Here is a 55,722-nt window from a genome sequence, read left to right on the forward strand (position 1 = left end):
ATACGGCCCACGGGTTGGTCCTGCCCAGCTTTGCCGAGGGACTGCCGATGGTCGCTATGGAGGCGATGGCCGCCGGGCGCATCGTGCTGGGAACATGGATCGCGGGCAATCCCGAGTTGATCCTGCCCGGCCAGACCGGGTGGCTGGTGCCCGCGGGCGATGCCGCCGCGCTGGCCCGCGCCATGCAGGACATCGCCGCCACGCCAGCGCCGCGTCTGCGCGAGATGGGCCAGGCAGCGCGCACCCGCGTGTTGCAGCGCCACGACATCAACCAGCAGGCAGCAAGGCTTGCCACCCTGTTCGAAGGCGCGATCAACCGATGAGGGCATTTTTCGCCTTTGGCACAAGCATAGGCGCCACCTGGCGGGCGTGTCAGGTGCGATCATCGGGCAGGCGCTGGTCGGCTGGGTGATGCATCTGGCGGTGACCGGGCTGACCCGGAAACATCGCATGTGGAATCCGCTGCATGATCTGGTCTTTGCCGCCCTTGGGGTGCTGGCCAGCGGGCTTGTGCTTTACATCCATCCGCCCTCGCAGGCGGGCGGCAGGGTTTTGCCGACAAATCTTTCTTTGCAGGCGGTGGTTGTGTCTGTTCCGCGCCCGGTCTAGCGTCGGTCGGAATTCGGGTGGGCCGGTTCGGGACAGGTCCATCTGCCATAGGAATATCAACGACTTGCTATCCGAGGGCATTTCCATGCTGACTCGTCTTTTCTTGATTGCGGGAACGATCTGCGCGCTGGCATCGCCCTCGGCCCTGCTGGCGCAAGAGGCACCGGGCGGCGGGGACGCGCCGCCGACGCCGGTCACCGTGGTGACATTGCGGGCGACTGACGTGACGCTGACCACCAGCCTTCCGGGGCGGGTGCTTGCCTCGGCGCAGGCGGAACTGCGCCCGCAGGTGAATGGCATCATCGTCCAGCGCCTGTTCGAGGAAGGCTCGCAGGTGGCCGAGGATGATCCGCTCTATCGGATTGATCCGCGCAGCTATGAGGCCGCCGTGGCGCAGGCCGAGGCCACGCTGACGCAGGCGCAGGCGCAGGCCGATGCCGCCCGCCGCGATGCCGAGCGGATCGACGCCTTGCGCGACCGTCGTGTGGCGTCGGAACAATCGCAGGATACTGCCATCGCCGCCCGCGACGCCGCCGAGGCCGCCGTCAGGGTCGCCGAGGCGCAGCTGCTGTCGGCGCGGATCGATCTGGACCGCACGACCGTCCGCGCCCCCATCGCCGGGGTCATCGGTCTGGCGCAAAGCTCTCAGGGGGCGCTGGCGACGGCCAGTCAGGCCGATCCGCTGGCAGTGATCCGCAGCATCGATCCTGTCCATGTGGATGTGACCCAGTCCGCCGCCGATATCGTGCGCTGGCGCCGCCTTGGACCCGAGGCCGCGCTGCCGCCCGATATGGACCGCACCGTTTCCCTGCGGCTGGCTGATGGCAGCATCTATGAACATACCGGATCGCTGACCGCTGCCGAGCCGCATGTGGATGAGATGACCGGCGTCGTCACCCTGCGCATGGCCTTCGACAATCCCGACGGTTTCCTGCTGCCGGGGATGTATGTGCAGGCGGATATTCCGCAGGCGCATATCCGCAACGCCGTGCTGGCCCCGCAGGAAGGCGTCACCCGCGACCGTCGTGGCCGCCCCGTCGCGCTGGTCGTCAACGATGACAATATCGTCGAGGAACGGCTGCTGGATATCCAGCAGGATCACGGCAATCAATGGGTGGTCAGCGAGGGGCTGGCCGATGGCGACCGGATCATCGTCGAGGGCGTTCAGCGGATCGGGCCGGGCATGACCGTGGCCCCCGAAGAGCGCGCCGCCCGGCAGGACGCCGCCGGTGCCGGGGCCGCGGATGACACAGCAGAACAGCCCGCCGAGAACCCTGCGGAAGACCCGGCAGAGGACGCCACCGGGCAGCCCGACCCCGCCACAGACCCAGCCGCCGACTGACACCCGGCCAAGTCCCAACGTCACGGATCAGGAACCGATCGATCATGGCCCGTTTCTTCATCGACCGTCCGGTATTCGCCTGGGTGATCTCGATCATCATCATGGGGATCGGGGTGCTGGCGATCCAGTCGCTGCCGGTGGCACAATATCCGCAGATCGCGCCGCCGACGGTGACGGTTCAGGCCGAATATCCCGGCGCCTCGGCGGAAACCGTGACCAATACGGTCACCCAGATCATCGAACAGCAGATGACCGGGCTGGACGGGTTGCGATACATCTCGTCCAGCACCAGCGCCTCGGGTTCGTCCAGCACCTCGCTGACCTTCGCGACCGGCACCGATCCCGACATCGCGCAGGTGCAGGTGCAGAACAAGCTGTCGCAGGCGCTGCCCCTGCTGCCCGAAGCCGTGCAGCGTCAGGGCGTCACCGTCGAGAAATCGGCGGCGGGCTTCCTGATGGTCGTCGGCCTGATCGGGAACGAGGATTACGACCAGACCGACCTGTCGGACTATATGACCACCAACCTGCTGGACGATCTCAGCCGGATCGAGGGCGTCGGCAGCGTCGAGGTGTTCGGCGCCAAATACGCCATGCGGATCTGGCTGGACCCGTCGAAACTGGCCGCATACGAGTTGACGCCGGGCGATGTGGTCTCGGCGGTCTCGGCGCAGAACACCCAGATTTCCGCCGGGGCCTTCGGGGCGCAGCCCGCCGTTGATGGCCAGCAACTGAACGCCACCGTCACCGCGCAATCGCTGCTGTCCTCGCCCGAGGATTTCCGCCAGATCGTGCTGCGCGCCGATGAGGGCGGCGGGCTGGTGCTGTTGCAGGACGTGGCGCGGGTCGAGATCGGCTCGGAAAGCTATTTCGCCGAGGGGACCTATAACGGCCAGCCCGCGTCGGGCATGGCGATCAGCGTCGCGCCGGGCGCCAACGCGCTGGACACCGCCACCCGCGTCAAGGAGCGGATGGAGGAATTCGCGCAGTTCTTCCCCGAAGGCGTGACCTATGTGATCCCCTTTGACACCACCCCCTTTGTCGAGATTTCGATCAAGGAGGTGGTCAAGACGCTGATCGAGGCGATCGTTCTGGTCTTTGCCGTGATGTTCCTGTTCCTGCAGAACTGGCGGGCGACGCTGATCCCGACGCTGGCGGTGCCGATCGTGCTGCTGGGCACCTTCGGGATCATGGCGGCCTTCGGTTTCACCATCAACACGCTGACCATGCTGGCGATGGTGCTGGCCATCGGGTTGCTGGTCGATGACGCCATCGTCGTCGTCGAAAACGTCGAACGGATCATGGAAGAGGACGGACTGTCACCGCGTGAGGCGACGCGCAAATCCATGGGCCAGATCACCGGTGCGCTGATCGGCATCGCGCTGGTGCTGTCGGCGGTCTTTGTGCCGATGGCGTTTTTCGGCGGCTCGACCGGGGTGATCTATCAGCAATTCGCGATCACCATCGTCTCGGCCATGGGGCTGTCGGTGGTGGTGGCGCTGACGCTGACGCCCGCGCTTTGCGCCTCGATGCTGAAGCCCAAGCATCACGCCATCCGGCGCGGTCCGCTTGGCTGGTTCAACGCGGGTTTCGACGGCACCACGCGGGGTTATACCGGCGCGGTCGGCTGGATCGTGCGCCGTCCGCTGCGGATGCTGCTGATCTATGCGCTGCTGGGGGCGGTGATGGTGACGCTGTTTCTGCGCACGCCCGAGGGCTTTTTGCCCGACGAGGATCAGGGCATCATGTTCGTGTTGATCCAGGGTCCGACCGGCGCCACGACCGAACGCACCAATCAGGTGATCGAACAGGTCCGCGACTATTTCCTGGAAGAGGAAAGCGACTCGGTCGATTCGGTCTTTGCCGTGGCCGGATTCAGCTTTGGCGGCTCGGGGCAGAATACCGGCATGGCCTTCGTGCGGCTGAAGGACTGGGCCGAGCGTCCCGACCCGTCGCAATCGGTGCAGGCCATCGCCGGCCGGGCCTTCCCGGCGCTGGGGCAGATCCGTGATGCGATGGTCTTTCCCATCGTGCCGCCCTCGGTGATCGAGCTTGGCAACGTCTCGGGCTTCGACTTCTATCTTCAGGCGCGCGGCGGGCAAAGCCACGAGCAGTTGACCGAGGCACGCGACCAGTTGCTGGGCATGGCGATGGAAAGCCCGCTGATCGAACAGGCCCGGCCTTCGGGGCTGGAGGATGCGGCGCAGTTCAATCTGGACATCGACTGGCGCAAGGCGGGCGCGATGGGGGTCACGGCGACCGATGTCGCGACCATGTTGCAGATCGCCTGGACCGGTTCCTATGTGAACGACTTCGTGGACCGGGGCCGGATCAAGCGCGTCTATGTGCAGGGCGAGGCCGATTCGCGGTCGGGCCCCAGCGATCTGGAGAAATGGCGGGTGCGCAATGCCTCGGGTGGGCTGGTGCCCTTCTCGAATTTCGCGACCGGCGACTGGAGCTATGGCGCGCAGGGGATGAAGCGTTACAACGGCGTGCCCTCGATGCAGATACAAGGCAACCCGGTGCCCGGTGTCAGCAGCGGCGAAGGCATGGCCGAGATGGAGCGTCTGGCGGGCCAGCTGCCGCCCGGCTTTGCCATCGCATGGACCGGGCTGTCGCTGGAGGAACAGGAATCCGGCGCCCAGACCATGCTGCTTTATGCGTTGTCGCTGGCGGCGGTGTTTTTGTGTCTGGCGGCGCTTTATGAAAGCTGGTCGATCCCGCTGGCGGTCATTCTGGTCATGCCCATCGGTATTCTGGGCGCTCTGGTCGGCGCTTGGGCGGGGCAGTTCGACAATGGCGTGTTCTTTCAGGTCGGGCTGCTGACGGTGATCGGGCTGACCGGCAAGAACGCCATCCTGATCGTGGAATTCGCCCGCGAACAATCGCAGGCCGGGGTGCCGCTGTTCACCGCCGTGGTCGAGGCCGCTCGCCAGCGTTTCCGTCCGATCGTGATGACCTCGATCGCCTTTTCGCTGGGGGTGCTGCCGCTGGTGCTGTCCAGCGGGGCGGGGGCCAATGGCCGCAATGCCATTGGTGCGACGGTGATGGGCGGCACCATCGCCTCGACCGCCTTCGGCATCCTGTTCGCGCCGCTGTTCTATGTGCTGATGCGCAGGCTTCTGGGCCGCAAGGACCAGATGGAGGAACAACCGGCCTGACCGGAGGGAAATACTGTGCTGGACAAGCTTGAAATGTTTCTGGCCGTCGCGAAAGAGGGCCATTTCGGGCGCGCGGCCAACAGTCTTGGCATCGCCCAGCCGACGCTTTCGGCGGGCATCAAGCAGCTTGAGGAACAGCTGGGCGTGCTGCTGATCTTTCGTGGCTCGCGCTATGGCGGGCTGACGCCGGAGGGGCAGCGGGCGCTGGAATGGGCGCGACGCATCGTCGGTGACACCCGGCAGTTGCGCGACGAGATGCGGGCCACGCGCGAAGGGCTGTCGGGGCGGCTGCGCATGGCGGTCATTCCCACGGCGCTGACATGGGCGGCCAAGATCAGCGCCCGTTTCGGTGCGCTGCATCCCAATGTGTCCTTCACCATCCTGTCGCGCACCTCGATCGAGATCCTGCAGATGATCGACGATCTGGAGGTCGATGCCGGGATCTCCTATCTGGACAACGAACCGCTGGGGAAGGTCAGCACGGTTCCGCTTTATGATGAAAGGTTCATGCTGGTCTGCCGCGCCGACAACGATCTGGCCGGGCGCGACAGCGTGGCGTGGCATGACCTGTCGGGGCGCAGGCTGTGCCTGCTGACCTCGGACATGCAGAACCGGCGGATCATCAACCGCAATCTCAGCGTGGCGGGGATCGCGCCGCAGGCGACGGTCGAATCCAATTCGACCGTGGTGTTGGCGGCGCATATTCTGGCGGGCGACTGGCTGACCATCCTGCCCGAGGATATCGCCGCCTTTCTGGCCGATGGCAAACCGATCCGCATCATCCCTCTGGACGGCAACGAGCCCAGCCATGTCGTGGGGCTGGTCGCGCCTTACCGTGAACCGCATACCCCGGTGCTGGAGGCGCTGCTGACCGAGGCGCGGCGCATGGTTAACGATTAGGTATTTCTATCGAATGACGGAAATTCGATATTGATTTCCCATCATGGAAGCTGTCTTCTGTCTGCGAGGAAGACGAAAGGCCAGCCATGCTTACCAACATGCCAGCCCCGTCCGAGGAGGAGATTCGCGAGATCGTCGCCGGATTTACCGCGCTCGAGGGGCCGCTTTTGCCCATGCTGCACGCGTTGCAGGACAGTTATGGGCATATTCCAGCCGCCGCCGTTCCGGTTCTTGCAGAATTGCTGAACCTGTCGCGGGCGGAAATTCACGGAGTTGTCAGCTTCTATCACGATTTCCGTGACCATTCCGCAGGGCGCCATGTCCTGAAGATCTGCCGGGCCGAGGCCTGTCAGTCGATGGGGGCGAATGCGCTGGCCGCCGAGACCCTGCGCAAGCTGGGCATCAACTGGCATGGCACCACGCCCGACGGGCGCGTTACGGTGGAACCCGTCTATTGTCTGGGCATGTGCGCCTGCGCACCTGCCGCGATGCTGGATGACAAGGTCGTCGGCCGCGTCGATGACGCGCGCATGGACCGCCTGCTGCAAGAGGTGGGCGCATGAGCGATACACTGAAAATCTGGGTCCCGATGGACAGCGCCGCAAAGGCGCTTGGCGCCGACGAGGTGGCCGATGCCGTCACCCGCGAGGCCGCGGCGCGTGGCATAGCGGTCGATCTGATCCGCAACGGCACCCGCGGCATGGTCTGGCTGGAACCGCTGGTCGAGATCGAGCAGGACGGGCGGCGCATCGGGTATGGCCCGGTCTCGGCGGATGACGTTCCGGCGCTGCTGGATGGCAAGCTGGACAGCCTCGGCCCGGTCGAGGAGATCCCGTATTTCGCCCGCCAGACGCGGCTGACCTTTGCCCGCTGCGGCATCATCGACCCGCTGGATCTGGACGATTATCAGGCGCATGGCGGGCTGGCCGGTCTGCGCCGCGCCATCGGCATGACCCCGCCAGAGATCGTGGCCGAGGTCACCGCCTCGGGGCTGCGCGGACGCGGCGGCGCGGGTTTTCCCACAGGAATCAAGTGGAAGACGGTGATGGAGGCCGAGGCGCCGCAGAAATACATCGTCTGCAACGCCGATGAGGGCGACAGCGGCACATTCGCCGACCGCATGATCATGGAGGGCGATCCCTTCACGCTGATCGAGGGCATGGCGATCGCCGGTCTGGGTGTCGGCGCGACGCGCGGTTATGTCTATCTGCGGTCGGAATATCCCGATGCGATCCGGGTGCTGAAGGCCGCGATCCTCATTGCCCGCGAACGCGGCGTGCTGGGGCCGGATGTGCTGGGATCGGGCCGCGCCTATGACATGGAGGTCCGGACCGGTGCCGGGGCCTATGTCTGCGGCGAGGAAACCAGCCTGCTGAACAGCCTTGAAGGCAAGCGCGGCGTGGTCCGGGCCAAGCCGCCTCTGCCCGCGCTGGAGGGTTTTCTGGGCCGTCCGACCGTGGTCAACAACGTGATTTCGCTGGCCACCGTGCCGGTGATCTTCGAGAAGGGCGCGCAGCATTACGCCGATTTCGGTGTCGGCCGGTCGCGTGGCACGGCAACCTTGCAGATTGCCGGTAATGTGAAACGGGGCGGGCTGTTCGAGACCGCCTTCGGCATGACGCTGGGAGAGGTCGTGAACGATGTCGGCGGCGGCACCGCCTCGGGCCGTCCGGTCAAGGCGGTGCAGGTGGGTGGCCCCCTGGGCGCCTATATGCCGGTCAGCAAGTTCGACACGCCCGTGGGATACGAGGAATTCGACCAGAATGGCGGGCTGATCGGCCATGCCGGGCTTGTCGTCTTTGACGACAGTACCGATATGTTGCAGATGGCCCGTTTTGCGATGGAGTTCTGCGCCGTCGAGAGCTGCGGCAAATGTACGCCCTGCCGGATCGGTGCCGTGCGCGGGGTCGAAACCATCGACCGTATCGCCCAGGGCGACAGCGGCGCGACCGAGTTGCTGACCGACCTGTGCGAGACGATGAAGGATGGCTCGCTTTGCGCGCTTGGCGGCTTCACGCCGTTTCCGGTCATGTCCGCACTGACCCATTTCCCTGACGATTTCGCCACCTATCGGGAGGCAGCCGAATGAAAGACTTCATCATCCCCCAATTCCCGCCCAGTGTTGACTGGCGCGACGAACGCGACATGGGCACCCCCGCCCGCATGGGCGCGCCGGTCACCATGACCGTGGACGGGTTCGAGATCACCGTGCCCGAGGGCACATCCGTCATGCGCGCCGCCGCCGAGGCCGGGATCATGGTCCCGAAACTCTGCGCCAGCGACAATATGGAGGCGTTCGGTTCCTGCCGCCTGTGCGTGGTGGAAATCGAGGGCCGTCGCGGCACGCCGGCCTCGTGCACGACGCCGGTGGCCGAGGGCATGGTCGTCCACACCCAGTCCGACAAGCTGCGCCGGATGCGCAAGGGCGTGATGGAGCTGTATATCAGCGACCACCCGCTGGACTGCCTGACCTGCGCCGCCAATGGCGATTGCGAATTGCAGGACATGGCGGGCGCGGTGGGTCTGCGCGATGTGCGCTACAAGGCGCCCGAAGGCGGGGCGCTGGCAAACCACTTTGCCACCCGCGAGGGCGCCGATATCAATGCGCTCTATGTCCCCAAGGACGAAAGCAACCCCTATTTCACCTATGACCCGGCGAAATGTATCGTCTGTTCGCGCTGCGTGCGCGCTTGCGAAGAGGTTCAGGGCACCTTCGCGCTGACCATCGAGGGCCGCGGTTTCGACAGCCGCGTCAGCGCCGGTGCGGCGGGCGATGACTTCCTGACCTCGGATTGCGTCAGCTGCGGCGCCTGCGTGCAGGCCTGTCCGACCGCGACCTTGCAGGAAAAATCGGTGATCGAACTGGGCACGCCGGAACGCTCGATCATCACGACATGCGCCTATTGCGGCGTGGGTTGCAGCTTCAAGGCCGAGCTGAACGGCGACGAACTGGTGCGCATGGTGCCTTACAAGCACGGCAAGGCGAACCGGGGCCACAGCTGCATCAAGGGCCGTTTTGCCTATGGCTATGCCAGCCACAAGGAACGCATCCTGAAGCCGATGATCCGCGAGAGCATCGACCAGCCGTGGCGCGAGGTCGAGTGGGACGAGGCGCTGGCCTTCACCGCCGACAGGCTACGCGGCATCCAGCAGAAATATGGCCGCAACTCGGTCGGTGTCATCACCTCGTCGCGCTGCACCAATGAGGAATCCTATCTGGTGCAGAAGCTGACGCGGGCGGTGTTCATGAACAACAACACCGATACCTGCGCACGGGTCTGCCATTCGCCCACGGGTTACGGGCTGGGTCAGGCCTTCGGCACCTCGGCCGGGACGCAGGATTTCGACAGCGTCGCGCAGGCCGATGTCATCATGATCATCGGCGCGAACCCGACCGACGCGCATCCGGTCTTTGCCAGCCACATGAAAAAGCGGGTGCGGCAGGGGGCCAAGGTGATCGTGGTCGATCCGCGCCGCATCGACATGGTGCGCTCGGCCCATATCGAGGCCGCCCATCACCTGCCGCTGAAACCCGGCACCAACGTTGCGGTGGTCACCGCCATGGCACATGTGATCGTGACCGAAGGGCTGGTGGACGAGGCGTTCATCCGCGAACGCTGCGACTGGGACGAATATCTGCACTATGCCGAATTCGCCAGCCAGCCGCGCCACAGCCCCGAAGCGACCGAGATGCTGACCGGCATTCCCGCCGCCGATCTGCGCGCTGCCGCGCGGCTCTATGCGACGGGCGGCAATGGCGCGATCTATTACGGGCTGGGCGTGACCGAACACAGTCAGGGTTCGACCACCGTGATGGGGATCGCGAACCTTGCGATGCTGACCGGCAATATCGGGCGCGAGGGCGTGGGCGTGAACCCGCTGCGCGGCCAGAACAACGTGCAGGGTTCCTGCGACATGGGGTCCTTCCCGCATGAACTGCCGGGTTACCGCCATGTGAAACTGCCCGAAGTACGCGAGATCTATGAGAAGGCATGGGGCGTCGAGATCGACCCCGAACCGGGCCTGCGCATCCCCAATATGCTGGATGCGGCGGTCGCGGGCACCTTCAAGGGTCTGTACTGTCAGGGCGAGGATATCCTGCAATCGGATCCCGACACCCATCACGTCGCGGCCGGTCTGGCGGCAATGGAATGCGTCATCGTCCATGACCTGTTCCTGAACGAGACGGCGAACTATGCCCATGTATTCCTGCCGGGCTCCAGCTTCCTTGAAAAGGACGGCACCTTCACCAATGCCGAGCGCCGCATCAACCGCGTGCGCAAGGTGATGGCGCCGAAGAACGGCTATGAGGACTGGGAAGTGACCCAGCTTCTGGCCAATGCGTTGGGGGCGAACTGGACCTATACCCATCCCCAGCAGATCATGGAGGAAATCGCCGCGACCACGCCCAGCTTCGCCGGTGTCAGCTATGAGGTGCTGGAAGAGGTCGGCTCGGTCCAGTGGCCCTGCAACGAGGACGCGCCCGAGGGCACGCCGACGATGCATGTGGATCATTTCGTGTCGGGCAAGGGGCGGCTGATCGTCACCGAATATGTCGCCACCGACGAACGGTCCGGCCCGCGCTTCCCGCTGCTGCTGACCACCGGGCGGATCCTGTCGCAATACAACGTCGGCGCGCAGACCCGGCGCACCGCGAACAGCATGTGGCATGAAGAGGACGTGCTGGAGATCCATCCCCACGACGCCGAGGTTCGCGGCATCAATGATGGCGACTGGGTGCGGCTGGCCTCTCGTGCAGGGGACACCACGCTGCGGGCGAAACTGACCGACCGGGTCTCGACCGGGGTGGTCTATACGACCTTCCACCACCCGACGACTCAGGCTAATGTCGTCACCACCGATTTCTCGGACTGGGCGACGAACTGCCCTGAATTCAAGGTGACGGCGGTGCAGGTCAGCCCCTCGAACGGGCCTTCCGAATGGCAGGAGCGTTACAGCGAACATGCCGAAAGGTCCCGCCGGATCCTGCCAGCAGCGGAGTGATCCTTGACCCTGCCGACGCCGACCCAGACTGCTGACGCGCTGTCCGTCCGAACGGGCAGTCGCGTTCAGGTGACCCGCTCGCTGCCTGAGGAAACGCCGGTGGCGATGGTCTATGACGGCACCACCCATGCGGTGATGATGGCCAGCCCCAGCGATATCGAGGATTTCGCGCTGGGGTTTTCCCTGACCGAGGGCATCGTCACCGATCCGGCCCAGATCGCCGAGATCGAGGTCGTGGCCCATGACAAGGGCGTCGAGGCCCGCATGTGGCTGGCCGAGGACCGGGGCGAGGCTTTGGCCGCGCGTCGCCGGACGCTGGCCGGGCCGGTGGGGTGCGGGTTGTGCGGCATCGACAGTCTGGATCAGGCCATCCGCGTGCTGCCCGACCTGACCGGCATCGGTCCCATCCTGTCCGAAGCGCAGGTCATGTCCGCGACCGAGGATCTGCGCGGCTGGCAGCCGATGCATGATCTGACGCGGGCCGTCCATGCCACGGGTTTCATGCTGCCCGGTCAGGGCATCGTTCTGACGCGCGAGGATGTCGGGCGCCACAATGCACTGGACAAGCTGATCGGGGCGATGAACCGTCAGGGCATCGATGCCGCCCGCGGCGCCTTCGTGCTGACCAGCCGCGTCTCGGTCGAGATGGTGCAGAAATGCGCCATGGCCGGCGCCGGTATCATCATCGCCGTATCGGCCCCCACCGCCCATGCGCTGCGTCTGGCGCAGGGTGCAGGGCTGACTTTGGCCGCTTTTGCGCGGGGGCAGGGCTTTGATCTGTTCTCTCATCCCCAACGCCTGAAACATGAGGTAAGTGATGTCGCCTGAGAAAATGGTGATGATGGCGAACCAGATCGCCACATTCTTCAACACCCAGCCCGGCGATCAGGCCACCGAACGGGTGGCGGGTCATCTGCGCGATTTCTGGGCGCCGGCGATGCGCGACCAGCTCAAGGACTATGTCGCGGCAGGCGGCGAGGGGCTGAACCCCACCGTCACCGCCGCCGCCGCGCAGCTGTAACAATATCCGCAGCAAAGGGCGGGGCGGCGGAAACCTTGTCTGCCCCCTGCGGGTTGTCCTGACCGGACGGTCAAACATGCAAGCCGTCGCACATGATCGGGACAGGACAACATGCAGCAGGACAAGCCCTTCGACCTTTCGCGGACCCGTGCCTGCGTCATCTTCAACCACAGCTCGGGCAGCAAGGACGACGCGGTCTTTCGCCAGACGGTGACCGACGCCCTCAGCCCGCATCTGGCCGGGCTGGAATGGCGGGTGACGGAAAACGGCGGGGATCTGGCCGGGCTGGCGCGCAGCGCGGTCAGCGACGGTTTCGATCTGGTGATCGCGGCGGGCGGGGACGGCACACAATCGGCGGTGGCGGGCGCGCTGGCCGGGACGGATGCAGTCATGGCGGTGCTGCCGGGCGGGACCTTCAACTATTTCGCCCGTGATCTGGGTGTGGGCGAAACGCTGGAGGACGCGCTGGACACGATCCGCGACAGCGTGGCGCGGCCTGTCGATCTGGGCTGGATCAACGATCTGATCTTCCTCAACAATGTCAGTTTCGGCGCCTATCCCCACATTCTGAAGACCCGGGAGGGCATCTATCGCCGCTGGGGCCGGTCGCGGATCGCGGCCTATTGGTCGGTGCTGGTCGCCCTGCGTCGCTTGCGCCGCCCAATGCAGATCACCGCCCGCGTCGATGGAGAAGAACAGCATTTCAGCACCGCGCTGATCTTTGTGGCCAAAAGCGCCTATCAGCTGGATGTGTTCGGGCTGGACGGGGCAGATGCCATTCGCGGCGGCCGGTTCGCGGTGCTGATCGCCAAGGCGAAACGGCCGATGCCGCTGATGCGCTCGGCCTTGCGGCTGGCGGTAGGGCGCAGCGCGAAGGACAGCGATTTCGACCTGATCGTCACCGATGAGCTGACCATAGACACCAGAAAGCGCACGCAACTGGTTGCCCATGATGGCGAAAAGACCCGGATGCAGGCGCCTTTCCGGCTGAAGGTGCTGCATGACGCGCTGCGCGTGCTGCTGCCCGCCGACGGGCAAAGCAAGACCGAAGGTGCCGAATGACCCGCATCCTGCACCTCTCGGACCTGCATTTTGGCTTTCACCGTCGCGCCCTGACCGACGACTTGCTGCATCGCGTCAATGATGTCCGCGCCGATCTGGTGGTGGTCACCGGCGATGTGACCCATCGCGCCAAGCCCGCGCAATATGCCCGCGCGGCGCAGTTCCTGAAGGGGATAGAGACCGACTGGATCGCCATGCCGGGCAACCATGATGTGCCGCTGTTCAATCCGCTGCTGCGGCTGCTGCGGCCCTGGGCGCGGTTCCGGCAGACGATCTCGGACCAGCTTGCGCCTTCGTGGCGGTCGGGAAATGTGCAGGTGCTGGCGCTGAACAGCGCCGATCCCTTCGCCATCCAGCGCGGTGTGTTGCGGCGGGGGCAGGTGGCGGCGGCGATGGCGCGGATCAACCCCGATCTGACGAATATCGTCGCGCTGCATCACCCCTTGCAGCACCGCCCCGGCGTGGACAAGAACCTTGCACGGCGGGCGGCGCTGACGCTGGAGATGCTGGAATCAGTCGGGGCGCAGATCGTTCTCAGCGGCCATCTGCATGTCTGGTCGGCGGGGGCCTTGCTGGACCCGGTGGCGGGCGGGCGCGTCTTGCAAATACAGGCGGGCACCGCGCTGTGCGCCCGGCCCGGCGACATGCGCAACGAATTCTGCGTGCTGGACATTCGCGGCCCGGAACTGACCATCGAGCGTCATGTGGCGCCGATGGACCATCCCGGCTTTCTGCCGCCCGAATATCTGCATTTCTCGCGCGTTTCGGGGCGCTGGCATCCGGGGGGCCACGATCCCGATCAGGAAACCGAACCCTTGCCGACCGAACCGGGCGCGACCGACACCGCCTTGAGCACCGCAAAGACCGGCTGACCCGGCTGCAAGTCAAGTCCCTGAACCGAGCGGCGGGTGATCCGGGCCAGCAGCGCCTCGGCCCCCGCATCCAGCCGCACCAGCATGCCGCTGTCGCCATCGGGGGCCATGTCACGCACCGTCACCGGCAGGATGTTCAGCGCCGAGACCTGTTCGGGCCGGTGCCGCGCCAGCATCACGTCCCGCGCCAGAATCCGCAGCCGCAGGGACGTGCCCGGCACCAGCCCCTCTTGCGCGGACAGCCAGACCGGCCCGGCGGCGCAGGTCAGCCGCATCAGCCCGTCGGGCTCCAGCGCCTCGACACGGGCGGGCAGGATCGCCCCGGCCTCGGCCACGCCAAGCGCCGGGGCGGTGGCAGGATCGGACAGGATCCGGGCTGCGGGTCCGGCCGCGACCACCCGTCCGTCGCCGATCAGAACGATAGTCGTGGCCAGCCGCGCGACCTCGGGCGCGGAATGGCTGACATAGAGGATCGGCAGCCCGGCCTCGTCGCGCAGGCGTTCCAGATAGGGCAGGATCTCGGCCTTGCGGGAATCGTCCAGCGCCGCCAGCGGCTCGTCCATCAGCAGAAAGCGCGGGTTCGACAGGATCGCGCGACCGATGGCGACGCGCTGACGCTCGCCCCCGGACAGGGCGGCGGGGCGGCGTTTCAGCAGATGGCCGATGCCCAGCAGATCGACGATGCGCGACAGATCAGCCCCGTCGCGCCCCGAAAACCAGCGCCCATACAGCAGGTTCTGCCGCACCGTCAGATGCGGAAACAGCCGTGCCTCCTGAAAGACATAGCCGACGCCGCGCCGATGCGGCGGCAGGAACCGCCCGCTGCGGCTGTCGGACAGGATCAGCCCGTCGGCCTCGATCCGGCCCTGCTGCGGGCGCATCAGCCCGGCGACGGCATTGACGATGGTGGTCTTGCCCGAACCCGACTGCCCAAACAGCGCGGTCAGGCCCGCAGGTGCGTCAAAGGCGGCATCCAGCGTAAAGCCGGGGAACTGGTGGCGGATGGCGACCGACAATTTCGCAGGCATCATTCGCCCCTGATCCGTCGGGCGATGACGCGCGACACCCATTCCGACAGGAACAGCGCGCTCATGGCGATGATGATCGCGATCACGACCAGCCGCGCGGCGGGGCCTTCGCCACCCGGCACCTGAAGGAAAGCATAGATGGCCGAGGGCAGGGTCTGCGTCTGGCCGGGAATGTTCGATACGAAGGTGATGGTGGCGCCGAATTCGCCGATGGCCTTGGCGAAGGCCAGGATAGCGCCGGCGATGATGCCGGGCAGGATCAGCGGCAGGGTCACGGTCAGGAACACCCAGATGCGCGATGCGCCAAGGGTCGAGGCCGCCTGTTCAAGCTTCGGGTCCACCGCCTCTATCGCCAGCCGGATGGCGCGGACCATCAGCGGGAAGGCCATGATTGCGGCAGCCAGCGCCGCGCCGGTCCAGCGAAAGGCAAAGACGATGCCGAACCACTGGTCAAGGAACTGCCCCACCGTGCCGCGCCGCCCGAAGGTCAGCAGCAGCAGATAGCCGGTGACGACCGGCGGCAGCACCAGCGGCAGATGCACCAGCCCGTTCAGCAGCCCGTGCCCCGGAAACCGCCAGCGCGCCAGCGCATAGGCGATGAGGATACCCAATGGCAGGCTGGCTGCCACCGCCCAGAGCGAAACCCTGAGCGACAACCGCACCGCCTGCCACGCCTCGGGGGTCAGCCAGTCCGTCAAATCCAGCCCGTCAAGATCAATCCGTCACCGAGAATCCATGCCGGGCAAAGATCTCATCCGCGGCCTCGCCCGACAAGGCGTCATAGAAGGCGCGGTCGGCCTCGTCCTCGGCATTGGTCAGCAGCGCGGCGGGATAGATGATCTCGGGATAGCTGTCGGCGGGAAATTCACCGACGATGGTGACGTTGTCCTCGGCGGCGGCATCGGTGGCATAGACGATGCCGAAGGGCGCCTCTCCGGTTGCGACCAGCGCCAGCGCGGCGCGGACATTGTCGGATTGCGCGACATCGGCCTGAACGCTGTCCCACAGGCCGAGGTTTTCCAGCGCGGCCTTGCCATATTGACCGGCAGGCACGGAATCGATCAGCGCCATTGCCAGCTTTTCCCCGCCCAGCAGATCGGCCAGCGGGGTCTCGGCGGACAGCGCGACCGGCTCGGCCCCCTGACCGTGACCGATCAGCACCAGCTTGTTGCCCAGCAGATCGTTGCGAACGTCAACCAGACCGGCGGTTTCGACCTCGTCCACCCATTCGACATTGGCCGAGATGAAGATGTCGGCGGGCGCGCCCTCGACGATCTGCTTGGCCAGCGCGTTCGATCCGGCATAGGAAATCGTCACCTCATGCCCGGTTTCCCCGGAGAAATCGGCGGCGAATTCATCCAGCGCGTTCTTCAGCGAGGCGGCGGCGAACACGGTCACATTGTCAGCCAGCGCGGGCAGGGCGGTCAGCGACAGCGCAACGGCGCAAAGGGCAGGGCGAAGCATGGGTTCCTCATCACTTGGACGTGCCCGCTTTGGGCGATGTTTCCTGTCGAACCTATCGCGGCGGCGCCTTTCCGCGCAAGCGATATTTCCGGCTGGGGATATCCCTGTGCTGTGCAACAAACGGTTGATTGTCGGGCGGCAAGGGGCTATATGGCGGCCAGTCTTTGGGCGATATGGTCATAACAGACCGCTTGCATACGGGTCGGGCGTCACGCCGCGACCCTTTGTCGTTGCCGAAAGACAGCATAAAGACCGGCGGAGCCAACCGCATGGCCAGACAAATCGTTGAAAAGGAAACCGATACCGTATGTGCGCTAAAGCGACGATGGAGGAATTCGAAGCCCTCCTGAACGAAAGCTTCGAAATCGACACCCCCGATGAGGGCAGCGTTGTCAAAGGCCGGGTCATCGCCATCGAGGCGGGACAGGCCATCATCGACGTCGGCTACAAGATGGAAGGCCGCGTCGATCTGAAGGAATTCGCTAATCCCGGCGAAGAAGCCCAGCTGGCCGTCGGCGATGAGGTCGAGGTCTATCTGGACCGCGTCGAGAACGCCCGTGGCGAAGCCTCGATCTCGCGCGAGAAAGCCCGCCGCGAAGAGGCCTGGGACCGTCTGGAAAAAGCCTATGCCGATGAAGACCGCGTCGAAGGCGCCATCTTCGGTCGCGTCAAGGGTGGCTTCACCGTTGATCTGGGCGGCGCCGTCGCCTTCCTGCCCGGTAGCCAGGTCGATGTCCGTCCCGTGCGTGATGCCGGCCCGCTGATGGGTCTGAAGCAGCCCTTCCAGATCCTGAAAATGGATCGCCGCCGCGGCAATATCGTCGTGTCGCGCCGCGCCATTCTGGAAGAAAGCCGCGCCGAACAGCGCGCCGAGGTCATCGCCAACCTGACCGAAGGCCAGACCGTGGACGGCGTCGTCAAGAACATCACCGAATACGGCGCCTTCGTCGATCTGGGTGGTGTTGACGGGTTGCTGCACGTCACCGACATGGCATGGCGCCGCGTCAACCACCCGTCGGAAATCCTGTCGATCGGCGAGACCGTCAAGGTTCAGGTCATCAAGATCAACAAGGACAGCCACCGCATCAGCCTGGGCATGAAGCAGCTTCAGGCCGATCCGTGGGATACCGTGTCCGACAAGTTCCCGATCAGCTCGGTCCATCAGGGCCGCGTGACCAACATCACCGATTACGGCGCCTTCGTCGAGCTGGAAGCCGGTGTCGAGGGTCTGGTCCACGTTTCGGAAATGAGCTGGACCAAGAAGAACGTCCATCCGGGCAAGATCGTCTCGACCTCGCAAGAGGTTGAGGTGATGGTGCTGGAAATCGACGAAGCCAAGCGCCGCGTGTCGCTGGGTCTGAAACAGACCATGCGCAACCCGTGGGAAGTCTTTGCCGAAACCCATCCGAGCGGCACCGTCATCGAGGGCGAGGTCAAGAACATCACCGAATTCGGTCTGTTCATCGGTCTGGACGGCGATATCGACGGCATGGTTCACCTGTCGGACATCAGCTGGGATGCGCGTGGCGAAGACGCCATTCAGGACTTCCGCAAGGGCGATGTCGTCAAGGCGGTCGTGCAGGATGTCGATATCGAGAAAGAACGCATCAGCCTGTCGATCAAGGCCCTGGAAAACGAGCATATGGCCGAGGCCGTTGACGGCGTGAAGCGCGGCTCGATCGTCACCGTCGAGGTGACCGCGATCGAGGATGGCGGCGTCGAGGTGGAATATAACGGCGTCAAGTCGTTCATCCGCCGCAGCGATCTGGCCCGTGACCGTCAGGACCAGCGCCCCGAGCGTTTCCAGGTCGGCGACAAGGTCGATGCCCGCGTCACCAATATCGACACCAAGACCCGCCGTCTGGGTCTGTCGATCAAGGCACGCGAGATTGCCGAGGAAAAAGAAGCCATTGACCAGTATGGCAGCTCGGATTCGGGTGCCTCGCTGGGTGACATCCTTGGCGCTGCGCTGAACCGCAACAGCTGATCTGCGGGTTCGCTGAACATGCCCCGTCTCTGGCCCATGCCCGAGGCGGGGTTTTTCATGGCCGGACCCCGCCGGTCCCGTCATCATCCCTTGCGTGGTCGTGGCAAAGCTGGCATCGCTATGAAACCAAAACGTTGTTTCGGCGTTTGGCCTTGACGACTCGGGGAAAGACGGTGCCACATGGCGCGCCATTCACCGGGCATTCAACGATCGCAGCATAAGGGGAATGCGATGATCCGTTCAGAACTGATCCAGAAGATCAGCGAGGAAAACCCGCATCTGTTCCGCCGAGACATCGAGCGGATCGTGAACACCGTTTTCGAGGAAATCATTGATGCGATGGCCCGGGGCGACCGGGTCGAACTGCGCGGCTTCGGGGCCTTTTCGGTTAAGAAGCGCGACGCTCGCACCGGACGCAATCCCCGGACCGGCGAATCCGTCGAGGTCGAGGAAAAGCATGTGCCCTTCTTCAAGACCGGCAAATTGCTGCGAGACCGGTTGAACGGCGAGGCCTGACCGCGCTAGATGTGGCCAGCCTGTGTCGGCCACATCGGCCCGCCGCGAATATCCTGAGGGGTCCCCCATGCGCCTGATCCGCCTGTCTTTCGTCGTCCTGCTGGCCATCATCCTGATCGCCGTCGCGCTGGCGAATCGCGATATCGTCACGCTGAACGCCTTTCCGGCGAATCTCGGGCAATATCTTGGCGGGCAATGGGCGATTTCTCTGCCGCTGTTTCTGGTCATCTTTCTGGCCTTCGCGCTGGGGATGCTGGCGGGCCTGATCTGGGAATATCTGCGCGAGGCCCATATCCGCCGCGAGGCGCGCCGCCGCTCGGGCGAGGTGCAGCGGCTGGAGCAGGAGGTCAACCATCTGCGCGACCGCCATGCCAATCCGCGCGATGAGGTTCTGGCGATCCTCGATCAGCCGAAAACCGCCCGCGACAGCGGGGCGCCCTCGCTGCCCGCGCCGCGCTAGGTCATGGCGCAGGTCAAGATCTGCGGCTTGCGATCCGCGCAGCATGTGGCGGCAGCCGTGGGCGCCGGCGCGCGCTATGTCGGCTTTGTCTTCTTTCCGAAATCGCCCCGCGCCGTCAGCCCGGCCGAGGCCGCCGCATTGGGGGCCGAGGTTCCGGTGGGCGTCGCCCGCGTGGGCCTGTTTGTCGATCCCGTTGATGCGCTGCTGGAGGCCACACTGGCCGAGGCGCCGCTGGACGTGATCCAGTTGCACGGTCAGGAAAGCCCCGATCGCGTGGCCGAGGTCAAGGCGCGTTTCGGCCTGCCGGTGATGAAGGCCGTCGGCATCGCCAGTGCCGGGGATCTGCCCGCGCTGACCGATTACGGGCTGGTCGCCGACATGCTGCTGGTCGATGCGAAGGCGCCCAAGGATGCCGTGCTGCCGGGCGGCAACGGGCTGGCCTTCGACTGGCGGCTGCTGGTCGGGCGCAAATGGCTGCGGCCCTGGCTGCTGGCCGGAGGGCTGACCCCGGACAACGTGGCCGAGGCGATCCGCCTGACCGGCGCGCCCGGCGTCGATGTCAGTTCAGGCGTGGAATCCGCGCCGGGCGTCAAGGATGCGGATCTGATCCGCGCTTTCGTCGCCGGGGCCTCGTGACATGGCGGTCAGTTTCCGCGACGCCACCCGGGCCGATGTGCCCTTCGTCGTTGCGATGCTGGCCGATGACATGCTGGGCCGCCAGCGCGAGGCGGCGGCGATGGAAAGCTATCTGGCGGCCTTCGACGCCATGCAGGCCGAGAACGGCAACCTGCTGATCGTCGGGCAGGACCGGGGGCAGGTCGTTGCCTGTTATCAGTTGACCGTCATTTCCGGCCTGTCGCTCTCGGCCACCCGGCGCGCGCTGATCGAGGGCATTCGCGTCGCCGACAGCCATCGCGGGCAGGGTATCGGGCGGGCGCTGATGGCCGATGCCGAAGCCCGCGCAAGGGCTGCGGGTTGCAGGCTGTTGCAGTTCACCACCAACAAGGCGCGCAAGGATGCGCATCGCTTCTATGACCGGGCTGGCTTTACCGCCTCGCATATCGGCTATAAGAAGCCCCTGTAGGCAATTCCGCCCCGACCCAAGGCAAAGCGAAGGCGCATTTCATGGCCGATGATCTGGCAAACAGCTTCAAGACGGGCCCCGATGAGCAGGGCCGTTTCGGCATCTATGGCGGGCGCTTCGTCAGCGAGACACTGATGCCGCTGATCCTTGACCTTGAGGCGGAATACGAGCGCGCCAAGACCGATGCCGGTTTCTGGGCCGAGATGGACGATTTGTGGACCCATTATGTGGGTCGCCCCTCGCCGCTCTATTTCGCCGAGCGGCTGACCGAACATCTGGGCGGCGCGAAGATCTATATGAAGCGCGACGAGTTGAACCATACCGGCGCGCACAAGATCAACAACGTGCTGGGCCAGATCCTGCTGGCGCGGCGCATGGGCAAGACCCGGATCATCGCCGAGACAGGGGCAGGTCAGCACGGCGTGGCGACGGCGACGGTCTGCGCGCGTTTCGGGCTGAAATGCGTGGTCTATATGGGCGCGACCGATGTCGAGCGTCAGGCGCCCAACGTCTTCCGCATGCGCCTGCTGGGTGCCGAGGTGGTGCCGGTGACCAGCGGTCGCGGCACGCTGAAGGATGCGATGAACGATGCGCTGCGCGACTGGGTGACCAATGTGCGCGACACCTTCTATTGCATCGGCACGGTGGCGGGGCCGCATCCCTATCCGGCGATGGTGCGCGATTTCCAGTCGATCATCGGCAAGGAGGCCCGCGAACAGATCCTGTCGCGCGAGGGTCGTCTGCCCGACACCATCATCGCCGCGATCGGCGGCGGCTCGAACGCGATGGGGCTGTTTTTTCCCTTCCTCGACGACACCTCGGTCCGCGTCATCGGGGTCGAGGCCGGGGGCAAGGGCGTGGACGAACGGATGGAGCATTGCTCCAGCCTCTCGGGCGGGCGCGCGGGCGTGCTGCATGGCAATCGCACCTATCTGTTGCAGGACGACGAGGGGCAGATCCTTGAGGGTCATTCGATCAGCGCCGGGCTGGATTATCCCGGTATCGGTCCCGAACATGCCTGGCTGAAGGATGTGGGCCGGGCCGAATATGTCGCGATCACCGATGACGAGGCGCTGGCCGCCTTCCAACTGTGCTGCGCGACCGAAGGCATCATTCCCGCGCTGGAACCCAGCCATGCGCTGGCCCATGTGATGAAGATCGCCCCCGATCTGCCCGCTGATCACCTGATCGTGATGAACATGTGCGGACGCGGCGACAAGGATATTTTCGCCGTCGCCCGCCATCTGGGTTTCGACATTCAGGCGTGATCCCTGACCCGCGCCTCAGCGGGTCAGCACCAGCAGATCGGTTTCCGATTCCAGATGCGGGCGGGGAAATAGGATCCGCCCGGCGCGGGGCGATGTCATCTCGACCAGCCCCACCTCGGGCATGAATTGCGGGGTGGATTGCGGATCGGTCTCGGGCGGCAGATCGGCATAATCGGCCGGCACCTCACCCGCGACAAAGCCGGTGCCAAGATAGATCAACTGCCCGTCATATTCATGGACCTCGCCCTTGGTCCGCTGCGATCCGGTCAGTTTTTCAAAGGCTGACCCGTCGGCGCGGCACCGGAATTCGGGATAGGCGACGATGGGCAGGCTGCGGCCCAGTTTGATGACGCGGCAATTCCAGTCGCCCGCCAGCGCGGCCTGCGCCTCGTCCAGCGGCAGGGCCGTGCCGCGCAGCGCATCCGCCAGCACCGCCAGTTCGCCCTTCTCACCGCCCGCAAAGGCCTGCCGCAGCGCCTGCCCAAGGCTTTCGTTCAATACGTCCAGCCGCGCCGCATCATCGTCGCGGATCGGCGGAGGGGTGCTTTGCGCAATGGCGGGGGTCAGCGTCAGGGCCAGCGCGAGGATCGCAACCAAAATCTCAGGTTTTCTGGTCAATGGCATGATTTATAAGCAGTTCCATCGGTATGACATCAAGCGCCCGGATATGGGTGGAATCCAGCACCACCTGCGGCGCGGCATATTCCTGCGCGGCCTGAAGAAACCGCGCGGCGCAAAGGCACCAGCGGTCGCCCGGTTGCAGCCCCGCGAAGTGATATTCGGGACGCGGCGTTGACAGGTCGTTGCCCAGATATTTCGACATGGCCAGAAACTCGGCCGTGACGATGACGCAGACGGTATGGCTGCCCTGATCCTCGGGGCCGGTATCGCAGCAGCCGTTGCGATAGAACCCGGTCAGCGGCGCATTCGAGCAGGGCTGCAACGGCCCGCCCAGAACGTTCAGAGATGGCTCCATCCATGCCCTCCTTTCCTTCAGGCTAGCCCGACCCCGCCGTTCCGCCAACCCCTCGCGGCCACGGATACCGCAATTGCACGGTTGTCCTAGCGGAAACGCTGGCTGAGCGCGCGCAACCGGTCGGCCAGCGTCTGCGGGGCGTCTGCTGCGTTTTCGGGTGCGGCTTTTGGCGCCGGTGCGGGGCTTTTGGGCTTGGCTGTGGGTGCGGTGCCGCTGTTGCGGGCGGGCGCGGTGCGGGTGGCGACGGCATTGAGGAAACGCGCGCTGTCGCCATCCGCCAGCATCGGCGCGCCTTCGGCGATGCCACGCAGCAGGTCGTCCAGCCCCTCCTGTTCGGCCTTGGCGAAATCGGACAGCACATAAGGCGCGACCCGGTCCTTGTGGCCGGGATGACCGATCCCCAGCCGCACTCGGCCATATTCCGCCCCGATATGTTGGTGGATCGAGCGCAGCCCGTTATGGCCCGCATGCCCGCCGCCCAGTTTGGCGCGCACCTTGCCGGGGGCAAGGTCCAGCTCGTCATGCAGCACGATCACATCGGCAGGGGTCAGCTTGAGGTATCGCATCGCCTCGCCCACGGATTGCCCCGACAGGTTCATGAAGGTCTGCGGTTTCAGCAAGGTGACGCGGGTGCCACCCAGCCTCCCCTCGGCCACCAGCCCCTGAAACCGCGCCTTCCACGGTCCCAGCCCGTGATCCGCGGCGATCCGGTCCAGCGCCATGAAGCCGATATTATGCCGATTCCCTTCGTATTTCGCGCCCGGATTGCCCAGCCCGACGATCAGTTTCACCGCGTTCTCCTGCCTTTTGCCGATGCGATGACCGGCTGAATTGCGTTCCATCCCTTGCGGCGGACCTTGCCGGTTACTAAGACTCTGTCAACCTTTCGCGGCTAAGACAGGGGTCAAACCCGGACGAATCGCGGGCATGACGACGAACAGGCAAGGACAGACGATGAGCGATCCGGCAGAATTCTACATGAATACCCTTGTTCCGATGGTGGTCGAACAGACCTCGCGCGGGGAACGGGCCTATGACATCTTCTCGCGCCTGCTGAAGGAACGGATCATTTTCGTGTCCGGCCCGGTCCATGACGGCATGTCCACGCTGATCTGCGCGCAGCTGCTGTTCCTCGAGGCCGAGAATCCGAACAAGGATATCAGCATGTATATCAACAGCCCCGGTGGTGTGGTGACCTCGGGCCTGTCGATCTATGACACGATGCAGTATATCCGTCCGCGCGTCTCGACGCTGGTGGTCGGGCAGGCGGCGTCGATGGGCTCGTTGCTGTTGGCGGCGGGCGAACCCGGCCTGCGCTATTCGCTGCCCAACAGCCGGGTGATGGTGCACCAGCCCTCGGGCGGGTATCAGGGGCAGGCGACGGATATCCTGATTCATGCGCGCGAGACCGAGAAACTGAAGCGCCGGCTGAATGAAATCTATGTGAAGCATACCGGCCGGACGCTGGAAGAAGTGGAGCAGGCGCTGGAGCGTGACCGCTTCATGGCACCGGACGAGGCGAAGGAATGGGGTCTGATCGACGAGGTTCTGGAACCCCGGGGCAAGGCAGACCCTGAAAAGAAATAGGCCCTTTGGGGATTGTGACGGCAGCACGTCATCCCTAACATATGGCCAGACGCTTTCCGTATTCCGTCCCTTGCCGGGCGGGGCGGATGATCGAAGTTGCGGCACCGGCCCTGATCCGCGTGTCGCCCGTGACGCCCGACGCGTTGCGGCAGTGAAGGAAGTGGACGATGGCAAACCAGTCCGGCGGCGACAGCAAGAACACGCTCTATTGCAGCTTTTGCGGCAAGAGCCAGCATGAGGTCCGCAAGCTGATCGCGGGTCCGACCGTTTTCATCTGCGATGAATGCGTCGAACTCTGCATGGACATCATCCGCGAGGAAACCAAGTCCAGCGGGCTGAAATCCGGCGAAGGCGTGCCGACGCCAAAAGAGATCTGCCAGGTCCTCGACGATTATGTGATCGGGCAGGAGCATGCCAAGCGGGTGCTGTCTGTCGCGGTTCACAACCACTACAAGCGGCTGAACCACGGCGCGAAATCCGATATCGAACTGGCGAAGTCGAATATCCTGCTGATCGGCCCCACCGGCTGCGGCAAAACGCTGCTGGCGCAGACGCTGGCGCGGATTCTGGACGTGCCCTTCACCATGGCCGACGCGACCACGCTGACCGAGGCCGGCTATGTCGGCGAGGATGTCGAGAACATCATCCTGAAGCTGTTGCAGGCGTCGGAATACAATGTCGAGCGCGCGCAGCGCGGCATTGTCTATATCGACGAGGTGGACAAGATCACCCGCAAGTCGGACAATCCCTCGATCACCCGCGACGTGTCGGGCGAGGGGGTGCAGCAGGCGCTGCTGAAGATCATGGAGGGCACTGTGGCCTCGGTGCCGCCTCAGGGTGGGCGCAAGCATCCGCAGCAGGAATTCCTGCAGGTGGACACGACGAATATCTTGTTCATCTGTGGCGGCGCCTTTGCGGGTCTGGACCGGATCATCTCGCAGCGTAACAAGGGCACGGCGATGGGCTTTGGCGCCAGCGTCAAGGAAAACGATGATCGTGGTGTGGGCGAACTGTTCAAGGAGCTGGAACCCGAGGACCTGCTGAAATTCGGGCTGATCCCGGAATTCGTGGGTCGTCTGCCGGTGATCGCCACCCTGACCGATCTGGACGAGGATGCGCTGATCATCATCCTGACCAAGCCGAAAAACGCTCTGGTCAAGCAATATCAGCGCCTGTTCGAGCTGGAAGGGGTCGAACTGACCTTTACCGAGGACGCGCTGAGCGCCATCGCCAAGCGCGCGATCCAGCGCAAGACCGGGGCACGCGGGTTGCGCTCGATCATGGAGGAGATCCTTCTGGACACCATGTTCGAACTGCCCGGCATGGACAGCGTCGAGGAAGTGGTCGTCAATGAGGAAGCGGTCGAGAACCCGGCGGCAAAACCGCTGCTGATCCATACGGATGCGAAGAAAGAGACGGCCTCGGCGGGGTGATGCTGTTGTGCGCGGTTGCAGGGGGCTGTTTGCCCCCCACGCGCTGACGCGCGTTCCCCCCGAGGATATTTTTACACCAAAGATGGGCCGGTTTTGTCCGGCCTTTTCCTTGGGATTGTGGGGGCGGCGGGTTGCGCGCTCTGGACCTTGGGGCGGGATTGCGCCATATCTCGGCTTGGACAAGAAGGATGAGGCCCGGCACATGAATACCCTGCTTCGCGCCCTGACCTGGTGGAACAGTCAGACCATCAACACCCAGTTCTGGACCTGGCGCAACGGCACCAGGGTTGGTGAGGATGGCGAGGGCAACGTCTTTTATCAAAGTAAGGATGGCAAGCGCCGCTGGGTGATCTTCAACGGCGAATCCGAGGCCAGCCGCGTCAGCCCCGAATGGCATGGCTGGCTGCACCATACATGGGCGGAGCCGCCGACCGAGGCGCCGTTGCCGCATAAACCCTGGGAAGAGCCGCATAAGGCCAACCAGACCGGCAGCCTGGGGGCCTATTTCCCGGAAGGGTCGCTTTATCATGCGCAGCCAGCGCAGCGGCGCGATTACGAAGCCTGGCAACCGGAATAGATGACGGCCGCGGCGCATCGCACCGAGACGATCACCGGCGCTGTCGTTCTGGCGGTGGCTGCCGGTTTTCTGGCATGGGCAGGGGGGGGCGAGTTGTTCCCGCGCGGTGGCTATGAGGTGACCGCCTCGTTTCCCGATGTCGATGGGGTCGAGATCGGCACCGAAGTCCGGCTGGCGGGGGTGAGGATTGGCCGTGTCAGCGCATTGAGCCTGAACCCCGAGACCTATATGGCCGATGCGCGGCTGACGATCCCCGAGGGGATCGTGCTGCCTGCCGACAGTGCCGCGCTGATCCAGTCCGACGGGTTGTTGGGCGGTGCCTATATCCAGATCCAGCCGGGTGGAAGTCCCGATAATCTGGCGGCCGGGGATGAGATCGAGGATGTTCAGGGGGCTGTCAGCCTGCTGCATCTGATGATGAAATTCGTCGATAGTCAGGCGAGCGCCGGGGATGCGGCGCAATGATGGTCCGGCTGGCGATCTGCGCGGCGTTTCTGGGGCTGGCGGTTCCGGCGGATGCGCAAGAGGTGGCGCAGGGGCGTGGTGCCTTGCTGCGCGGGCTGGACAAGGTGTCGGGACGCACCACCGATCTGGAACTGGCCGTGGGCGAGGCGCAGCGCTACGGCAGGCTGGAGGTTCGTCTTGGGGAATGCCGCTATCCGGCGGGCGATCCCAGTTCTGACGCTTTTGCGCAGCTGACCGTCTCGGACAGGTCGCGCAATGTCACGCTGTTCAGCGGCTGGATGATCGCGTCCTCGCCCGCGCTTTCGGCGCTGGACGATGCGCGCTACGATATCTGGGTGATTTCCTGCCAGAGCTGATCTGCCGCGAGCGGTTGGACGGCGCCAAAATCTGCCTGACCGCGCAGGGCGGTCTGCAATTGCTGGCGATAGATGCGGCGCGGGATCTCGATCCCGCCCATGCGTTTCAGATGCGGGGTCAGGAATTGCGTGTCGAACAGGGTAAAGCCCGCGCGCGACAACTGGCTGGCGGTCCAGAGCAGCGCCATTTTCGAGCCGTTGCTGCGGGCTGAAACCATCGATTCCCCGAAGAACGCCCGACCTAGCGTTACGCCGAAAATACCGCCCGCGAATGCGCCGTCGCGGCGGATCTCCAGCGCATGGGCCTGACCTGACCGGTGCAGATCGTGGTAAAGCTGGCGCAGCTGGTCATTGATCCATGTGACCTCGCGATCCGCGCAGCGCCGGACGATCATGTCGAAATCACCGTCGATATGCGCCGACCACCCGCCGCGCCTCAGGTCCCGCCGCAAAGAGCGCGAGGCATGCAGCCCGTCGATCGGCAGCACCCCCCGCAGCGGTGGATCGAACCAGTAGAGACGCGGATCATCCGCGCTTTCCGCCATCGGAAAGACGCCTCGCGCATAGCCGGAGAGCAATTGCGCGGGGGTCAGCATCGCGGCCGGTCAGCCGAATTTCTGATCCAGCCAGCGCTCCAGCCAGTGGATCGAGTAATTCCCGGTCTGGATGTCCGGTTCCTGCAGCAGGGCGGTGAACAGCGGCACGGTCGTATCGACACCATCGACGATCAGTTCCCCCAAGGCGCGGTCCAGCCGGGCCAGCGCCTCGTCGCGGTTGCGACCGTGGACGATCAGCTTGCCGATCAGGCTGTCGTAATAGGGCGGGATCGCATAGCCGTCGTAAAGCGCCGAATCGATCCGCACGCCAAGACCGCCCGGCGCGTGATACTGGGTGATGCGGCCGGGGCAGGGGGTAAAGCCCGGCACCTTTTCGGCATTGATCCGCACCTCTATGGCGTGGCCGCGGATCGACAGATCCTCTTGCCGGAACTCCATGTCCTGACCTGCGGCAACAAGGATTTGCTGGCGGACCAGATCGACATCGAAGATCGCTTCGGTCACCGGATGTTCGACCTGCAAGCGGGTGTTCATCTCGATGAAATAGAATTCGCCATCCTCATAGAGGAATTCGATCGTGCCAGCCCCGGCATAGCCGATCCGGGCCACGGCATCGGCGCAGATCCTGCCGATGCGGTCGCGTTCCTCGGGCGTGATCGAGGGGCCGGGGGCCTCTTCCAGCACCTTCTGGTGGCGGCGTTGCAGCGAACAGTCGCGTTCGCCCAGATGGACGGCGCGGCCCTTGCCGTCGCCGAAGATCTGGATCTCGATATGGCGCGGCTTTTGCAGGTATTTCTCGATATAGACATCGGGATTGCCGAACGCCGCCTTGGCCTCGGCGCGGGCGGTGCGGAAGGCGACCTCCAGCCCGGCCTCGTCCGCAGCCACCTTCATGCCGCGACCGCCACCGCCGGCCGTGGCCTTGATGATGACCGGATAGCCGATGTCCAGGGCGACCTGCTTGGCCGTTTCTACATCATCGACGCCGCCATCGCTGCCGGGAACGCACGGCACCCCCAGCGCCTTCATCGTGTCCTTGGCGGTGATCTTGTCGCCCATGATGCGGATATGTTCCGCGCGCGGGCCGATGAAGGTGATGTCGTGATCTTCCAGCATCTGCACGAAGGCGGCGTTTTCCGACAGGAAACCATAGCCGGGATGGATCGCCTGCGCGCCGGTGATCTCGCAGGCCGAGATCAGGCCGGGCATCGACAGATAGGAGCTGGTCGAGGGCGGCGGGCCGATGCAGACCGATTCGTCGGCCATGCGCACATGCATGGCATCGGCATCGGCGGTGGAATGGACCGCGACCGAGGCGATGCCCATTTCGCGGCAGGCGCGGATGACGCGCAGCGCGATCTCGCCACGGTTGGCGATCAGGATTTTTTCGAACATGGCGCCCTCACTCGACGACCATCAGAGGGGCGCCGAATTCGACCGGCGTTCCGTCATCGACCAGAACGCGCTTGACCGTGCCCGCACGGGGCGAGGGGATGTGGTTCATGGTCTTCATCGCCTCGACGATCAGCAGCGTGTCGCCTTCGGCCACGGTCTGGCCGATGGTGACGAAGGGCGTGGCGCCGGGTTCGGGTGCCAGATAGATCGTGCCGACCATCGGCGAGGTGACGGCGCCGGGCAGAGAGGCGGGGTCCTCGTTGGTGACGGCGGCAGGCGCATTGCTGGCGGGGGTGGCGGCAGGCGCGGGCGCCGGGACCGGGGCGGGGGCTGCGGCAACGGTGGTGACCTTGCCCTGTTTGGACAGGCTGACCGTCAGCCGGTCATGTTCGCCATACTCGCGCTTGACCGAGATCTGGGCGAGGTTGCTGGCGTTCAGCAGCTCCGCAAGGGACTGGATGAAGGCGACATCGCCCTCGTGAAACTTGCCATTGTCGGATTCGTTGCTCATGCTGACCTCTGCCGTATTCGCCATGTTCTTGATGCGCCGTCACCTGCTGCGGCGCGGATTCAGGCGCTTATAACCGCTTGCGGGGGGCAAGGAAAAGGGTTCGCGTCGCTTTGCGCTTTTTAAGCGCACGGCTCAGTCGTCACGCGAGGCTTTCTCGGCGATGCCCGAGACCCCTTCACGCCGGGTCAGTTCCCGTTCGACATCGGCCAGCGTCAGATCCCGGGCCGCCAGCATCACCAGAAGATGGAAAAGTGTGTCGGCGGCCTCGGAGATCAGTCGCTCGCGGTCGCCCTTCACCGCCTCGATGATCGCCTCGATGGCTTCCTCGCCGAATTTCTCGGCGCATTTCTCGGGGCCTTTCGCCAGCAGTTTCGCGGTCCAGCTGATATCGGGATCGGCGGTCCTGCGGGCCTCGATCGTGGCGGCAAGGCGTTCGAGCGCGGTCATGTCAACCTCATGGGGATGCCTGCAGCGGCCATATGGGCTTTGGCCTCGGCGATGGTGAAGGTGCCGAAATGGAAGATCGAGGCGGCAAGGACGGCGCTGGCATGGCCTTCGGTCACGCCCTCGACCAGATGATCCAGCGTGCCGACGCCGCCCGAGGCGATGACAGGGATGCCCACTGCGTCGGCGATGGCGCGGGTCAGCGGAATATTGAAGCCCGCGCGGGTGCCATCGCGATCCATCGAGGTCAGCAGGATTTCGCCCGCGCCCTTGCCTTCGATCAGCCGGGCGAATTCGACTGCGTCCATGCCGGTGGGTTTGCGCCCGCCATGGGTGAAGATTTCCCATTTTCCGGGCGCGACGGTCTTGGCGTCGATGGCGCAGACGATGCATTGGCTGCCGAAGCGGTCAGCGGCCTCTGCCACGACATCGGGATTGGCGACGGCGGCGGAGTTGAAGCTGACCTTGTCGGCCCCGGCCAGCAGCAGGTCGCGCACATCCCGATGGCTGCGCACCCCGCCGCCCACGGTCAGCGGCACGAAGCACTGTTCCGCCGTACGGGTGACCAGATCATGCAGGGTGCCGCGGTTTTCATGCGTGGCGTGGATGTCCAGAAAGCAGATCTCATCCGCGCCGGCGGCATCATAGGCGCGGGCGGCCTCGACCGGGTCGCCGGCATCGATGAGATCTACGAAATTGACGCCCTTGACCACACGCCCATCGGCGACATCAAGGCAGGGGATGATGCGAGTTTTCAACATGATGGCCTTGTAGCGCGGCATTGGCGGGCGGGGAAGGGGGCTCTGCCCCCGCGAAAGCCGACCCCCTCGATGGGGGTCGGCTTTCGCACCCCCGGGATATTTTTGCACCAAAGATGGGGATCAGCGCAGGATGGCGAGGGCCTCGGTCAGGTTCAGCGCGCCATCATAGAGTGCGCGGCCGGAAATGGCACCGGCGATGATGCCGGTTTGATGAAGTGCCTGAAGGTCGGCCATCGAGGAGACCCCGCCCGAGGCGATCACCGGGATCGAGACGGCGCAGGCCAGCGCCTCGGTCGCGGCGACATTCGGGCCGCCCATCGCGCCGTCGCGGTCGATATCGGTATAGATGATGGCGGCGACCCCCGCGTCTTCGAAGCGGCGGGCAAGGTCGGTGGCGTCGATATCGGTTTCGGTGGCCCAGCCGCGGGTGGCGACGCGGCCCCCCCGGGCGTCGATGCCGACGGCAATACGGCCGGGAAACGCCTTGGCGGCCTCATGCACCAGATCGGGATTCTCGACTGCCACGGTGCCCAGAATCACCCGGGCGAGGCCGCGATCAAGCCAGCTGCCGATCGTCTGCATGTCGCGGATACCGCCGCCGAGCTGTGCAGGGATGGTGATGGTGGCAAGGATCGCCTCGACCGCATCTGCATTGACGGGATGGCCCGCGAAAGCCCCGTTGAGGTCCACCAGATGCAGCCATTCGGCCCCGGCATCCTGAAAGGCGCGGGCCTGGGCGGCGGGATCGGTGCCGAAGACGGTGGCCGCCTCCATTTCGCCGCGCAGAAGGCGCACGCAATTGCCGTCCTTGAGGTCGATGGCGGGGTAGAGGATCATGGCTGCTCTCATCTGGTCAGGCTTGGGCTTCCTTTGCCATGCCGGGCCGGAAAGGGAAAGCACCTGACGTCACACTTGCCCGAATCCGATAAGCGCGCAGAATCACCCGATGCTTTGGGATGAGGAGGAGGGATCATGCGAAACATCATCTGTGCGGGCGCGTTGCTGCTGGCGTTGGCAGGCGTGGCCGGGGCCGATCCGATCGAGGGGTTGTGGCAGACTCAGCCCGACGAGGGATCGTTCGCCCATGTCACGATCGCGCCTTGCGGTGCAGCGTTCTGCGGTACCATCACGCGCACCTTCAAGGATCGCGCTGAATACCAGTCGCCGAATATCGGGCGGCAGATCGTGATCGACATGGCCCCGTCAGGCGGCGGTCAGTATCAGGGGCGGGTGTGGCGGCCTGCGAATGACCGGATCTATTCCGGCAAGGCCAGCGTGGAAGGCGACCGGATGAGCCTGTCGGGCTGCGTTGCGGGCGGGCTGCTGTGCAAGAGCCAGACCTGGGTCCGGGTGCAATAGCGCGTTCAGCCGCGGCGCAGGTCGGCCAGCACGAACAGCCGGATCGCCGTGGCCAGCCCGACCTCGGGCGGGCGGGCGCGGTCGATTCGGGCGATCAGCGTGGCCCGTGTCTCGTCCCGGTCGGTGGCGATGCGGCCCAGTTCCTGCCAGAACGCCTCTTCCAGCGAGACCGAGGTGCGGTGCCCCTCGATCGTCACCGAGCGTTTCAGCGGCGGGGTCATGCCGGGCAGGTCAATCATCGCCTTGTCCGCTGTCCTGATCCAGCCGGTGGGCGGCATGAAGCCGGTCCTGCCGCGCCGTTTCGTCCCTGCGCAGTTCCGTGACGGGCTTTGCTTCTCCGAAGCGGGCCGCATTCGCATCGCCCTGCGCGCGGCGGGTGGCGCGGTTGCGCTGCTTGCGGGCCTGACGCAGATTGATCGTCTTGGTCATCGCGCCTCCTTTGGGGGCAGCATCAGTTGCCAGCTGACGCCGAACCGGTCAGCGATCCAAGTATAACGCGGCGAGAAGGAATAGGCATCCAGCGGCATGAAGGCCTGCCCGCCTTCGGACAGGATCTGCGCGATTCCGTCCAGCTGGGCGGCGCTGTCGCAGGTGATCAGCAGGGAAATCGCGGGGGTGAAGGTGAAATCATGGGGCGTCGGGCTGTCGAACAGCATCAGGACCTGTCCGGCCAGGGTCACGCGCAGGTAATCCTGACCCTGGGGTTCAACCAGCATGTCGGGAAATGCGCGGGACCAGAGCGCGACGGCATCCGCCATCGCGCCCTGAAACATCAATTGCGGCGTCGCCGCGATCACCCTTTCGGGCCGATCATGTCCTCGGGGCGGACGACACGATCAAAGGTTTCACCATCGACGAAGCCCAGATTGATGGCCTCTTCGCGCAGGGTGGTGCCATTCTTATGCGCGGTCTTGGCCACCTTGGTCGCATTGTCATAGCCGATGGTCGGCGCCAGCGCGGTCACCAGCATCAGCGATTCCCTCATCAGCTGGTCGATGCGGGTGGTGTTGGCCTGCGTGCCCACGACCATATTGTCGGTGAACGAGGCCGCCGCGTCGCCCAGAAGCTGCATGCTTTGCAGCACGTTATAGGACATCATCGGGTTATAGACGTTCAACTCGAAATGGCCCTGGCTGCCGGCGAAACCGATGGCCGCGTCATTGCCCATCACATGGGCGCAGACCATCGTCAGCGCCTCGGCCTGCGTCGGGTTCACCTTGCCGGGCATGATGCTGCTGCCGGGTTCGTTTTCCGGCAGGATCAACTCGCCCAGACCCGAGCGCGGGCCCGAGCCCAGCAGGCGCATGTCATTGGCGATCTTGAACAGGCTGGCGGCGACGGTCTTCAGCGCGCCCGAGAAGAACACCATCGCGTCATGGGCGGCCAGCGCCTCGAACTTGTTGGGGGCGGTGACGAAGGGCAGGTCGGTGATCCTGGCGATCTCGGCCGCGATGGAGGTATCCCAACCCTTCTTGGTGTTCAGCCCGGTGCCGACGGCGGTGCCGCCCTGCGCCAGCTCATAGATGTCACCCAGCGCCAGCCTTACCCGTTCGATCCCCTTGGCGACCTGATGGGCATAGCCGCCGAATTCCTGACCCAGCGTCAGCGGCGTCGCGTCCTGGGTATGGGTGCGGCCGATCTTGATGATATCCTTGAATTCCTCGGATTTCGCGACCAGCGCCTTGTGCAGCTTTTCAAGGCCGGGGATCAGCACGTCGCGGGCCTGCATGGCGATGCCCACATGCATCGCGGTCGGGAAGGTGTCGTTGCTGGACTGACCCATGTTCACATGGTCATTGGGGTGGACGGGCTTTTTCGAGCCCATCTCGCCGCCCAGGATCTCGATGGCACGGTTCGAGATCACCTCATTGGCGTTCATGTTCGATTGCGTCCCCGAGCCGGTCTGCCAGACCACCAGCGGAAAGTTGTCGTCGAACCGGCCTTCGATCACCTCGGTCGCGGCCTGTTCCATCGCCTTGCCGATGGCCGGGTCCAGATCGCCATTGGCCTGATTGACACGGGCCGCCGCCAGCTTGACCACGCCAAGCGCGCGAATGATCGGCACCGGTTGGCGTTCCCAGCCGATGGGGAAGTTGCGGATCGAACGCTGGGTCTGCGCGCCCCAGTACTTCGAGGCGTCAACCTCAAGCGGGCCAAAGCTGTCGGTTTCGGTGCGGGTCTTGGTCATGTCGAATGGCTCCCTGGGACATCTGCGGGGGTTCTAGCCGTCGCGGCCCGGATTCGCAATTCGTATGCGACGGTATGCTGTTGTCGATGCGCCAGTCCCTGCCATCGCGTCCGTGTCACCGCTGACGGCTTACTTGCGCCAGCGGTCCAGTTGCACGACCTCTCCGCCGCCGGGGGGCGGGTCGTCGGGGCCGTCATCGCCGTTCCGGTCGCTGTCGCCCAACTCGATCTGTTCGTCCTCGTCCTCCTCATCATCCGATCCGGCCTCCTGCGTCTCGAAACGCAGGCCGAATTCGACCGAGGGGTCAACGAAGGTCCGCAATGCGTCAAAGGGGATTCGCAACGGTTCGGGCGAGTTGCCGAAATTCAGCGTGATGGTAAAGCCGTCCTCATCCACCGTCAGATTGTCGAACCAATGCTGGATGACGATGGTCATTTCCTCGGGATAGCGTTCCCGCAGCCAGTCGGCCATCTCGACCCCGTCATCGCGGGTGTCGAAGGTGATGAAGAAGTGATGTTCGCCCGGAAGGCCGTTCTGGATCACGCCGCGCAGGACATCCGCGATCAGTCGCTGCATTGCGCGATGCATCATTCCGCCATAATCAATTCCCGACTGCGCCATTCAGCCACCCTCTTTATCTGGCGCCAGCATAGGGCGTCGTCCGAAGATGAAAAGGGGGGCGATCACCACGGGAAGGTCATTTCTTGCGGCAGACCGGGCAAGGGTCCGAAATGCAGGCCCAACCTTTTCAACGGGAAAGGGTGGTTCAGGGCCTTATCTAGCGCAACAATATCCGTGTGTGCCGCACATGGGACAAAGTCCGGTTAACCTCTGACAGCCCATCATTGACGGATTTCAGCGGCTGTTGCGGTCGTGGATCGCTTTGCGCGGTCCGCGTTTCCTCCGTGCAGCCAGCAAGTACGAAAAGCCCGAAAACAACCACCATCACCCGACGCATACCATCCACCCTCGAATCAACAGGAACACATGTCTGCGACCTTCGATAAGGCAAATCCCTTATCAAACGATTAACGGCTGACTGCGCTGGATGGGCAGGATAGGGGGAAAGTGCAGGATTCTGTTGCCAGGCTCCTGCGGGCCCCGCCTGACGCTGCTAGGCGACAGGGCTTAGGTTTCGGTTACCCGAGCTGCTTACGCAGCCAGAGCGACCGGAGCACGGTTGTCGTTGGCAACTGTACAATTTGCACCGATATCGGTGGTAGCTCACCGAGACAAAGCAAACATCTTTAGACGTTCGTCGATCCTGTTTCGGCCCCATGTTCCCCCAACGAAGGGTTTTGGTGGAGCCGCCGGGTACCGCCCCCGGGTCCGATCCGCTTATTACATGCGCGTTTATGTCCATAGCCCGGGCAAGCCCGAACAGGATGAATATAGGCGCGCGGACCCGCCACCGCAACCCGGTCCGCGCAACGATCCCCGATCAGGGGCGCGGCTGGGCGCTGACGCAGATCAGCGTCTGCAAGCCGGTCGCGACATGCAGCCTGCGGCCCGAATTCTCGGCCCAGACATCCAGCTGACAGATGGTCAGCGTCCGGCCGGGTTTGATGACGCGGCCCTGCGCCTCCAGCCGTTCGCCGCGTGCGGGATTGATCAGGTTCAGCTTGAATTCCACCGTCAGGACCGAGCGATCCTCGGGGAACACGGTCATGGCGGCGTAACCGCCGGCGCTGTCGGCAATGGCCGAGGTCGCCCCGGCGTGGAAATAGCCGTGATGTTGAAGCAATTCGGGCCGGTAGGGCAGGCGAATCACCGTCAATCCGCGTTGCAGGTCAGCCAGTTCGGCACCCAGATGCGCCATCAGGCCCTGCTGGCCGAAACTGTCGCGGATGCGTGCCTCGGCCGATGCCTCAAGCGGAACCTCTGTCACCATGCCCCATCCTTTCCGATCTGGACCGTCCCCTGCGGACAGGGCCGATCCTGCGACAGCATCGTGGCGCTCGCAAGCGGTCTGATGATTTCGCGGCCTTGTGCTGTGGCGGTTGCCGAACAAGGCGGCCAATGCGCGAAATTCGGACAGCGGGGGTTCGGTGTCATTGCCCTCGCACAGGGTGATGGCAGGGGCATAGGTGCCGCTTTGCTGCGCATGGGCGATGGCGTGGAAGGCACCGATAACATGGCGATCAGCGTGATTGGGGCTGGCTGGTCGGTGGTTGGAGGGGGGAACGGAAGCTGGCTTGTCCTGATAGGTGACAAAAACACTTTGGAAATGCAAGCCGCATCATGCGACAGCCCGGTGACGGCCCTGCCGATGCTGCGGGCGCGCGTGGACAAGGCCCGGCGTGGCGCCTATAAGGCCAGCAAATTCGACAAGCGCAGAGGCGACACATGATCAAGGTATTCGGCCACACCGCCCCCGACACGGACTCGACCGGCTCGCCCATCATCTGGGCCTGGTATCTGAACGAGATCCGCAAGACCCCCGCCGTGGCGGTCCTGCAGGGCGAACCCAATACCGAAGCCGCATGGATGCTGACGCGCTGGGACCTGACCAAGCCCGAGATCATCGCCGATGTGGCGCCGGGCGATGATTGCGTGATCGTGGACACCAACAACCCGGCCGAGCTGCCCGCCTCTATCGGTCAGGCGAATGTGCTGGAGATCATCGACCATCACCTGCTGGCCGGGGGCATCAAGACCGGGGTGCCGATCAATATCACCATTCGCCCGCTGGCCTGCACCGCGACCATCATGCACGACCTGATCGGCGAGGAAATGGAGCGCGCGCCGGACGCGATCAAGGGCGCGATGCTGACCTGCATCCTGTCGGACACGCTGGAGTTCCGCAGCCCGACCACCACCCCTCATGACCGCGCCGTGGCCGAGAAACTGGCCGCCGATCTGGGCCTGAACGTCACCGATTACGCCGCCCAGATGTTTGCCGCGAAATCCGATGTCAGCGCCTTCGACGATCAGGCGCTGCTGCGCATGGACAGCAAGGAATACGAGTTGGGCGGCAAGCAGCTGCGCATCTCGGTTCTGGAAACCACCGCGCCGCAGGTGTTGCTGGACCGCAAGGCCGCGCTGATGGCCGCCATGCCCGCCGTGGCCGCCGCCGATGGTGCCGACGAGGTGCTGCTGTTCATTATCGACATCCTGAAGGAAGAGGCCACGTTGCTGATCCCCAATGATTTCGTGCGTCAGGTGGCCGAACGGAACTTCGGTGCGAAGGTCAGCGGCGACAGCGTCGTGCTGCCGGGCATCATGAGCCGCAAGAAACAGATCATCCCGGCGCTGGCTGGCTGACATGACCCGGATCATTGAAAGCCTGTCGCAGATCGGTGCGGATTATGATGCGCTGTTCTGCGATCTCTGGGGTTGCCTGCATAATGGCAAGACCGCCTATCCCGCGGCCATCGCCGCGCTGCAACAGTTCCGCCGCGGCGGTGGCAAGGTCTGCCTGATGACCAATGCGCCGCGCCCCAACCCGATGGTCGAGCGGCAGTTGAACCGGATGGGGGTGCCCACCGACGCATGGGACATCATCGTCAGCTCGGGCGATGCGACGCAGGCCGCGATGCTGGACGGCGCCGTCGGGCGCAGGGTCTGGCATCTGGGCCCCGACAAGGACGACAGCTTCTTTGAACTGATCCCGCCCGGCTATGAAACCGCCGAACCCATCACCCGCGTTGCGCTGGATAAGGCCGAGGGGATCATCTGCACCGGGCTGTTCGACGACCTGACCGAAGCGCCCGAGGATTACCGCACCCGGCTGACGCAGGCGCAGGCCCTTGGTCTGCCGATGCTCAGCGCCAATCCCGATATCGTCGTCGATATGGGAGAGGACCGGATCTATTGCGCCGGTGCGCTGGCCGAACTTTATGAGGAACTGGGCGGCAAGGTCTCCAGCTTTGGCAAGCCGCATGCGCCGATCTATGACCGCGCGCGCAACCTGCTGGGGCTGGGCTCCGGGGCGCGCTATCTGGCGGTGGGTGACGGCATCAACACCGATATTCTGGGTGCCACGCGCGAGGGGATCGACGCGCTGTTCGTCACCGGCGGGTTGGCGGCGGATTCGATGGGGCCGGATGTCGAAAACCCCGAGCCCGAGCGGCTGACCGAATGGCTGGCCACCCGCCAGCAGGATCCCAAATACAGCATCGGCCGCTTGCGTTAACGCGCGCGCCAACCATTGCCGACAGCGCCCGTATCGCAGGATGCGGGCGTTTTGCTTTGCGGGGCCTGTCTCAAATCCGGAACAACATAATTATCATTTTATGGCCCTCACGGGTTATTTTCTTGCGCGACGGGTTTTGCGCTGCTATGCAGCATTCAGCCCAACCACCGGCAAAGACCAATGGAACGCGACATGTTTGACAATCTTCCACGCGGCACGATCGTCATCGAGGACCTTGAAGTCGGGATGAGCCGCTATTTGCAGAAACAGGTGACCGACCGCGATATCGAACTGTTCGCCGAGGTCTCGACTGACCGCAATCCCGTCCATCTGGACGATGATTACGCGCAGGACACCATCTTCGAGGGGCGGATCGCCCACGGCATGCTGTCAGCGGGGCTGATCTCGGCGGTGATCGGTGAACAGCTGCCGGGGCATGGCACGGTCTATCTGGGGCAGACGCTGAAATTCATGGCCCCCGTGCGGCCCGGCGACATGGTGCGCGCCGAGGTGACGGTCGAGGCGATTGACCACGCGAAACGGCGGGTCACGCTTGCAACCCGCTGCCTCGTCGGCGATACGGTCGTTGTTAAAGGCGAGGCGGTCGTTCTGGCGCCAAGCCGCAAGTTCGACTGACGACGGGGCGCTGATCCGGCCCCAAGGGGGCGCATGCACATCCATCGTGACTGGACCGGACTGCCAGCCAGCGCAAAGGGCGCCAGCGTCGCGCTGGGAAACTTCGACGGCGTGCATCTGGGCCACCGGGCCGTGATCGAAACTGCCCGGCAGGCGGCGGAACAGCCGGGCGACGCGCCGCTTGGCGTCATCACCTTCGAGCCTCATCCGCGCCAGTATTTCGCCCCCGACGCGCCGCCCTTCCGGCTGATGAACGCGGAATCGCGGGCCAACCGTCTGGCGCGGCTGGGGGTGCAGCAGCTTTACGAATTGCCCTTCGGTCCGGTTCTGGCAGGACTGTCGCCCGACGCCTTTGCCCGCGATGTGCTGGTGGAGGGTTTGGGCATCGCCCATGTCACCGTGGGTCAGGATTTCTGCTTTGGCAAGGACCGCGCCGGGGATGCCGGAACGCTGGTCGCCCTTGGCCGCGATCTGGGTTTCGGCGTCAGCATCCAGCCGCTGGTCGGCAGCGGTGGGCGCGAATACAGCTCGACCGCGATCCGTCAGGCGCTGACTGCCGGTCAGCCGCGCGAGGCCGAGGCCATTCTGGGCCATTGGCACCGGATCGAGGGCGAAGTCGTCCACGGCGACAAGCGCGGCCGCGATTTCGGCTGGCCCACCGCGAATATGCGGGTGGACGATCTGCATCTGCCGCGTCTGGGGGTCTATGCCGTGCTGGTCGATGTGCTGACCGGCCCCGACCGGCTGTCCTGTCAGGGGGTCGCCAGCCTTGGCGTGCGCCCGATGTTCGGCCGCAATACGCCCAATCTCGAAGTGCATCTGTTCGATTTCGCGGGTGATCTCTATGGTCAGCATCTCTCGGTCGCGCTGATCGACTTTCTGCGCGACGAGGCGAAATTCGATACCGTCGATGCGCTGATCGACCAGATCGCCGCCGATGCCGAACAGGCCCGCGCGGTACTGGCAGGCGCGTGATGCGCGATGCCTTCTGGACATTGCCGCTGGATCGCCTGACCCCCGAGGAATGGGAGGCGCTGTGTGACGGCTGCGGCAAATGTTGCCTGAACAAGATCGAATACGAGGATACGGGCGAACTGGCCTTTACCCGCGTATCCTGCCGCCTGCTGGACGGGCACAGTTGTGCATGCAGTTCCTATGCGAACCGGCATGACTATGTGCCCGATTGTGTGGTGCTGACGCCGAAGAAACTCAAGGACATCGCCTGGTGGCTGCCCGCGACCTGCGCCTATCGCCTGCGGGCCGAGGGGCGGCCGCTTTATGACTGGCATTACCTGATCTCGGGCGATCGTGAATCCGTGCATCGCGCCGGGGCCAGCGTGCGCGGCTGGACCGTCAGCGAGGTCGAAGTCACCGAGGACGACTGGGAAGACCTCATCATCGAAGACCTGTCCTGACGCCCCCGGCTGTACCGTCCCCGGCCGCCCTTCGGACGCCAACCCCTTGCCCGCCCCGGCAAAAGCCCTCATCCTCCGCCGCGAAGGAGACCGAACCATGCCCATCAAGAACCGCTTCGCCGAACTTCTGCCCGAGATCACCGCCTGGCGACGGGATTTTCACGAACATCCCGAACTGCTCTATGAGGTCCATCGCACCGCAGGCCGCGTCGCCGGATTGCTGCGCGAATTCGGCTGTGACGAGGTGGTCGAGGGCATCGGCCGGACCGGAGTCGTGGGCGTGATCCGGGGCCGGACCGACAGCAAGGGCCGCGTCGTGGGCCTGCGCGCGGATATGGATGCGCTGCCGATCAACGAGCAGACGGGTCTGGACTATGCGTCGAAAACACCGGGCAAGATGCATGCCTGCGGCCATGACGGCCATACGGCGATGCTGCTGGGCGCGGCGAAATATCTGGCCGAGACGCGCAACTTCGACGGCACCGCGGTCGTCATCTTCCAGCCCGCCGAAGAGGGCGGCGGCGGCGGCAAGGCGATGATCGATGACGGGCTGGTCGCGCGCTGGAACATCCAGGAATTCTACGGAATGCACAACATGCCCGGCATTCCGGTGGGGCAATTCGCGGTTCGCCCCGGTCCGGTCATGGCGGCAGCGGATCAGTTCGACATCACCGTGACGGGCAAGGGCGGTCACGCCGCCAAGCCGCATGAATGTATCGACACGACGCTGGTGGCGGCGCAGATCATCGTCGCGCTGCAATCGGTGGTGGCGCGCAATATCGATCCGCTTCATCACGCGGTGATCTCGGTCTGCGTGGTCTCGACCGACTCGACGGCGCATAACGTCATCCCGCAGGCGGTCAGGCTGAAGGGCACCGCCCGCAGCCTTGATGACGGCGTGCGCGACCAGATCGAAGAGGGCATCTACCGCGTCAGCACCGGCATCGCCGCCGCCATGGGCGCGACGGCAGAGGTCGATTACCAGCGCGGCTATCCGGTCACCGTGAACGACGCGCAATCCGCCGAATACGCGACCGAGGTCGCCCGCCAGATCGCAGGCGATGTCGATCCCGATTTCAAGCCGCTGATGGCGGGAGAAGATTTCAGCTATATGCTGAACAAACGCCCCGGCGCCTATGTCTTTGTCGGCAATGGCGATACGCCGATGGTGCATCACCCGGCCTATAATTTCAGCGACGAGACCATTCCCGCGGGCTCCAGCTGGTATGCCGGGATGATCGAGGCGCGGATGCCCGCCTGATCGGCATTGCACAGAACCTTTGGCCGGGGCTAGTGTCCCGACCATGACCGTCAAAGCCCCCCGATTCATCCATCTTCGCACCCATTCCGAACATTCGCTGCTGGAAGGCGCCATTCCCGTGGGCAAACTGCCGGGGCTGGCTGCGGATGCCGGCATGCCCGCCGTTGCGCTGACCGATACCAATGCCATGTTCGCGGCGTTGGAATTCAGCGTGAAATCAATGGACAAGGGCGTACAGCCGATTATCGGCTGTCAGGTGACCCTGCTGGCCGAGGCGACCGGACCCGTGGTCCTGCTGGCGCAGAATCAGGCGGGCTGGCTGAACCTGATGGCGCTGTCCTCCTGCCTCTATCTGCGCGACGGCGGCGCGCTGCCGCATGTGACGCTGGATGAGCTGTGCGACCGGGCCGAGGGGTTGATTTGCCTGACCGGCGGCGCCACCGGGCCTTTGGGACTGCTGATCGCGCAGGGGCAGGCCGACAAGGCGGCGGCGCTGGCCGACCGGCTGGCATCGGCCTTTCCTACCCGGCTTTATGTCGAATTGCAGCGCCATCCGGGCGAGAATGGCCAGTTGATGCCGGCCGAAACCGCGTCGGAAACCGGCCTGATCGACCTGGCCTATGCCAAGGCGCTGCCGCTGGTCGCCACCAACGACGTCTATTTCCCCAAGCCGGCGATGTACGAGGCGCATGACGCGCTGATCTGCATCGCGGAAAAGGCCTATGTGGACCAGTCGCAGCCGCGCCGCCGGCTGACCCCGCAGCATTACTTCAAAAGCCCGGAAGAAATGGCGGTGCTGTTCGCCGATCTGCCCGAGGCGCTGGAGAACACCGTCGAGATCGCCCGCCGCTGCGCCTTTGCGGTCAAGAAGCACGCGCCGATCCTGCCGCGCTTCGCCGATGACGAGGTCAGCGAATTGCGGCGTCAGGCCCGCGAGGGGCTGGAGGCGCGGCTGAAGGTCATCCCCCATTCCGTCAGCGTCGAGGAATATCACAAGCGGCTGGATTTCGAGCTGGGCATCATCGAACAGATGGGCTTTCCCGGCTATTTCCTGATCGTGGCGGATTTCATTCAATGGGCCAAGGATCACGACATTCCGGTGGGGCCGGGGCGGGGTTCGGGCGCGGGGTCGCTGGTCGCCTATGCGCTGACCATCACCGACCTTGATCCGCTGCGCTATTCGCTGCTGTTCGAGCGGTTCCTGAACCCGGAACGGATCTCGATGCCCGACTTCGACATCGACTTCTGCATGGACCGCCGCGAAGAGGTGATCCGTTACGTTCAGGACAAATACGGCAAGGACAAGGTCGGCCAGATCATCACCTTCGGCGCGCTGCTGTCCAAGGCCGCCGTGCGCGATGTGGGGCGGGTGCTGCAACTGCCCTTCGGTCAGGTGGACCGGCTGTCCAAGATGATCCCGGTTGAAGGCGTGAAGCCGGTCAGCATCACCAAGGCCCGCGCCGATGAACCCCGCCTGCGCGAGGCGGCGAAGGAAGAGGTCGTGGGCCGCCTGCTGGACTATGCCGAACAGTTGGAGGGGCTGTATCGCAACGCCTCGACCCATGCCGCGGGCGTGGTGATCGGGGACCGGCCGCTGGACCGGCTGGTGCCGCTTTATCGCGATCCGGCATCCGACATGCCCGCGACGCAATTCAACATGAAATGGGTCGAGCAGGCCGGGCTGGTGAAGTTCGACTTTCTGGGCCTGAAAACCCTGACGGTGATCCAGAACGCGGTGGACCTTATCAACGGGGGCGGGCGCCCGCTGCATGTCGCCGCCGACGGGCGCAAGCTATATGATCCGCCGCCGGGCGCCGAGAACCAGATCAACGCCATCCCGCTGGATGACAAGCCCAGCTATGACCTGTTCGCCTCTGCCCGCACGGTCGCGGTGTTTCAGGTGGAAAGCAGCGGCATGATGGACGCGCTGCGCCGGATGCGCCCGACCTGCATCGAGGATATCGTGGCGCTGGTCGCGCTTTATCGTCCCGGCCCGATGGAGAACATCCCGACCTATTGCGACGTCAAGAACGGCGTAAAGAAGCTGGAATCGATCCATCCCAGCATCGACGATATCCTGTCCGAGACGCAGGGCATCATCGTCTATCAGGAACAGGTGATGCAGATCGCACAGGTCATGGCGGGCTACAGCCTTGGCGGCGCCGACCTGCTGCGCCGCGCCATGGGCAAGAAGATCGCCGAGGAAATGGCCAAGGAGCGGCCGAAATTCGTCGATGGCGCGGTGGCCAATGGCGTGGATGCCAAGAAGGCGGGCGAGGTCTTCGACCTGTTGGAGAAATTCGCCAATTACGGTTTCAACAAATCCCACGCGGCGGCCTATGCCGTGGTCAGCTATCAGACGGCATGGCTGAAGGCGAACCATCCGGTCGAATTCATGGCCGCGGTGATGAACTGCGATATCCATCTGACCGACAAGCTGGCCGTCTACAAACGCGAAGCCGACCGGATGGGGATCGAGATCGTGCCGCCCTGTGTGAACCGGTCCGCCCCCACCTTCACGGTCAGGGACGGGCGCATCCACTATGCGCTTGGCGCGCTGAAGGGCGTCGGCGTCGAGGCGATGCGGCTGATCCACGAGGCCCGCCATTCCGCCGAAGGGGCGGATATGCCCTTCCGTGACATCAACGATTTCGCCCGGCGTGTGGACATGAAGCGCGTGGGCAAGCGCCCGCTGGAGATGCTGGCCCGTGCCGGGGCCTTCGATCTGCTGGACGACAACCGCGCGCGGGTGCTCAAATCGCTGGATGCGCTGGTGGCGTGGTCGGCGGCGGTGCAGGAGCAGGCGGCGTCGTCGCAATCCTCGCTGTTCGGGGGCGGCGAGGATCTGCCGCCGCCGCGCCCGGCGCTGGCGCAGGTCTGGCTGCCGACCGAGAAGCTGGGCGAGGAACACAAGGCCATCGGCTTTTATCTGTCCGGCCATCCGCTGGACGATTACCAGACCGCGCTGCGCCGCAAGAAGGTGCAGACCCTGTCCCAGATCAGCGCCGATGCCGAAGGCGGCCCGCTGGTCACCCATATCGCCGGCACGGTCGGCGCGCGGCAGGAACGGAAATCGGCCAAGGGCACGCAATTCGCCTTTGTCAGCCTGTCGGATCCGACCGGGCTGTACGAGGTCACGGTGTTCTCGGATCTGCTGAACGCGTCGCGCGAAAAGCTGGAACCGGGGCAGAACGTGGTCTTGCAGGTCAAGGTCGAACCCTCGGGCGATCAGGTCAAGATGCTGGCCAATTCGGTCACGCTGCTGGAGGACGCCATCGCCGATGCCGGGGCCGGGCGGCTGGCGGTCGAAATTCAGGGCGCCGATACGGTCGGGCGGGTGGCCGAAACCCTTGGCCGCATCCAGTCCGACATAGTGGCCTCGTCACGATCGCGCGGGCCGGTCATGCTGCGCATCCGCGAGGGAGACGAGATGATCGAGATCGAGGTGGCCAATGACGCGCCCCTGACCACGCCCGCCCGTCAGGCCCTGCGCGCCGTGCCCGGCGTGCTGGAGGTGGTCGAGGAATAGCCCGCTTTTGTCATCGCGCCGCCTGTGGCAGACTGCCCGCAAGGGGGAATGACGATGAACAAGGACGCATCCAGACCGGTGCTGCTGTCGGGTGGCAATCCGCAGATCGCCAAGGGGTATGGCGACGCTCCGGTGCAGGCCTATATCGCGGCGATACCCGAATGGAAAAGCGCCGTCGGCGCACAACTGGACCGGATCATCATGGCCGAGGTGCCCGCGGTTCAGAAGGCGGTCAAGTGGAACTCGCCCTTCTACGGGCTGGAGGGGCAGGGCTGGTTTCTCAGCTTTCACTGCTTCACCCGCTATATCAAGGTGACGTTCTTTCGCGGCACCTCGCTGGAGCCGGCGCCGGCGGGGAAATCCAAGCATCCCGAAGTGCGCTATCTGGATATCCATCAGGAGCCCGGTCTGGACGAAGCGCAATTCGCCGACTGGGTACGGCAGGCCAGCCGCCTGCCGGGCGAAAAGCTGTAGCCTTTTTGGGGGCGGGACGGAATTGCAGGGCGGGATCAATGATCTGGCGGCAAAACTTGACTGGCGGGTGTTCCCGTTTCGTGCTAGTTGGAAGGCAAGCGGACGACGCAACTGTCGCGCAGCCAAGGGGGCAGGCATGAAGGTTCTGGGCATCGATCCCGGTTTGCGGAACATGGGCTGGGGCGTGATCGAGGTGGATGGCCCGCGCCTGCGCCATATCGGCAATGGTGTGATCCGGTCGGTGGCGACCGAAGGGGCGGGCGATCTGGGCGCGCGGCTGTCGTGGCTGTTTCGCGGGCTTTGCGCGGTGATCGCAGAATATCAGCCTGATGCGGCGGCGGTCGAACAGACCTTCGTCAACAAGGACGCGTCCGGCACGCTGAAACTGGGTCAGGCGCGTGGTATCGCCCTGCTGGCCCCGGCCGAGGCCGGGATCGCGGTCGGCGAATATGCCCCGAACGCGGTCAAGAAGGCGGTGGTCGGCGTCGGCCATGCCGGAAAGGAACAGGTGCAGCATATGGTGCGGGTGCAATTGCCGGGTGTGGAGTTCGACAGCGCCGATGCCGCCGATGCGCTGGCGATCGCGATCTGTCACGCACATCATCTTCAGGGCCGCAGCATGCGGGTAGTGGTGGCCGGATCGCGCCGGGGTGCGGCGTGATCGGGCGTATCGCAGGCATCATCCTGCACCGGGCGCGCGATCATGTGCTGATCGATGTGCGTGGCATCGGCTATATCGTGCATCTCAGCGAACGCACGGCGGCGGGGCTGCCGCCAGCGGGTCAGGCGGTGGCGCTTTATACCGAACTGGTGGTGCGCGAGGATCTGTTGCAGCTGTTCGGCTTTCCGACGCTGCTGGAGAAGGAATGGCACAAGCTGCTGACCAGCGTGCAGGGCGTGGGCGCCAAGGTGGCGCTGGCGGTGCTGGGCACGATGGGAGCGGAGGGGCTGGGCCATGCGATCGCGCTGGGTGACTGGTCGGCGGTGCGCAAGGCGCCGGGGGTGGGACCGAAACTGGCGCAGCGTGTGGTGCTGGAACTGAAGGACAAGGCACCGCAGGTGATGGCGCTTGGTGGCGCGCTGACGGTCGATATGGGGGGTGCGGTTGCCCCGGCCATCGAGGCCGGGGCAACCGCCGCCTCGGCGCCGGCCTCGATGGCCGGCACCGAGGCGCGCCCGCCATCGGACGCATTGCTTGCGGCACGCGCGGCCGCGGATGCGCTTTCGGCCCTGGGCAATCTGGGCTATGGCCAGTCCGAGGCGGTCACCGCCGTCGCCGAAGCGCAGGCGCGGGAACCGGCGGCAGATGTGTCGGCGTTGATCAGGGCGGCGCTCAGGTCGCTGGCCCCGAAGGATTAGGCTTCAGGATGCAGGGAAACACACGCACATTCATCCTGATGGCGGCGATGACCGCCATCGTCATGTTGCTGGGCTGGATGATGGGCGGGCAGGGCGGCGCTGTCATCGCCCTGCTGATCGCCGGAGGCGGCAACCTGTTTGCCCTGTGGAACAGCGACAAGATGGTGCTGCGCCAGCAAGGGGCGGTGGAACTGACGCCGCAGCAGGGCGGCGATCTTTACGCGCTGACGGCGGCGCTGGCCGAACGTGCCGGGTTGCCGATGCCGAAGCTGTATCTGCTGCCGACCGAGCAGCCCAATGCCTTCGCCACCGGTCGTAACCCTGACAATGCCGCCGTGGCGGTAACGCAGGGCCTGCTGCGTGGGCTGAACCGCGAGGAACTGGCCGGCGTCATCGCCCATGAGCTGGCCCATATCAAGCATCGCGACACGCTGACCATGACGGTCACCGCCACCATGGCGGGCGCCATCGCGATGATGGGCAATATGCTGCTGTTCACCGGCGGGCGCGAAGGACGCGGCGGCGGGATCGGCGCGATTCTGGCGATGGTGCTTGCGCCACTGGCCGCGGGGATGGTGCAGATGGCGATCTCGCGTTCGCGCGAATACGAGGCCGATCGCGAAGGCGCGGCGATCTGCGGTCAGCCGATGGCGCTGGCCTCGGCGCTTGCGAAGATTTCCCGGATCGCGGGACGGACAATGAACGTCCCGGCCGAGCGGAACCCGGCCTCGGCCGCCATGTTCATCATTAATCCCTTGGGCGCATTGCGCATGGACAATCTGTTCGCCACCCATCCGCCGGTCGAGGAACGCATCGCCCGGCTGCGCGCCATGGCCCGCCGATGAGCCAGCCCGACCCGACCCTGCGCCCCGAACGGCTGGAGGGAGAGCCCGAAGACCGCGCCCTGCGGCCTCAATCCCTGAGCGATTTCGTGGGCCAGGCCGAGGCGCGGGCCAATCTGCGCGTGTTCATCGAAAGCGCCCGGATGCGCGGGCAGGCAATGGATCACACGCTGTTTTTTGGCCCGCCCGGTCTGGGCAAGACCACGCTGGCGCAGATCATGGCCCGCGAACTGGGGGTGAGTTTCCGCATGACCTCGGGCCCCGTGCTGGCACGGGCCGGTGATCTGGCCGCGATCCTGACCAATCTGGAAGCCCGCGACGTACTGTTCATCGACGAGATCCATCGGATGAACCCGGCGGTTGAAGAGGTTCTCTATCCCGCGATGGAAGATTTCGAGCTGGATCTGGTGATCGGCGAAGGCCCCGCCGCGCGGACGGTCCGGATCGAGTTGCAGCCCTTTACGCTGGTCGGCGCGACCACCCGGCTGGGCCTGCTGACGACGCCCCTGCGCGACCGTTTCGGCATCCCCACCCGGCTGCAATTCTATGAGGTGGCCGAGCTTGACCTGATCGTGCAGCGCGGGGCGCGGATGATGGGGATCGAGGCCGATCCCGACGGCACGCAAGAGATCGCCCGCCGCGCCCGTGGCACGCCGCGCATCGCCGGGCGGCTGTTGCGCCGCGTCGTGGATTTCGCGCTGGTCGAGGGCGATGGCCGTCTGACGCGCGGCATCGCGGATATGGCGCTGACCCGGCTGGGGGTGGACGATCTGGGGCTGGACGGGGCCGACCGGCGCTATCTGACGTTGATGGCCGAGCATTACGGCGGTGGCCCGGTGGGGGTCGAAACCCTGTCCGCCGCCCTGTCGGAAAGCCGCGATGCGATCGAGGAGGTGATCGAGCCCTATCTGCTGCAACAGGGGCTGATCGCCCGGACCCCGCGTGGGCGGCAACTGGCGTCGCGGGCCTGGCGGCATCTGGGGCTGGAAGCGCCGCGACCGGCGGGTCAGGCCCAGGCAGGGCTGTTCGAGGACTGAGCGTGGCAGGGGGCGCGGCCCCCGTCCCTGCGGGACTCCCCCGGGATATTTCGACACCAGTGATGGGTTGGTTGTCGGGCTGAACTCTGCGGTGGTGCGGGTCAGCTGCGCGGAGGTGGGGCGTTTTCTTGCAGGTGGCGGTCCTCCTGGGCGATGGCGGCCTCGATCAGCTGGCGCCAGATCGTCTCGACCAGCGCGGGGTCGAGGTTTGAGGCCGCAGCATGGCGGCGGACATTGGCGACGACCTGTTCCACGCGGTGATCGATGCGGGCGGGCAGGCCGTCGCGGGCCTTGATCCTGGCGGCGCGGTCGATCAGCGCATGGCGTTCGGCCAGAAGCAAGATCAGCCTTTCATCCAGCGCGTCGATGTGATCGCGCAGACTGGGCATGTCGGGGATATCGTCGATGCGGGTCATGGTCCAAGGGACATGCACCGGGGCGGCGGTTTGTTCAAGGGGGCGGGTCGCTAAGCCGGTTTGTTCGGGTGCGGCCGGAGGAAAAAAACCCGGCGCGGGGCCGGGTTTTTCGGGAGGAGTGTCCTGTCGGATGCGTCAGGCCGGGGCCGGATCGCCACCGGGTGCAGGCTTGCCGCCGGCTTTGGGCACCGAGGCGACCGAGGGGATCGGCGTGCCCGGCGTGTCGTCGTCGCCGCCAAGCGTTTCGCCCCGGACAACCCGGCCGATCTCATCCCCGGTCAGGGTTTCATATTCCAGAAGACCCTGGGCAAGGCGCTCGAACTCCACCGATTTCTCGGTCAGGATCTGGAAGGCGGTTTGATAGCCTTCTTCGATCAGGTCATGGACCTCTTGTTCGATCAGTTCCTTGGTCGCGGCAGAGACCGAGAAACCGCCGGTATTGCCGGAGTAGCCCTCATGCGCCTCGGCGTAATCGATATTGCCGACCTTGTCGGACATGCCCCAGCGCATCACCATCGCCCGGGCCAGGCTGGAGGCCTGCTGGATGTCGCCCGCGGGACCGTTCGAGACGCCTTCCGCGCCGTATTTGATGATCTCGGCGGCCTTGCCTGCCATGGTCATGGCCAGTTTCTGCTTGGCCTCGTCCTTGTGGAAGTTCAGCCGGTCGATCTCGGGCAGGCTGACCACCATGCCGAGCGCGCCGCCGCGTGGGATGATCGTCGCCTTATACACCGGATCGCATTTCGGCAGGCTGAGGCCGACGACGGCGTGTCCGGCCTCGTGATAGGCGGTCTTTTCCTTCTGTTCCGGCGTCAGCACCATGCTGCGGCGTTCCACCCCCAGCATGACCTTGTCCTTGGCATTCTCGAAATCTTCCATCGCGACGAAGCGGCGGCCGATTCGAGCGGCCATCAGCGCGGCCTCGTTCACAAGGTTCATCAGATCGGCGCCGGAAAAGCCCGGCGTGCCGCGTGCGATGATGCGCAGATCCACGTCGGGGCCGACCGGCACCTTGCGCGAGTGTACGCCCAGGATCTTTTCGCGGCCCTTGATGTCGGGATTGCCGACATAGATCTGACGGTCGAAGCGGCCCGGGCGCAGCAGCGCCGGGTCCAGCACGTCCTTGCGGTTGGTCGCGGCGATGATGATGATGCCTTCGTTCGATTCGAAGCCGTCCATCTCGACCAGCAACTGGTTCAGGGTCTGCTCGCGTTCGTCATTGCCGCCGCCGATGCCGACGCCGCGCGAACGGCCGACCGCGTCGATCTCGTCGATGAACAGGATGCAGGGGGCGGATTTCTTGGCCTGCTCGAACATGTCGCGCACGCGGGACGCACCGACGCCCACGAACATTTCCACGAAATCCGAACCCGAGATGGTGAAGAAAGGCACGCCGGCCTCGCCCGCGATGGCGCGTGCCAGCAGCGTCTTACCCGTGCCCGGAGGGCCGACCAGCAGCCCGCCTTTCGGGATCTTGCCGCCCAGACGGCTGAATTTCTGCGGATTGCGCAGGAATTCGACGATCTCTTCCAGTTCTTCCTTGGCCTCGTCGATGCCGGCCACGTCGTCGAAGGTCACCCGGCCATGCTTTTCGGTCAGCAGCTTGGCGCGCGACTTGCCAAAGCCCATCGCCCCGCCTTTGCCGCCACCCTGCATCCGGTTCATGAAGAAAATCCAGACGCCGATCAGCAGGATGAAGGGCAGCCACACGCCCAGAAGCGACAGGAAGCCGGATTGCTGCTGCTTGACGACCTTGACCTCGACGCCCTGCGTGACCAGCCGGTCGGCGATGTCATCGCCCATCGGGCGGATGGTGGCATATTGCTGGCCATCGGCGCCGGTGATGACCAGATCCTCGCCATCGATGGTCACGGATGACACCTGATCGTTTTCGACCCGCTCGATGAAGTCGGAATAGCTGATCTGGCGTCCGTTCATGGATGAGGCCCCGTCGCTGAACAGATTGAACAGCGCCAGGATCATCAGGAACAGGACCACCCAGAAGGCGAGATTGCGTGCGTTGCCCAAAACGGCTCCTCCGGCGGGATATCGGTTAGGGATGAAAATAGGGATTATCGGCGCAGGTTCAATGCGCCATGACAAGCTTGCGGAATTCTGTCGGCCCGCGCAGCGGGTTCGACCGGAAGGGCGGGCAGGGGCGCAGCAGTGGCGCGGCGATCAGACGGTCGCCCTGCCAGATGGCGGGGCTGGCGGCGGCCTCGTCGCGTCGCAGCCCCGACAGCCGCCAGTTCAGCGCGGGCAGGGGGGCGAAACCCACAGCGGCGACATGCTGGCCGGGGCGCAGGCCGCCGATCTTCCAGCGATTGTCCCAGATGCCATCGGTTGACGGCGCGGCGCGCAGGGCGGCGGCGGGTTCGCGCAGGATACGCAGGCGATCGCCGCAGGGCTCGATGATGGTGCCGTCCAGCGTCACCCGGTTGCCGGTGGCGACGGCATCCAGCGCATGCAGCACCGTGGCGCGGCGCGGGGGATAGTCGGCGCCGGTAATCCAGCGGCAGGTCGCGACCAGCAACCGGCGGCGGATTTCCACAGGCGCATCCGACAGCGGGCGGCGCAGCAGCGTCAGGCTGCCATTGCGGGCCACCGCATCTTCGGACGCCAGCAAGGCATAGTGCGACAATGCGTCACGGGCCTCGGCGATATGCGCGGCGGCGCGCGACAGGGCGGCGATGTCCAGATCCATCGCCGCGATGGCCTTGCGGATTCGGACGCGCTCGAATTCGTCCCTGTCGTTGCTGGGGTCGTCGATCCAGGCGAAATCCTGCGCGCGCAGCCAGTCGCGCAGTTCCGCCCGGCCCGCACCCAGCATCGGGCGCAGCCAGCGGGTGCCAAAGGCGTCGCGCCATTCCGCCATTGCCGCCAGCCCGTCGATGCCGGATCCGCGCGCCAGCCGCATCATCAGCGTTTCGGCGCGGTCATCGGCGGTATGGCCAAGCGCGACGGCGGCCAGATCGTTCCGCCGCCCCCAGTCCGACAGCAGCCGCAGCCGCGCGTCGCGGGCGTTGGCCATCAGATTTCCCGCCATGCCATCGGGCTGCCATGTCAGGGTTTCATGCGGCAGGCCAAGCGACCGCGCCATATCGGCCACCTGTCGCGCCTCGTCAGTGCTGTTTTCGCGCAGCCCATGATCGACCGTGGCCACCATGATGCGTCGCCCGCACGCCCAACCGGCCATGATCCGCATCAGCGCGACCGAATCGCCGCCGCCCGACACCGCCACCCCCAGCGCGGGCATGTCGCCCGCCAGACGGTCCAGCGCCGCGCGGATGGCCGGGGTCGGATCGGGGGCCGGATCGGCGGCGGCGGCCATCACTGCCCGGCCATATCCGCCGCTGCCCCGGGGTCTTGCAGGATATCCAGCGTCGCATCCGCCGCGCCCATGCCCAAAGTGCCCGCCCCGCATTGCAGCGCGGCCATGCGGCGATCGGCTTCGGCGGCATGTTCGCTGCCGGGAAAGCGGGCGGGGATCTCGGCCAGATAGAGGCAGGAGGCCATGGCGTCGCCCTGATCGGCGATGACGCGGGCGATGCCCAGCAGGCTTTCACCGGCGCGCGGCCCATCGGGGTCGGCGGCGAAACCCTCCAGCCAGGCGGCCGCGGCCGAGCGTGATTCGCCCGCGCTTTCCAGCGCCGCACCACGCAGGAACAGCGCCTCGGCGGTCAGCGGTCCTCCGGCATGGTTTTGCGCGACATGGCCGAACAATTCGGCGGCGCGGTGGAAATCGCCCTGACCCATCACCTCGCGGGCCAGATCGAAATCGGCCTGTTCGGCAGCGGTCGTGGCCATTCCGGTCTCGGGGCTGTCGGCGGGGTCCGAGGGCAGGATCTCGACCGAAAGCCCGCCGCCCATTCCCGCCCCGCCCAGCTCGACCGAGGTCAAGGCGCTCAGGTCACAGGTCTCGTCCATCTCGCACAGGCGGAATTCCAGATCGCCGATGCGGCGGGTGCCGTCCTCGACAATGCGGTTGATGCGGTTCTGGGTCTGCTCGATCCGGTCGGTCAGCCGCGCCAGCTGGTTTTCCATGTCATTCATGCGGTCAATGGCGCTGTCGCCGCCCGCCGCCTGAAAACCCTGCGCGCCCGAGGCCACCAACTCGGTCCGCAGCGACAGCAGCCCCTGCTGGACGGTGGCCAGTTCGGCACGCATATCGGCCAGCGTCGCGCCATCGCCATCCTGCGCCGCCAATGGCTGCGCGAATGCCAGTATCAGACCCAGCGCCGTCAGCGTGCCTTTTATCACGATCCGGCCCCGCTTTGGCTGACGACGGTGACGGCGCGGCGGTTCTGGGCATAACAGGCCTCGTCCGAGCAGACGGCGGCGGGACGTTCCTTGCCAAAGCTGAGCGTGCGGATGCGACCGGCGGGCACCCCTTGGGCGATCAGGTATTCCTGCACCGCGCTGGCCCGGCGCGCGCCAAGGGCAAGGTTGTATTCGCGGGTGCCGGTTTCCTCGGCATGGCCCTGAATGACGGCGTTGAACTGGCCATGCTGGTTCAGCCATTGCGCCTGCCGGGCCAGAATGCCGCGCGCCTCGGCGCTGAGCGTGGTCTGGTTGGCGTCAAAGCGCACGGTATCGCCGATCTGGCTGCTGAAATGCTCGGGGGTGCCTTCGCCGCCCAATCCGCCCCCGGCCAGCGCCCCCTGATAGAGCGCACCGGCCCCCATGCTGGCATAGGGGTCGATGACGGGCGCCTGCTGCTGCGGAGCGGGCGGGGCACAGGCGACAAGCGCGGCAAGGCTGCTGGCGGCGATCATCAGAGAAAGGCTGGGTTTCATCGGGTGATCCTTATGGCATCAGCGGCCCCCAGGAGGGGTCCGAAGCGGCAAAATCAAGTTTCAGGGGCCGCATGTTGCGACCGGTAATATCGACGGAATGCAGGCGAGGTTCGCCATTTCCGCCGGGCGTCACACGGGTAAACATCACGACGCGGCCATTGGGCGCCCAGGTCGGGCCCTCGTCAAGGAACGATTCGGTCAGGATCTTCTCGTCCGAGCCATCGGTGCGCATGATCCCGATATGGAACTTGCCGCCCAATTGCTTGGCAAAGGCGATCATGTCCCCCTTGGGCGACCACGCGGGCGCACCATAGCGACCCTCGCCAAAGCTGATCCGGGTCGGCTCTCCGCCGGTGACCGGCACCACATACAGTTGCGGCGAACCCGAACGGTCGGATTCGAACACCACGCGCTGGCCATCGGGGCTGAAGCTGGGCGAGGTGTCGATGGCCGAGGACTGGGTCAGCGGCCTTTGCGCGCCGGTCGCGGCGTCCATGATATGGATGTCGGTATTGCCGCGTTGCTCCAGCGAGAACACCACCCAGCGCCCATCGGGCGAGAAGCGCGGCGAAAAGGCCATGCTGTCACCCTGCGTCAGGGCGCGCGATTCGACCGTCGCCACATTCATCGCCCGGATCTGCGGAAAGCCGGAATCAAAGCTGGTATAAAGCAGCTGCCGCCCATCGGGCGAGAAATGCGGCGCCAGCACCAGCGAGGAACTGTCGGTCATCCAGCGAATATTCTGGCCGTCGTAATCCATGACCCCGATGCGCTTGATGCGGGCGTCCTTGGGGCCGGTTTCCTGCACGAAGGCCACGCGGCTGTCGAAATAGGGTTGCTCGCCCGTCAGCCGGGCATAGATCTGGTCGGCCACCTTGTGCGCCGCACGTCGCCAGTCGCTACCGCGCGCGTCGAATTGCATCCCGTCTCCCAGAGGCTGGCCCGCAAAGACGTCGAACAGGCGGAACTTGACGCTGATATCCTCGCCCGAGCGGGTGACTTCGGCCGTCACCAGCGCCTGCGCATTCACCGCGCGCCAATCCTCATAGGACACGGCGGCGGCAAAGCTGTCGGGCTGGGCGATCATCGCCTCGGAGGGGATTTCGCGAAACAGCCCGGTGCCGGTCAGGTCGTCGGCCACCACCCGGCGGATCTGCTGCGCGGCCTCGCTGTCGCCGTGAAAATCGGCGATGGCAATGGACATGGGCTCGACCACGCCATCGGTGATCTCGATGCGCAAGGGGCCGTCCTGCGCCGCCGAGGGCAGCGCGGTCAGGCCGGACAGGCCCAGCCCCAGGATCATGGCGAGAGTCAGCGTGCGGAACATGATGTCCTCTTTATCTCGGTTGCGCGGGGGGAAAAAGCCATTCTCTTCCCCGCTGTTTCGTCACTCGAAGCCGATGCCGTCGGGACGGAAATCGACGACGACTTCCTGCCA

At 65.1% G+C, this 55,722-nt stretch carries 62 protein-coding genes and 1 other RNA gene (2 of these 63 only partly in view); 37 read left to right on the forward strand and 26 right to left on the reverse strand.

Features of this window, described 5'->3' with window-relative positions; translation table 11 throughout:
- The 12 genes from JHW40_RS10665 to JHW40_RS10720 all read left to right on the forward strand — a co-directional run.
- A protein-coding gene (locus JHW40_RS10665) for a glycosyltransferase family 4 protein (RefSeq protein ID WP_090610075.1) crosses the window boundary here: on the forward strand, positions 1-323 show its 3' portion. Its footprint begins 886 nt before the window's first position; 323 of the gene's 1,209 nt are visible here — the last part of the coding sequence; the start codon falls outside the window, past its left edge; the stop codon is at positions 321-323.
- Positions 324-369: 46 nt separating this feature from the next.
- Positions 370-609 carry a hypothetical protein gene (locus JHW40_RS10670; RefSeq protein WP_090610074.1) on the forward strand — a complete coding sequence of 80 codons (240 nt, stop codon included), beginning with the start codon at positions 370-372 and terminating at the stop codon, positions 607-609.
- Positions 610-694: 85 nt separating this feature from the next.
- On the forward strand, positions 695-1,951 hold the full coding sequence (locus JHW40_RS10675; protein ID WP_090610073.1) for an efflux RND transporter periplasmic adaptor subunit: 1,257 nt from the start codon (positions 695-697) through the stop codon (positions 1,949-1,951).
- 44 nt (positions 1,952-1,995) lie between these two features.
- The gene (locus tag JHW40_RS10680) at positions 1,996-5,109 is read left to right on the forward strand and encodes an efflux RND transporter permease subunit (protein WP_090610072.1); all 3,114 of its coding nucleotides are present in this window, start codon (positions 1,996-1,998) and stop codon (positions 5,107-5,109) included.
- A 15-nt stretch (positions 5,110-5,124) separates the two neighbouring features.
- Positions 5,125-6,009 (forward strand): LysR family transcriptional regulator, encoded by an 885-nt coding sequence (locus tag JHW40_RS10685; RefSeq protein WP_090610071.1) that lies wholly within the window; start codon positions 5,125-5,127, stop codon positions 6,007-6,009.
- A gap of 86 nt (positions 6,010-6,095) precedes the next feature.
- Positions 6,096-6,572, forward strand: a complete 477-nt coding sequence (locus JHW40_RS10690; protein ID WP_244519062.1) for a formate dehydrogenase subunit gamma — start codon at positions 6,096-6,098, stop codon at positions 6,570-6,572.
- Positions 6,573-6,580: 8 nt separating this feature from the next.
- Complete coding sequence (locus JHW40_RS10695; RefSeq protein WP_090610221.1) at positions 6,581-8,098, forward strand: formate dehydrogenase beta subunit; 1,518 nt, start codon at positions 6,581-6,583, stop codon at positions 8,096-8,098.
- A complete protein-coding gene (gene fdhF, locus JHW40_RS10700) occupies positions 8,095-11,013 on the forward strand; it encodes a formate dehydrogenase subunit alpha (protein ID WP_090610070.1) in 2,919 nt (972 codons plus the stop codon). The genes JHW40_RS10695 and fdhF overlap by 4 nt, the downstream gene beginning before the upstream one ends.
- 3 nt (positions 11,014-11,016) lie before the next feature.
- A complete protein-coding gene (gene fdhD / locus JHW40_RS10705; protein ID WP_419182438.1) occupies positions 11,017-11,841 on the forward strand; it encodes a formate dehydrogenase accessory sulfurtransferase FdhD in 825 nt (274 codons plus the stop codon).
- On the forward strand, positions 11,831-12,034 hold the full coding sequence (locus JHW40_RS10710) for a formate dehydrogenase subunit delta (RefSeq protein WP_090610069.1): 204 nt from the start codon (positions 11,831-11,833) through the stop codon (positions 12,032-12,034). The genes fdhD and JHW40_RS10710 overlap by 11 nt, the downstream gene beginning before the upstream one ends.
- A 111-nt stretch (positions 12,035-12,145) precedes the next feature.
- Positions 12,146-13,096, forward strand: coding sequence for a diacylglycerol/lipid kinase family protein (locus tag JHW40_RS10715; RefSeq protein ID WP_090610068.1), 951 nt, complete (start codon positions 12,146-12,148; stop codon positions 13,094-13,096).
- Entirely contained in the window at positions 13,093-13,968 is an 876-nt protein-coding gene (locus tag JHW40_RS10720) for a metallophosphoesterase family protein (protein ID WP_090610067.1), read from the forward strand. The genes JHW40_RS10715 and JHW40_RS10720 overlap by 4 nt, the downstream gene beginning before the upstream one ends.
- On the opposite strand, the gene modC is transcribed toward JHW40_RS10720, so the two are convergent.
- The 3 genes from modC to modA are packed head-to-tail and all read right to left on the reverse strand — an operon-like array spanning position 13,896 to position 16,460.
- Positions 13,896-14,996 (reverse strand): molybdenum ABC transporter ATP-binding protein, encoded by a 1,101-nt coding sequence (gene modC, locus JHW40_RS10725; RefSeq protein WP_090610219.1) that lies wholly within the window; start codon positions 14,994-14,996, stop codon positions 13,896-13,898. The two genes, JHW40_RS10720 and modC, sit on opposite strands and share 73 nt — an antisense overlap.
- The gene (gene modB / locus JHW40_RS10730) at positions 14,996-15,694 is read right to left on the reverse strand and encodes a molybdate ABC transporter permease subunit (RefSeq protein ID WP_090610066.1); all 699 of its coding nucleotides are present in this window, start codon (positions 15,692-15,694) and stop codon (positions 14,996-14,998) included. The genes modC and modB overlap by 1 nt, the downstream gene beginning before the upstream one ends.
- Before the next feature lie 16 nt (positions 15,695-15,710).
- Complete coding sequence (gene modA / locus JHW40_RS10735; RefSeq protein WP_090610065.1) at positions 15,711-16,460, reverse strand: molybdate ABC transporter substrate-binding protein; 750 nt, start codon at positions 16,458-16,460, stop codon at positions 15,711-15,713.
- Positions 16,461-16,767: 307 nt separating this feature from the next.
- Between modA and rpsA the strand changes: the two genes are divergently transcribed.
- The 6 genes from rpsA (at position 16,768) to trpB (ending at position 21,775) form a co-directional block, all read left to right on the forward strand.
- The gene (gene rpsA, locus JHW40_RS10740; RefSeq protein ID WP_090610064.1) at positions 16,768-18,447 is read left to right on the forward strand and encodes a 30S ribosomal protein S1; all 1,680 of its coding nucleotides are present in this window, start codon (positions 16,768-16,770) and stop codon (positions 18,445-18,447) included.
- 231 nt (positions 18,448-18,678) lie between these two features.
- Entirely contained in the window at positions 18,679-18,963 is a 285-nt protein-coding gene (ihfB, locus tag JHW40_RS10745; protein ID WP_090610218.1) for an integration host factor subunit beta, read from the forward strand.
- Between the two features lie 67 nt (positions 18,964-19,030).
- On the forward strand, positions 19,031-19,423 hold the full coding sequence (locus JHW40_RS10750; protein WP_090610063.1) for a LapA family protein: 393 nt from the start codon (positions 19,031-19,033) through the stop codon (positions 19,421-19,423).
- A gap of 3 nt (positions 19,424-19,426) precedes the next feature.
- Positions 19,427-20,059: a phosphoribosylanthranilate isomerase gene (locus JHW40_RS10755; protein WP_090610062.1), complete on the forward strand. Its 633-nt coding sequence runs from the start codon at positions 19,427-19,429 to the stop codon at positions 20,057-20,059.
- Between the two features lies 1 nt (position 20,060).
- Complete coding sequence (locus JHW40_RS10760; protein ID WP_090610061.1) at positions 20,061-20,507, forward strand: GNAT family N-acetyltransferase; 447 nt, start codon at positions 20,061-20,063, stop codon at positions 20,505-20,507.
- 41 nt (positions 20,508-20,548) lie between these two features.
- On the forward strand, positions 20,549-21,775 hold the full coding sequence (gene trpB, locus JHW40_RS10765; RefSeq protein ID WP_090610060.1) for a tryptophan synthase subunit beta: 1,227 nt from the start codon (positions 20,549-20,551) through the stop codon (positions 21,773-21,775).
- Between the two features lie 15 nt (positions 21,776-21,790).
- Here the strand turns inward: trpB and JHW40_RS10770 are convergent, their stop codons facing one another.
- From JHW40_RS10770 to pth, 3 genes are all read right to left on the reverse strand, one after another.
- Positions 21,791-22,393 (reverse strand): DUF4893 domain-containing protein, encoded by a 603-nt coding sequence (locus JHW40_RS10770; RefSeq protein ID WP_170851684.1) that lies wholly within the window; start codon positions 22,391-22,393, stop codon positions 21,791-21,793.
- Positions 22,377-22,751 (reverse strand): DUF2237 family protein, encoded by a 375-nt coding sequence (locus JHW40_RS10775; protein ID WP_090610058.1) that lies wholly within the window; start codon positions 22,749-22,751, stop codon positions 22,377-22,379. Before JHW40_RS10775 ends, JHW40_RS10770 begins: the two co-directional genes overlap by 17 nt.
- 86 nt (positions 22,752-22,837) lie before the next feature.
- Positions 22,838-23,542 (reverse strand): aminoacyl-tRNA hydrolase, encoded by a 705-nt coding sequence (gene pth, locus JHW40_RS10780; protein ID WP_090610217.1) that lies wholly within the window; start codon positions 23,540-23,542, stop codon positions 22,838-22,840.
- Positions 23,543-23,705: 163 nt separating this feature from the next.
- On the opposite strand from pth, the gene JHW40_RS10785 reads away from it, so the two are divergent.
- The 5 genes from JHW40_RS10785 (at position 23,706) to JHW40_RS10805 (ending at position 27,169) form a co-directional block, all read left to right on the forward strand.
- Entirely contained in the window at positions 23,706-24,338 is a 633-nt protein-coding gene (locus JHW40_RS10785) for an ATP-dependent Clp protease proteolytic subunit (RefSeq protein ID WP_090610057.1), read from the forward strand.
- 167 nt (positions 24,339-24,505) lie between these two features.
- A complete protein-coding gene (gene clpX, locus JHW40_RS10790) occupies positions 24,506-25,771 on the forward strand; it encodes an ATP-dependent Clp protease ATP-binding subunit ClpX (protein ID WP_090610056.1) in 1,266 nt (421 codons plus the stop codon).
- Between the two features lie 202 nt (positions 25,772-25,973).
- Positions 25,974-26,348 carry an NADH:ubiquinone oxidoreductase subunit NDUFA12 gene (locus JHW40_RS10795; protein WP_090610055.1) on the forward strand — a complete coding sequence of 125 codons (375 nt, stop codon included), beginning with the start codon at positions 25,974-25,976 and terminating at the stop codon, positions 26,346-26,348.
- Positions 26,349-26,813 carry an outer membrane lipid asymmetry maintenance protein MlaD gene (mlaD, locus tag JHW40_RS10800; RefSeq protein WP_090610054.1) on the forward strand — a complete coding sequence of 155 codons (465 nt, stop codon included), beginning with the start codon at positions 26,349-26,351 and terminating at the stop codon, positions 26,811-26,813.
- A complete protein-coding gene (locus JHW40_RS10805; protein ID WP_336390092.1) occupies positions 26,810-27,169 on the forward strand; it encodes a DUF2155 domain-containing protein in 360 nt (119 codons plus the stop codon). The genes mlaD and JHW40_RS10805 overlap by 4 nt, the downstream gene beginning before the upstream one ends.
- Here JHW40_RS10805 and aat read toward each other — a convergent pair.
- The 6 genes from aat to hisA form a co-directional block, all read right to left on the reverse strand.
- Positions 27,136-27,765 (reverse strand): leucyl/phenylalanyl-tRNA--protein transferase, encoded by a 630-nt coding sequence (gene aat, locus JHW40_RS10810; RefSeq protein WP_090610053.1) that lies wholly within the window; start codon positions 27,763-27,765, stop codon positions 27,136-27,138. The genes JHW40_RS10805 and aat overlap by 34 nt on opposite strands.
- 9 nt (positions 27,766-27,774) lie before the next feature.
- Positions 27,775-29,121, reverse strand: coding sequence for an acetyl-CoA carboxylase biotin carboxylase subunit (accC, locus tag JHW40_RS10815; RefSeq protein ID WP_090610052.1), 1,347 nt, complete (start codon positions 29,119-29,121; stop codon positions 27,775-27,777).
- A gap of 7 nt (positions 29,122-29,128) precedes the next feature.
- On the reverse strand, positions 29,129-29,632 hold the full coding sequence (accB, locus tag JHW40_RS10820) for an acetyl-CoA carboxylase biotin carboxyl carrier protein (RefSeq protein WP_090610215.1): 504 nt from the start codon (positions 29,630-29,632) through the stop codon (positions 29,129-29,131).
- Positions 29,633-29,764: 132 nt separating this feature from the next.
- Positions 29,765-30,079: a phosphoribosyl-ATP diphosphatase gene (locus JHW40_RS10825; protein WP_090610051.1), complete on the reverse strand. Its 315-nt coding sequence runs from the start codon at positions 30,077-30,079 to the stop codon at positions 29,765-29,767.
- Entirely contained in the window at positions 30,076-30,837 is a 762-nt protein-coding gene (hisF, locus tag JHW40_RS10830) for an imidazole glycerol phosphate synthase subunit HisF (RefSeq protein WP_090610214.1), read from the reverse strand. Before hisF ends, JHW40_RS10825 begins: the two co-directional genes overlap by 4 nt.
- A 120-nt stretch (positions 30,838-30,957) precedes the next feature.
- Positions 30,958-31,674, reverse strand: coding sequence for a 1-(5-phosphoribosyl)-5-[(5-phosphoribosylamino)methylideneamino]imidazole-4-carboxamide isomerase (hisA, locus tag JHW40_RS10835; RefSeq protein ID WP_090610050.1), 717 nt, complete (start codon positions 31,672-31,674; stop codon positions 30,958-30,960).
- 135 nt (positions 31,675-31,809) lie between these two features.
- On the opposite strand from hisA, the gene JHW40_RS10840 reads away from it, so the two are divergent.
- Positions 31,810-32,196 carry a DUF2147 domain-containing protein gene (locus JHW40_RS10840; protein WP_090610049.1) on the forward strand — a complete coding sequence of 129 codons (387 nt, stop codon included), beginning with the start codon at positions 31,810-31,812 and terminating at the stop codon, positions 32,194-32,196.
- A gap of 5 nt (positions 32,197-32,201) precedes the next feature.
- Here JHW40_RS10840 and JHW40_RS10845 read toward each other — a convergent pair whose 3' ends face one another.
- The 7 genes from JHW40_RS10845 to JHW40_RS10875 form a co-directional block, all read right to left on the reverse strand.
- Positions 32,202-32,435: a ribbon-helix-helix domain-containing protein gene (locus JHW40_RS10845; protein ID WP_090610048.1), complete on the reverse strand. Its 234-nt coding sequence runs from the start codon at positions 32,433-32,435 to the stop codon at positions 32,202-32,204.
- Entirely contained in the window at positions 32,428-32,625 is a 198-nt protein-coding gene (locus JHW40_RS10850; RefSeq protein ID WP_090610047.1) for a DUF4169 family protein, read from the reverse strand. The genes JHW40_RS10845 and JHW40_RS10850 overlap by 8 nt, the downstream gene beginning before the upstream one ends.
- On the reverse strand, positions 32,622-32,993 hold the full coding sequence (locus JHW40_RS10855) for a VOC family protein (protein ID WP_211657177.1): 372 nt from the start codon (positions 32,991-32,993) through the stop codon (positions 32,622-32,624). The genes JHW40_RS10850 and JHW40_RS10855 overlap by 4 nt, the downstream gene beginning before the upstream one ends.
- Complete coding sequence (gene fumC / locus JHW40_RS10860) at positions 32,990-34,384, reverse strand: class II fumarate hydratase (RefSeq protein WP_090610046.1); 1,395 nt, start codon at positions 34,382-34,384, stop codon at positions 32,990-32,992. Before fumC ends, JHW40_RS10855 begins: the two co-directional genes overlap by 4 nt.
- A gap of 129 nt (positions 34,385-34,513) precedes the next feature.
- A complete protein-coding gene (locus JHW40_RS10865) occupies positions 34,514-35,005 on the reverse strand; it encodes an SspB family protein (protein ID WP_090610045.1) in 492 nt (163 codons plus the stop codon).
- Positions 35,006-35,451: 446 nt separating this feature from the next.
- Positions 35,452-35,805: a transfer-messenger RNA gene (gene ssrA / locus JHW40_RS10870) on the reverse strand.
- A gap of 20 nt (positions 35,806-35,825) precedes the next feature.
- Entirely contained in the window at positions 35,826-36,275 is a 450-nt protein-coding gene (locus tag JHW40_RS10875; protein ID WP_244519061.1) for a PaaI family thioesterase, read from the reverse strand.
- An 81-nt stretch (positions 36,276-36,356) separates the two neighbouring features.
- On the opposite strand from JHW40_RS10875, the gene JHW40_RS10880 reads away from it, so the two are divergent.
- The 13 genes from JHW40_RS10880 (at position 36,357) to ruvB (ending at position 49,072) form a co-directional block, all read left to right on the forward strand.
- Positions 36,357-36,734: a hypothetical protein gene (locus JHW40_RS10880; RefSeq protein WP_139208087.1), complete on the forward strand. Its 378-nt coding sequence runs from the start codon at positions 36,357-36,359 to the stop codon at positions 36,732-36,734.
- Positions 36,731-37,648, forward strand: coding sequence for a manganese-dependent inorganic pyrophosphatase (locus JHW40_RS10885; protein WP_090610043.1), 918 nt, complete (start codon positions 36,731-36,733; stop codon positions 37,646-37,648). Before JHW40_RS10880 ends, JHW40_RS10885 begins: the two co-directional genes overlap by 4 nt.
- A 1-nt stretch (position 37,649) precedes the next feature.
- Positions 37,650-38,519, forward strand: a complete 870-nt coding sequence (locus JHW40_RS10890) for a TIGR01459 family HAD-type hydrolase (RefSeq protein WP_090610042.1) — start codon at positions 37,650-37,652, stop codon at positions 38,517-38,519.
- Between the two features lie 192 nt (positions 38,520-38,711).
- Entirely contained in the window at positions 38,712-39,155 is a 444-nt protein-coding gene (locus JHW40_RS10895; protein ID WP_090610211.1) for a MaoC family dehydratase, read from the forward strand.
- Positions 39,156-39,188: 33 nt separating this feature from the next.
- Entirely contained in the window at positions 39,189-40,130 is a 942-nt protein-coding gene (locus JHW40_RS10900; protein ID WP_090610041.1) for a bifunctional riboflavin kinase/FAD synthetase, read from the forward strand.
- On the forward strand, positions 40,130-40,570 hold the full coding sequence (locus tag JHW40_RS10905) for a YcgN family cysteine cluster protein (protein WP_090610040.1): 441 nt from the start codon (positions 40,130-40,132) through the stop codon (positions 40,568-40,570). Before JHW40_RS10900 ends, JHW40_RS10905 begins: the two co-directional genes overlap by 1 nt.
- A 97-nt stretch (positions 40,571-40,667) precedes the next feature.
- Positions 40,668-41,831, forward strand: coding sequence for a M20 aminoacylase family protein (locus tag JHW40_RS10910; RefSeq protein WP_090610039.1), 1,164 nt, complete (start codon positions 40,668-40,670; stop codon positions 41,829-41,831).
- Positions 41,832-41,874: 43 nt separating this feature from the next.
- On the forward strand, positions 41,875-45,360 hold the full coding sequence (dnaE, locus tag JHW40_RS10915; protein ID WP_090610038.1) for a DNA polymerase III subunit alpha: 3,486 nt from the start codon (positions 41,875-41,877) through the stop codon (positions 45,358-45,360).
- 54 nt (positions 45,361-45,414) lie between these two features.
- Entirely contained in the window at positions 45,415-45,834 is a 420-nt protein-coding gene (locus tag JHW40_RS10920) for a DUF1801 domain-containing protein (RefSeq protein WP_211657176.1), read from the forward strand.
- Between the two features lie 136 nt (positions 45,835-45,970).
- A complete protein-coding gene (ruvC, locus tag JHW40_RS10925) occupies positions 45,971-46,495 on the forward strand; it encodes a crossover junction endodeoxyribonuclease RuvC (protein ID WP_090610036.1) in 525 nt (174 codons plus the stop codon).
- Positions 46,492-47,193, forward strand: coding sequence for a Holliday junction branch migration protein RuvA (gene ruvA, locus JHW40_RS10930; protein WP_090610035.1), 702 nt, complete (start codon positions 46,492-46,494; stop codon positions 47,191-47,193). Before ruvC ends, ruvA begins: the two co-directional genes overlap by 4 nt.
- Before the next feature lie 8 nt (positions 47,194-47,201).
- Positions 47,202-48,038 carry a M48 family metalloprotease gene (locus JHW40_RS10935; protein ID WP_090610034.1) on the forward strand — a complete coding sequence of 279 codons (837 nt, stop codon included), beginning with the start codon at positions 47,202-47,204 and terminating at the stop codon, positions 48,036-48,038.
- The gene (ruvB, locus tag JHW40_RS10940) at positions 48,035-49,072 is read left to right on the forward strand and encodes a Holliday junction branch migration DNA helicase RuvB (protein WP_090610033.1); all 1,038 of its coding nucleotides are present in this window, start codon (positions 48,035-48,037) and stop codon (positions 49,070-49,072) included. Before JHW40_RS10935 ends, ruvB begins: the two co-directional genes overlap by 4 nt.
- Positions 49,073-49,173: 101 nt before the next feature.
- On the opposite strand, the gene JHW40_RS10945 is transcribed toward ruvB, so the two are convergent.
- The 7 genes from JHW40_RS10945 to JHW40_RS10975 all read right to left on the reverse strand — a co-directional run.
- Positions 49,174-49,488, reverse strand: coding sequence for a chorismate mutase (locus JHW40_RS10945; RefSeq protein ID WP_244519060.1), 315 nt, complete (start codon positions 49,486-49,488; stop codon positions 49,174-49,176).
- Between the two features lie 135 nt (positions 49,489-49,623).
- A complete protein-coding gene (gene ftsH / locus JHW40_RS10950) occupies positions 49,624-51,516 on the reverse strand; it encodes an ATP-dependent zinc metalloprotease FtsH (RefSeq protein ID WP_090610032.1) in 1,893 nt (630 codons plus the stop codon).
- Between the two features lie 58 nt (positions 51,517-51,574).
- Positions 51,575-52,819 (reverse strand): tRNA lysidine(34) synthetase TilS, encoded by a 1,245-nt coding sequence (gene tilS, locus JHW40_RS10955; RefSeq protein WP_090610031.1) that lies wholly within the window; start codon positions 52,817-52,819, stop codon positions 51,575-51,577.
- Positions 52,819-53,748, reverse strand: a complete 930-nt coding sequence (locus JHW40_RS10960; RefSeq protein ID WP_244519059.1) for a tetratricopeptide repeat protein — start codon at positions 53,746-53,748, stop codon at positions 52,819-52,821. The genes tilS and JHW40_RS10960 overlap by 1 nt, the downstream gene beginning before the upstream one ends.
- On the reverse strand, positions 53,745-54,284 hold the full coding sequence (pal, locus tag JHW40_RS10965) for a peptidoglycan-associated lipoprotein Pal (RefSeq protein ID WP_090610030.1): 540 nt from the start codon (positions 54,282-54,284) through the stop codon (positions 53,745-53,747). Before pal ends, JHW40_RS10960 begins: the two co-directional genes overlap by 4 nt.
- A gap of 10 nt (positions 54,285-54,294) precedes the next feature.
- Positions 54,295-55,611 (reverse strand): Tol-Pal system beta propeller repeat protein TolB, encoded by a 1,317-nt coding sequence (gene tolB / locus JHW40_RS10970; RefSeq protein WP_090610029.1) that lies wholly within the window; start codon positions 55,609-55,611, stop codon positions 54,295-54,297.
- Positions 55,612-55,671: 60 nt separating this feature from the next.
- On the reverse strand, positions 55,672-55,722 hold the end of the coding sequence (locus JHW40_RS10975) for a hypothetical protein (RefSeq protein ID WP_090610028.1). The gene runs 1,761 nt beyond the window's last position; 51 of the gene's 1,812 nt are visible here — the last part of the coding sequence; its start codon lies off the right edge, out of view; its stop codon occupies positions 55,672-55,674.

The organism is Paracoccus alcaliphilus (genome assembly GCF_028553725.1).
Taxonomy (GTDB): Bacteria; Pseudomonadota; Alphaproteobacteria; order Rhodobacterales; family Rhodobacteraceae; genus Paracoccus; species Paracoccus alcaliphilus.

Bases quoted from the DNA above. Each gene is read 5' to 3' on its own strand.
- JHW40_RS10850 (WP_090610047.1), bottom strand. From the start codon at position 32,625: ATGACCAAGACGATCAATCTGCGTCAGGCCCGCAAGCAGCGCAACCGC.
- JHW40_RS10890 (WP_090610042.1), top strand. From the start codon at position 37,650: ATGACCCGGATCATTGAAAGCCTGTCGCAGATCGGTGCGGATTATGAT.
- fumC (WP_090610046.1), bottom strand. From the start codon at position 34,384: ATGACCAAGACCCGCACCGAAACCGACAGCTTTGGCCCGCTTGAGGTT.
- JHW40_RS10750 (WP_090610063.1), top strand. From the start codon at position 19,031: ATGCGCCTGATCCGCCTGTCTTTCGTCGTCCTGCTGGCCATCATCCTG.
- JHW40_RS10910 (WP_090610039.1), top strand. From the start codon at position 40,668: ATGCCCATCAAGAACCGCTTCGCCGAACTTCTGCCCGAGATCACCGCC.
- JHW40_RS10710 (WP_090610069.1), top strand. From the start codon at position 11,831: ATGTCGCCTGAGAAAATGGTGATGATGGCGAACCAGATCGCCACATTC.
- JHW40_RS10880 (WP_139208087.1), top strand. From the start codon at position 36,357: ATGATTTCGCGGCCTTGTGCTGTGGCGGTTGCCGAACAAGGCGGCCAA.
- JHW40_RS10825 (WP_090610051.1), bottom strand. From the start codon at position 30,079: ATGACCGCGCTCGAACGCCTTGCCGCCACGATCGAGGCCCGCAGGACC.
- JHW40_RS10805 (WP_336390092.1), top strand. From the start codon at position 26,810: ATGATGGTCCGGCTGGCGATCTGCGCGGCGTTTCTGGGGCTGGCGGTT.
- tolB (WP_090610029.1), bottom strand. From the start codon at position 55,611: ATGTTCCGCACGCTGACTCTCGCCATGATCCTGGGGCTGGGCCTGTCC.
- JHW40_RS10935 (WP_090610034.1), top strand. From the start codon at position 47,202: ATGCAGGGAAACACACGCACATTCATCCTGATGGCGGCGATGACCGCC.
- JHW40_RS10760 (WP_090610061.1), top strand. From the start codon at position 20,061: ATGGCGGTCAGTTTCCGCGACGCCACCCGGGCCGATGTGCCCTTCGTC.
- rpsA (WP_090610064.1), top strand. From the start codon at position 16,768: ATGTGCGCTAAAGCGACGATGGAGGAATTCGAAGCCCTCCTGAACGAA.
- JHW40_RS10895 (WP_090610211.1), top strand. From the start codon at position 38,712: ATGTTTGACAATCTTCCACGCGGCACGATCGTCATCGAGGACCTTGAA.
- JHW40_RS10840 (WP_090610049.1), top strand. From the start codon at position 31,810: ATGCGAAACATCATCTGTGCGGGCGCGTTGCTGCTGGCGTTGGCAGGC.
- modC (WP_090610219.1), bottom strand. From the start codon at position 14,996: ATGCCTGCGAAATTGTCGGTCGCCATCCGCCACCAGTTCCCCGGCTTT.
- modA (WP_090610065.1), bottom strand. From the start codon at position 16,460: ATGCTTCGCCCTGCCCTTTGCGCCGTTGCGCTGTCGCTGACCGCCCTG.
- accC (WP_090610052.1), bottom strand. From the start codon at position 29,121: ATGTTCGAAAAAATCCTGATCGCCAACCGTGGCGAGATCGCGCTGCGC.
- pal (WP_090610030.1), bottom strand. From the start codon at position 54,284: ATGAAACCCAGCCTTTCTCTGATGATCGCCGCCAGCAGCCTTGCCGCG.
- clpX (WP_090610056.1), top strand. From the start codon at position 24,506: ATGGCAAACCAGTCCGGCGGCGACAGCAAGAACACGCTCTATTGCAGC.
- JHW40_RS10690 (WP_244519062.1), top strand. From the start codon at position 6,096: ATGCTTACCAACATGCCAGCCCCGTCCGAGGAGGAGATTCGCGAGATC.
- tilS (WP_090610031.1), bottom strand. From the start codon at position 52,819: ATGGCCGCCGCCGCCGATCCGGCCCCCGATCCGACCCCGGCCATCCGC.
- JHW40_RS10755 (WP_090610062.1), top strand. From the start codon at position 19,427: ATGGCGCAGGTCAAGATCTGCGGCTTGCGATCCGCGCAGCATGTGGCG.
- accB (WP_090610215.1), bottom strand. From the start codon at position 29,632: ATGAGCAACGAATCCGACAATGGCAAGTTTCACGAGGGCGATGTCGCC.
- aat (WP_090610053.1), bottom strand. From the start codon at position 27,765: ATGCTGACCCCCGCGCAATTGCTCTCCGGCTATGCGCGAGGCGTCTTT.
- JHW40_RS10875 (WP_244519061.1), bottom strand. From the start codon at position 36,275: ATGGTGACAGAGGTTCCGCTTGAGGCATCGGCCGAGGCACGCATCCGC.
- hisF (WP_090610214.1), bottom strand. From the start codon at position 30,837: ATGTTGAAAACTCGCATCATCCCCTGCCTTGATGTCGCCGATGGGCGT.
- dnaE (WP_090610038.1), top strand. From the start codon at position 41,875: ATGACCGTCAAAGCCCCCCGATTCATCCATCTTCGCACCCATTCCGAA.
- JHW40_RS10775 (WP_090610058.1), bottom strand. From the start codon at position 22,751: ATGGAGCCATCTCTGAACGTTCTGGGCGGGCCGTTGCAGCCCTGCTCG.
- JHW40_RS10680 (WP_090610072.1), top strand. From the start codon at position 1,996: ATGGCCCGTTTCTTCATCGACCGTCCGGTATTCGCCTGGGTGATCTCG.
- ihfB (WP_090610218.1), top strand. From the start codon at position 18,679: ATGATCCGTTCAGAACTGATCCAGAAGATCAGCGAGGAAAACCCGCAT.
- ruvC (WP_090610036.1), top strand. From the start codon at position 45,971: ATGAAGGTTCTGGGCATCGATCCCGGTTTGCGGAACATGGGCTGGGGC.
- fdhF (WP_090610070.1), top strand. From the start codon at position 8,095: ATGAAAGACTTCATCATCCCCCAATTCCCGCCCAGTGTTGACTGGCGC.
- JHW40_RS10885 (WP_090610043.1), top strand. From the start codon at position 36,731: ATGATCAAGGTATTCGGCCACACCGCCCCCGACACGGACTCGACCGGC.
- mlaD (WP_090610054.1), top strand. From the start codon at position 26,349: ATGACGGCCGCGGCGCATCGCACCGAGACGATCACCGGCGCTGTCGTT.
- JHW40_RS10795 (WP_090610055.1), top strand. From the start codon at position 25,974: ATGAATACCCTGCTTCGCGCCCTGACCTGGTGGAACAGTCAGACCATC.
- JHW40_RS10900 (WP_090610041.1), top strand. From the start codon at position 39,189: ATGCACATCCATCGTGACTGGACCGGACTGCCAGCCAGCGCAAAGGGC.
- JHW40_RS10865 (WP_090610045.1), bottom strand. From the start codon at position 35,005: ATGGCGCAGTCGGGAATTGATTATGGCGGAATGATGCATCGCGCAATG.
- JHW40_RS10715 (WP_090610068.1), top strand. From the start codon at position 12,146: ATGCAGCAGGACAAGCCCTTCGACCTTTCGCGGACCCGTGCCTGCGTC.
- trpB (WP_090610060.1), top strand. From the start codon at position 20,549: ATGGCCGATGATCTGGCAAACAGCTTCAAGACGGGCCCCGATGAGCAG.
- JHW40_RS10785 (WP_090610057.1), top strand. From the start codon at position 23,706: ATGAGCGATCCGGCAGAATTCTACATGAATACCCTTGTTCCGATGGTG.
- JHW40_RS10905 (WP_090610040.1), top strand. From the start codon at position 40,130: ATGCGCGATGCCTTCTGGACATTGCCGCTGGATCGCCTGACCCCCGAG.
- JHW40_RS10675 (WP_090610073.1), top strand. From the start codon at position 695: ATGCTGACTCGTCTTTTCTTGATTGCGGGAACGATCTGCGCGCTGGCA.
- JHW40_RS10720 (WP_090610067.1), top strand. From the start codon at position 13,093: ATGACCCGCATCCTGCACCTCTCGGACCTGCATTTTGGCTTTCACCGT.
- JHW40_RS10920 (WP_211657176.1), top strand. From the start codon at position 45,415: ATGAACAAGGACGCATCCAGACCGGTGCTGCTGTCGGGTGGCAATCCG.
- hisA (WP_090610050.1), bottom strand. From the start codon at position 31,674: ATGATCCTCTACCCCGCCATCGACCTCAAGGACGGCAATTGCGTGCGC.
- JHW40_RS10845 (WP_090610048.1), bottom strand. From the start codon at position 32,435: ATGATTGACCTGCCCGGCATGACCCCGCCGCTGAAACGCTCGGTGACG.
- JHW40_RS10945 (WP_244519060.1), bottom strand. From the start codon at position 49,488: ATGACCCGCATCGACGATATCCCCGACATGCCCAGTCTGCGCGATCAC.
- ruvB (WP_090610033.1), top strand. From the start codon at position 48,035: ATGAGCCAGCCCGACCCGACCCTGCGCCCCGAACGGCTGGAGGGAGAG.